Genomic DNA, 57,671 nt, shown 5'->3' with positions numbered 1-57,671 from the left:
TTTTTCTTCCCAGACGTTTGTCTGCATATGCAGATGCAATTATAAAACCATACTGGCCACTATTTACCACATCGCTCTCATTAACGCCGCCACGCAAAACCAAATTCAACTTAATTGGCTCCGTATATTTTGGTTCCTTATCATACGTGATGAAATCTGGTCTATCTTCCGCATTTAAATCGTACGTAACACCCAAATTGAACGCAAAAGTATTGGTAGAGGTGTTGGGTGCCTTAAAATTAGCATTGGAATAATGGATTAAAGACAAACCCGCCTTAACACCAAAACGGTCAATAAGTCGCTCCTTGTTGTAATTAAGCATTACCATTGTAGAACTCAATAAATGAGAACCGTATGCATTGTTCCTAAAGTTATTGGCTTTATCGTACGGATTGGTATTGTAGCTAATGCCTTGTGCTACTCTAAACTGTAAATTTCGTTTAAGGAAATAGAAATTGTAATGCGCATAGAGCCCAAAATGCTCTCCTAGAGTAGCACTGTTCATATCTTGATACACAAAGGTGAAACCCGTATCTGGATAACCAAAATCTGCTTCCCACTTTTGTTTGCCAAAGCGTTTTCTATTAAATCCTAAAATAACACCGCCCGGATGGTTGGTAATTAAGTGCGAAATATCTGTGTTGTGTAATAGTACAGAACCATAAAACTGATTGGCCTCTAGTACAAAATGTGGAGCATCTTGTTTTTGCTGTGCCATTGCGCATAATGGCAAAACCAAGAAAAAAAGTATCCAAGCTTTTTTCATAAGCCCCCAAAGGTATTTAATACTAGGGCAATCTACCAAAGATATGCACAAGGGTTATGTTAATTAAAACAAGGCGGCCGCAATAGCCTTAATATTGCTAGATTTACCCATAGAGTAATAATGCAATACAGGAACGCCAGCATCTTTTAATTCTTTAGATTGCTGTATGGCCCATTCTATACCCACTTGCCTTACCGCTTTGTTATCTGGGCAAGCCTCTACCGCATCTATTAAATCTTCTGGTAAATTTACCCAGAACACTTGTGGCAACAAACGCAAATGCTTTTGAACGGCCAATGGCTTTATACCTGGTATTATGGGAATGGTAATACCCATAGCCCTTGCGGCATCTACAAATTCAAAATACTTTTTATTATCAAAAAACATTTGGGTTACCACATAGTCTGCCCCTGCATCTACCTTTTCTTTTAATCGTTTTAAATCATTTTGAAGACTTGGCGCCTCCAAATGTTTTTCTGGATAACCCGCCACACCAATACAGAAATTTGGTGTATGCTCCATCTTTAATTCGTCAATTAAATACTTACCTTGGTTTAGAGCTGCAATTTGTTCTACCAAACCTTTGGCATAGCTATGCCCACCTTCACAAGGACTAAAATATTGCTCTCCTTTCATGGCATCCCCACGTAGCGCCATAACATTGTCTATCCCCAAATATTGGCAATCTACCAACATATATTCCGTCTCCTCTTTGGTAAAACCGCCACATAATACATGGGGCACGGTATCTACATTGTATTTGTATTGTAAAGACGCACAGATACCAACGGTACCTGGACGCATACGTGTAACCTTTTTCTCCAAGAGGCCATTTTTTTCTATGTAAACGTACTCTTCCCTTGAGGTAGTAACGTCTATAAATGGAGGTTTAAACTCCATTAACGGGTCTATATTATCATACAAATCTTGTATGTTTTTCCCTTTTACCGGAGGTACAATTTCAAAACTGAATAACGTTTCTCCTTTGGCGTTTGCTATGTGTTCGGTTACCTTCATAAGCCTCTCCCCTTGCCCTTTCAGAACGAAATAGGGCTTTTATGGGGACCATATTTAGTTGTTAGTTTTCAAACTTTAATCGCTATAATCAATATTACCCTTGGCGGGTTAAGGAGCTTCTGCAATATTAGGTGCCAACCATCTTTCTGCAACTTCCTTTTCTATACCTTTTCGATTGGCAAAATCGTACACTTGATCTTCTTTTATCTTTCCTAACCCAAAGTATTTTGCCTCTGGATGCGCAAAATAATAGCCACTTACACTGGCTGCAGGCCACATGGCCAAACTATCTGTTAATTCTACACCAATAGTTTCTTTTACCTGCATCAATTCCCATATGGTTAGCTTCTCTAAATGATCTGGACAGGCAGGGTAACCCGGTGCAGGGCGTATACCACGATAACTTTCTTTGATTAGTTCCGTATTGTCTAAATTCTCGGCTTTGGCGTAACCCCAATACTTGGTACGCACCTCTTTGTGCAAATATTCTGCAAATGCCTCTGCCAAACGGTCTGCTAATGCCTTGACCATTATACTCGAATAGTCGTCATGTGCAGCCTCATACTTTTCTGCTAATTCTTTGGTTCCAAACCCTGCCGAAACACAGAAACAGCCAATATAATCTTGTAATCCACTTTCCTTGGGTGCAATAAAATCTGCTAACGCGATATTTGGCACTCCATCTCGTTTTTTGGTTTGCTGCCTTAGTGTTCTAAAAACAGTGGTTTCATTACCTGGTACGCCCAATTCAATGTCATCATCGTTTATCTGATTGGCAGGAAACAATCCAAAAGTGGCTTTTCCCTTGAGCAATTCTTGTTCTAATATTTCTACGAGCATTTTCTGCGCATCTGAAAACAATTCTGTTGCTTGTGCACCAACCACTTTATCTTCTAAAATGTCTGGATATTTACCATGTAAATCCCAGCTTCTAAAAAACGGTGTCCAGTCTATAAAGTCTACCAGCTCTCGCAAATCAAAATCCTCTAAAACCGTAGTTCCTAAAACCTTTGGCTCTACAATGTCTTCTGGCTTAAAATCGATTTTTAGTTTATTAGCTCTAGCCTGTTCCAAAGTCAGATATTCTTTATGCTTGGAACGATTTAAAAACTTTTCCCTAAAGCTCTCGTAATCTAGCTTTACCGACTTTTTATAAGTATCTGAAGATTCTTTTTGAAGTAAATCGCCCACCACGGTTACCGCTCTAGATGCATCATTTACATGCACAACGGCATGTTTATACACCGGGTCTATTTTAACCGCGGTATGTGCTTTACTGGTGGTTGCCCCACCTATCAATAAGGGCACATTAAAGTTTTGACGCTCCATTTCTTTGGCCAAGAAAACCATCTCATCCAAAGAAGGCGTAATTAATCCGCTAAGACCAATAACATCTACCTGTTCTTCTATAGCACGGTTTATAATTACCTCTGGCGGTACCATCACTCCTAAATCTACAATCTCATAATTGTTACAAGCCAATACCACTGATACGATATTTTTACCAATATCGTGCACATCGCCTTTTACCGTGGCCATAAGCACCTTTCCGTTTGCCCCCGTAGATTTGTCTTTAGACGCTTCAATGTAAGGTGTAAGGTAGGCAACCGCTTTTTTCATTACACGAGCAGATTTTACCACCTGTGGCAAAAACATTTTACCGCTTCCGAACAAGTCGCCCACCACATTCATACCGGTCATTAAATTGCCTTCAATAACGTGCAATGGTTTTGCTGCCTGTTGTCTGGCCTCTTCTACATCTTCAATTATATATTGGTCAATACCTTTTACCAAGGCTCTGGTAATACGGTCTTGCAATGGCTCTTCTCGCCACGATAAATCTACCGTGCTTTCTTTGGTTTTTCCTTGAAAGGTTTCAGCAAACTCCAATAACCGCTCTGTAGCATCATCCCTTCTATCTAAAATCACATCCTCAACGTGTTCTAAAAGGTCTTTAGGGATATCATCATAAACCTCTAACATAGTTGGGTTTACAATACCTATATTCATCCCTGCCTTGATAGCATGGTACAAAAACACAGAATGCATGGCTTCCCTAACGGGATTATTACCCCTAAACGAGAAGGAAACGTTACTTACCCCACCGCTTACACTACAATACGGCAAGTTTTGGCGCACCCAACGGGTAGCCTCGATAAAATCGATTGCGTTTTTTCGGTGTTCTTCCATTCCCGTGGCTACAGGAAAAATGTTTAAATCGAAAATGATGTCTTCTGGAGCAAATTTTACTTTATCTACCAAAATTCGGTACGAACGTTCTGCTATTTCTATTCGTCTTTGATACGTATCTGCCTGCCCAACCTCATCAAATGCCATGACAATCACGGCCGCACCGTATCTCTTAATCAATTTGGCGTGGTGTATGAACTCTGCCTCCCCTTCTTTTAAGCTAATGGAATTAACGACACATTTACCTTGCACCACTTGCAAACCGGCCTCTATAATTTCCCATTTAGAACTATCTATCATTATAGGCACACGGGCAATATCTGGCTCGGCGATTATTAAATTCAGGTACTTTACCATGGCAGCCTTACCATCAATAAGACCGTCATCCATGTTAATATCTATTATCTGTGCGCCTCCTTCTACCTGATGCCTGGCAACATCCAAAGCTTCTTCGAACTTTTCTTCTTTTATTAAACGCAAAAAACGCTTAGAACCCGCCACATTGGTACGCTCCCCTACATTTATAAAGTTACTTTCTGGGGTTATGACCAAGGGTTCTAGGCCTGATAATCGTAGTACACGTCGATTCTTACTCATTCTTCGTTGTTCCTTTTCGAACTTGTTCTTGGATTAAATGCTAGCAAAAGCAATTGGTCGAGGTTTATAATTTTTCACTAAATCAGCAATAGCCTTTATATGCTCCGGTGTTGTTCCACAGCATCCACCCACAATATTCACTAAGTTTTTATCTAAATATTCTTTTATTTGTGCGGCCATTTCTTCTGGCGTTTCATCATACTCACCAAAAGCATTTGGTAGACCAGCATTAGGGTGTGCAGAGGTGAAAAATTCTGACTTTGCGGAAATTACCTCTAAATGGGGCGTTAATTGCTTAGCACCCAAAGCACAATTAAAACCTACACTTAGTATGGGTAAATGCGAAATTGAAATCAAAAATGCTTCCGCGGTTTGTCCAGATAAGGTTCTACCAGAAGCATCTGTAATAGTACCGCTGACCATGATGGGTACTTCTATGTTGCGCTCTTCTTTTACCTCTTCTATGGCAAAAAGCGCTGCTTTGGCATTTAGGGTATCAAATATGGTTTCTACCAAAAGTAAATCCGCACCACCATCTAACAATGCCTCTACTTGTTGTTTGTATGCCACGCGCAACTCATCAAAAGAAATAGCTCTAAATCCAGGGTCGTTAACATCTGGGCTCATACTGGCCGTTTTGTTGGTTGGACCAATACTACCAGCCACAAACCTTGGCTTTTGTGGCTCTTTGGCAGTAAATTCTTCCGCAACACGCTTGGCTATTTTGGCCGATTCATAATTAAGTTCGTACACCAAATCTTGCATGCCGTAATCTTCCATAGCAATGGTAGTGCCAGAAAAAGTATTGGTTTCTACAATATCCGCACCAGCGGCGAAATACTTGGCATGTACTGTGGCAATAGCTTCGGGCTGGGTTATGGATAATAAATCGTTATTTCCTTGTAAAGGACTTGGCCAGTCTTTAAAACGTTCTCCCCTAAAATCCTCTTCGGTAAACTTATAGCGTTGTAACATGGTACCCATAGCACCATCCAAAACTAATATGCGCTCCTTTAAAACTTCTTCAATCTTCATAACTACAAAGGTCACCAATATTGGCGACGTATTATTTTAGTAGGTTAGCAAAGTTACAAGGGTACACAAAAGACTGTTGTTTTTGTTATCCTTCTTCATAAAGGCTTTAACGATTTTCAACAGAGTTGAATCTATCTAAATATGAAGTAGAATGTAGCACCTTCATTGCTTATACTAGTTAAAGCAAGGGTTGCTAAGGTTTCAACGGGTCTATTCCCTCCACCTTTCTTGATAACCTACATTATTTTTAATGAACTGCGTGCAAAGAAAAGGCCCTTACGGATTAAATACAAAAAAACCGTTTCTTTTATCACAAAAAAGCCTCCCTTGGTAAGGAGGCTCGCTAACTCAAACTCATCTAAGATTTTAGACGATACTTTGCACCACCTCTTTTTTGGCTTCTTTCTTGGATCCATCAAATCCTTCTACCCCGCCAACCGTGGTATACTTCATTACAAATCGTTTATCCGGATTTATAATTTGATAGGCATATTGACACATTACCGCTGCTTCATGAAAGCCCGATAAGATTAGTTTAAGTTTACCTTCGTACGTATTTACATCACCAATGGCAAACACACCCGGTATATTGGTCTGGTAATCTTTGGCATTGTTCACTTTAATAGCGTTCTTTTCTATCTCTAAGCCCCAACTACCTATAGGTCCTAATTTAGGAGACAGACCAAACAACGGAATAAAATAATCGGTTTCTACATACTTGGGCTCCACACCTTCTTCTGTAGATTTAACAACTACCGCTTCTAAAGTATCCGCACCATGCAGTTCTTTCACCTCTGCCTTGGTGTGTAACTTAATTTTACCAACCTGCGCTAATTCTCTCGCTTTCTCAACGGAGTCTAAAGCGCCACGGAATTCGTTTCTACGGTGTACCAAATGTACCTCTGAGGCTACATCTGCCAAGAAAATAGACCAATCTAGGGCAGAATCTCCACCTCCAGCAATTACCACTTTTTTATCGCGATACACTTCTGGGTCTTTTATCATGTATTCCACACCTTTGGTTTCATAGATATCCAAATTTGGAATTTGCGGCTTTCTTGGCTCAAAAGAACCCAAACCACCAGCAATTACCACCACTGGCGCATGGTGTTGCGTTCCTAAGTTAGTAGTAACAATAAAAGAACCGTCTTCTTGCTTGTCTAAAGTCTCTGCACGTTCCCCTAAGGTAAATCCTGGCTCAAAAGGTTTTATTTGCTCCATTAAGCGATCTACCAAATCACCCGCTAAAATTTCTGGATAAGCAGGAATATCATAAATAGGTTTTTTAGGATAAATCTCCGAACATTGCCCACCCGGTTGTGGCAATGCATCTATAATATGGCATTTGAGTTTTAACAATCCTGCTTCAAAAACAGTGAACAATCCTGTTGGTCCTGCACCAATAATAAGTATATCCGTCTTTATCATGTTATCTACTTTTGTGGTTCCGCTAGCGCGGGAATTTCAATCTATTTTAATTTTCTTTTTCTAATTCTTTTTCTTTTACCGCCATTACGTACGGCCCTTTTATTTTTTGTTGACCAGCTTCTCCGTAATCTGATTCATCTGGTCTACTTTCTCTTCAAAATCACCCTTAATGGTTTTTCTATACTCATTTAGGTTCTTTACCATTTGGTCTATGTCTTCTGGAATTACCTCCTCAAAAAACTGACGTAAGCGTTTTGCGGTGGTAGGCGACTTTCCATTGGTAGAAATAGCAACTTTTACGTTCCCTTTGGTAACAATACCGCCCATGTAGAAATCGCACAATGGTGGGTTGTCCGCTACATTCACCAATTTACTTTGAGCCCTGCAATCGTTATACACCTGTATATTCACTTCAGGTACATCTGTAGTTGCCACCACCATATGTTTACCTTCCAAATATTTAGGATGATAAACATCGGTTATCATGGTCACATTAAATGCATTGGCCAATTCAGTAGTGGCTTCTCTAAACATTGGAGACACCATGATTACTTTTGCATCTGGACTAGACTTGGTTAAAAAATGTAACTTTTCTTCGGCTACAAATCCACCACCAATGATAAGCACTTCTAACTGCGAAGTTTTTAGAAAAATGGGATAAAGGTTATTGCGTTCCATTAGGCTTGTACGTTTTGTTCTTGTTGTACTGCTAAGATACGCGCTCTATGCGCCACCACATCTCCTATAATAATAATTGCAGGATTGGACAGCTGCTGCTCCTTTGCCTTGGACTCTATAGAAGCAACAGTGCCAATACCTATTTTTTCATCTTTTCTGGTACCATTTTGTATAATGGCAACTGGAGTTTCTGATTTACCTTCTTGTTGAAATAAAGCCATGATTTCGCCCAATTTGCTCATGCCCATTAAAATTACCACTGTTGCAGATGATTTTGCCGCTAGTGCTACATCTTTAGACAATTTATGCTCCTTGGTTGTACCCGTAATTACCCAAAAACTTTCTGCCGCGCCTCTTTTAGTTACTGGAATATTTTGATAGGCAGGAACGGATACCGAGGAAGAAATCCCAGGTACCATAGCCACCTCTAAACCAAAGCCAGCCGCATATTCCATCTCTTCGGCTCCACGACCAAATACAAATGGGTCGCCACCTTTAAGACGTACTACATGCTTTCCTTCTTGGCCACGTTGTACGATTAGCTCATTTATTTGTTCTTGCTGATAGCTGTAACAACCTTTGCGTTTCCCTACAAAAATTTGTTCTGCTTGCGGGGCGTACTCCAATAAATCAGGGTTCACTAGGGCATCAAACAGAACTACGTCCGCACTTTTTAAGGCTTTTATACCTTTAAGTGTAAAGAGGTCTGCGTCTCCTGGTCCGGCCCCTACCACAGTAAGCCTACCAGCGGTCCCAAATGGCCCTGAAAATGGAGTAGTGTTTGCTGTATGATTGTTACTATGGTTCATTTTTTAGGCTTCTTGTAATTCTAGATTTCTAAATGCTTCTAATTTGGCCAATACCTGCTTGGCATCTTCTAAATAACTTTTAGCAAATGTTTCGTTTGGCTCGTTTTGGTTTAATTGTAAAACCAAATCACTAAAACCACCTTCAAAATCTATTCTATTAGTTGCAACAAACAAGGCATCAAAATCTTTAATGATACTGTTGTGGGTATTCACCTTGGTCTTTTCTGATGTCAATAAGGCTTTTGCAGAATTAACCATAGACTGATAGCTATAGTAAATACTTGCCGCCCATTTACCTTGCTCTAGTGCTTCTGCAGCATTATCAATTTTTTCTTGGCTTTCAAAGAATAGCGTAGCTACCAAATCCACGATAACCCCTGCACATTCCCCTACACCAATCTCTTTTTTATATTTTTCTGTATTTCCCCAGTCTATAAAATCTTCTGCGGTAAGGTTATCTACATCTGTTAACTCTTTAAGAAAGTCGTAGAAGTACAGCTGACCTTTTTCCGCATAATACGCATCAAAAGATTTACCTTGTCCGTTAGCTTCATAATCATCTAAGATTAAGCGCAATGCCTGCGGCCCTCTTTTAGACGGCACTTTAACCACTTTATCTGCAAACGTTCCGTTACCATTACCGTGGTTGCCACCACCTAGCAATACCTGTAATGCCGGTGCCACTAATTTATCCTTGGTACGTACACTCATCCCCTGAAAGCCGATGTGTGCCATATTGTGTTGCCCACAGGCATTCATACATCCACTAATTTTAATTACCACATCTGGATTATTGATGTACGATGGGTATTCTGCTTTAATTACACGTTCTAGTTCTGCTGCAATCCCGGTACTACTGGCAATACCCAAATTACACGTATCCGTACCTGGGCAAGCCGTAATGTCCAAAGCTTTGTTATATCCTGCTTCTACAAAACCAAGTTTTTCTAACTCTTGATAGAAGTAAGGAACCAGCTCCTCCTTAACATAAGGAATTAAGATATTTTGACGTAGCGATAAGCGTAACTCACCCGCTGCATATTCTTTTACGAGATGCGCTAATTGTCTTGCTTTGTCCGTATAGAAATCGCCCAATAAAACTTTAATACCAATAGCAACATAGCCTTCTTGCTTTTGTGGAATTACGTTAGTGCTTTTCCACAACTCGTAGGCTAAAGTTTCTTTAATTTTTACCGTCGGAATTTTTGGCTGCGCGATGTTTACCTTTGGGTATGACTCAGCATCAATGGGGTAGGTTTGGTGTGGTACCGCTGTTTTTTCTTGCTCTAGTAATTCTTTAAAGGCATCTAAACCGATGTCTTTCAGCAAAAACTTCATTCTTGCCTTGGCCCTACTTTTACGCTCCCCGTATCTATCAAAAACGCGAATAACCTGTTCCATTAAAGGAATTATTTGGTCTGATGGCAAAAAGCTATACAATTCGTCTGCATGCCTTGGTTGGGAACCCAAACCGCCGGCCAACATCACCTTGAAACCTTTAACACCATTCTCAATTTTGGCTATGAAACCTAAATCATGCATGTAAGACAAGCCCGTATCTGCATCCGAAGCGGAAAAAGAAACTTTGAACTTACGCCCCATTTCTTGCCCAATAGGGTTTCTAAGAAAATACTGAAAAACAGCATGTGCATATGGCGAAACATCAAAAGGTTCTGCTAAATCTATCCCAGCAGTTTCGCTAGCGGTTACGTTACGTACCGTATTACCACAAGCTTCTCTAAGGGTAACATCGTCTTTTTCTAGCTGCGCCCACAATTCTGGGGTACGCTCTAAATCCACATAATGAATTTGAATGTCTTGTCTTGTGGTGATATGCAAACGGCCGGTAGAAAATTCGTCCGAAACATCACAGATACGTAGCAATTGGTTAGCAGTAACCTTGCCGTAAGGTAGTTTTATACGAATCATCTGCACGCCCGGCTGTCTTTGACCATATACCCCACGGGCCAATCTAAGACTACGGAAGCGCTCCTCGTCTACCTTACCTTCTTTAAATTGGCGAATCTTCTTCTCCAATTCAATGATATCCTTTTCTACTACTGGATTTTCTATTTCGGTTCTAAAACTTTGCATTGCCACACCCCGACCTCCCCCAAGGGAAGGAGCACTTTACGGTAATTTAAATTAAACTTTTACTATCCTCTTTAAACCTCTCTCTAAAGAGCGGAAAACTCACTTGAGGAAGTGGTATTTTAAATAATTTATATTTCCTATAGATTTTATAGGTTATTGGTCTAAAAAATTCTGGAACCTTACGCTCCAGAACTTCATTTTATTCTATAAAGCCAACACCAGCTGTGGCGTTAGACTGTGCATCTATCAATATAAAAGAACCGTTGGTTCTATGGTCTTTAAATGCATCGTAAAAGATAGGCTTGTTCAATTTAAAGCTCACTTTTGCAATATCATTCATACCCAAACTAGTCGCTTCCTCATCTATGCCCGTATAGTCTGGTTTAATTTTATGATGAATGGCATCTACTTTAGCCAACACCTTATTAACCCCATGCTGTACCACATATTTTTTACCTGGAGTAAGTTGATCAGAATCCATCCAAGATACCGTTGCGGTAAATTGCTTTTCTATCTGAGGCAAATCATCTGCCTTAACCAACATATCTCCTCTACTCACATTAATCTCATCTTCTAGCGTAATGGTTACCGAAGACCTCCTAGATGCCGTTTGGAACTTTTTATCGTGAAAATAAATTTCCTTGATTTTAGAACGCGTTTGTGAAGGTAAGGCAACCACCTCGTCCCCTACACTTAATTCGCCACCGTACACTTTACCGGCAAAACCACGAAAATCATGATAATCGTCTGTTTTAGGACGAATTACATATTGCACTGGAAAACGAGGCGTACCTGTATTGTAGATATCTTTTAAATCTAATTCTTCTAAATGCTGAAGCAATGTTTGCCCTTGGTACCAAGGCATGGCATCAGATTTGTTAACCACGTTATCTCCTTTTAATGCACTTACTGGAATAAAAGTGATGTTCTGGTCTTGGTAATCGCGCTTCGCCATTAATTCCTCAAAATCTGCTTTGATTGCGTTAAAGGTATCCTCTGCATAATCTACCAAGTCCATTTTATTGATAGCTACGATGACATCCTTAATACGAAGCATATTATTGATGAAAAAGTGTCTGTAGGTTTGCTCAATAACCCCTTTACGTGCATCAATCAAAATAATTGCCGCCTGCGAGGTAGAAGCACCGGTAACCATGTTCCGAGTATATTCTACGTGCCCTGGAGTATCTGCTATAATGTAACTCTTGGTTGGTGTAGAAAAATAAATATGGGCAACATCTATAGTTATACCTTGCTCACGCTCTGCCACCAAACCGTCCGTTGCCAAAGAAAAATCCAAATAGTCATAACCACGTTGCTTGCTGGTTTTTTCTATGGCTTCTAATTTATCCGTAGTCAAAGATTTAGTGTCATATAGCAAACGTCCTATCAAGGTACTTTTACCATCGTCTACACTCCCTGCTGTTGCTAATTTTAAAACTTTCAATTTCGTTTATCGTTGTTAGTTCATAGTTGTTGGTGGTATTCGTAAAAATGTAGCAACGAACAACCAACGGCCATCAACTAGATTAAAAATATCCTTGTTGTTTACGTTTCTCCATGGCGGCCTCAGAACGCTTATCATCTATACGGGCACCACGCTCAGAAATAGAGGATTCTCTAATTTCTGCCACTACTTTTGCTATAGTATCTGCATTGGATTCCACGGCGGCGGTACAAGACATATCTCCTACCGTTCTAAAGCGTACGGTACGTTCTTCTACCACCTCATCTTCTGCCCTAAACACAACATCATCTTCTGCGGACCAGATGAGTCCATCTCTCAAGAAAATTTTACGTTGGTGTGCAAAATAGATAGAAGGTATTTCTATTTGCTCTCTTTCTATATAGCTCCAAACATCTAGCTCTGTCCAGTTACTTATTGGAAACACACGTACGTTCTGCCCCAATTCTATTTGGCCATTCAACATATCGAACAATTCTGGACGTTGGTTCTTTTCATCCCATTGCCCAAAATCATCTCGCACAGAAAAAATACGCTCTTTAGCTCGTGCTTTTTCTTCGTCTCTACGAGCACCACCAATACACGCATCAAATTTAAACTCTTCAATAGCATCTAATAAAGTAGTGGTCTGCAGCATGTTTCTACTTGCATACTTACCCGTTTCTTCCTTTACCTTTCCTTGGTCTATGGAATCTTGTACGTTACGCACTATCAATTCCAAGCCCAATTCTTCTACCAACCTATCTCTAAATTCAATCGTTTCTGGAAAGTTATGCCCCGTATCTATGTGCATTAATGGGAACGGAATTTTTGCTGGCCAAAACGCTTTTTGCGCCAAGCGTACTAGAGTTATAGAGTCTTTACCTCCAGAAAATAACAGCACTGGTTTCTCAAACTGTGCTGCCACTTCCCTTATAATATAGATAGCTTCGTTTTCCAATGCATTCGCCACATCTCCTGTTGCGCCCAATACTTGCGAATCCGTTGCCGAAATTTCTTTTGTTACTGTGTCCAAGGTCATATTTTTATTTAACCAACATAGTTGGTGTTCTTTCTATTCATTTATTAGGTATGCAACCCACACTCACGGTTTTCTAACACCTTTGTAGGATCAAAATACTTATGTTCGTTCGGTAAATTGTGTTGTTTTAAATAAGCATCTAATTGAGCATCGCTATAGTTATAAAAAGGACTCACTTTTAAAACCCCATCTTTGCTTAAACTTAAAATATCTAAAGAATCCCTAAGTGCGGTTTGACCCTTTCTTAAGTTGGTAAACCACACATCTGGTTTATGCTCTGCCATCGCCCTTTGAAAAGGTTCTAGTTTTACTTGCTCCGTAAATAATTTATGTCTTGGGTCATCTATTTGCGGAATACCCATAACGGCATCTCTATGTGCCACGGTTTGTTTAGGCACATATAATTTTACGTTCAACTTTAAACGCTCAATTAATTCTTCTGCGTGCTTGTATGTGTTAGGTGTGTTATAACCTGTGTCGCACCAAATTACAGGAATATTAGGAGCCACGTCTGTTACAGCATGTAATATGGCTACCTCATATGGTCTAAAATTGGTGGTTAATACAGGTTTGTCTCCGTGCTGCAATGCCCACGCTATGATTTCTTGTGGCGGAATACCTTTTAATTGCGCATTCCATTTTGGTAATTGATCTTCTGACATAGCTTACTATTTTTTACCCCAACTTATGCTGTTCCAAATACGTTCGTGAAAAAAGTATAGTACCATTTTGGTTACCAACTCTATTAAACCAATAGAAAAGGCTAAGGTTAACGTACCGGTAACTATCCAAGAAATAATTACCGTATCTATGGTACCTACAATACGCCAGCTTATACTTTTAGCGATACTGCGCTTTGGACTCTCCGCATTTTTGTCCTTAGCATAGGTGCTTTTCTCTTTTTTGGAATCCACAACAAGTTGATCTGCAATCATAATCTTATTATCCTATCTATTTACTAGAGAATACAAACATAGGGTAATTTTTTAAACCAAAATGCAGAATAGGGTTAAATTTCACGTTTACCCTACTATTTTAGTAGATTATTAAAATTTTGGTGCTATTTTTAAGAAAATTTAAGGCGAAATCTACCTTATAACAAGTCTGCCAAGGTGTTATTTCTGTAAACATCCAAAGCACTATCCCTAACCTGAAGCATTAATTTATGTACGGAACAAGTAGCTTCATCTGGGCAATCATCACAAGATTCATAAAAATTTAAGCTTACACAGGGTACCATGGCAATAGGTCCTTCCAAGACCCGCATAACGGTGGTCATAGGTATGTCTTTGGGCTCTTTTATGAGATAATAGCCCCCGCCTTTTCCTTTTTTAGAACCCAAAAATCCATTACGCCTTAAAGACAATAGAATACTTTCTAAAAACTTTTGGGAAATATTCTCTTCTTTAGCAATTTCTGCAATTTGCACCGGGGTTTTACCCTCTTGTTGTGCCAGATAGGCCAACGCCTTTAATCCGTATTTGGTTTTCTTGGACAGCATAACACGAATATAGTGAAAATGCTTATCCCAATGCTTGGCTTATATCAGCAATAATATCATCTATATGTTCCAAACCTACAGACACCCTTACAGCACCTTCTGTTATACCTGCTTCTAACCGCTGCTCTGGCGTTAATTTACTATGCGTTGTAGAAGCCGGATGTGTAACAATACTACGGGCATCTCCTAAATTGGCAGATAACGATAATAATTTAATGGAATCAAAGAATTTTCTGCCTGCTTCCAATCCGCCCTTAACTTCAAAAGCTACTACACAACCACCAGCTTTCATTTGCTTAAGGGCTACTTCATACTTTGGGTGCGACTTTAAAAAAGGATATTTAACCCAATTAATCTTGGGGTGTGCTTCTAAATATTCTGCAAGCTTTAGGGCATTCTCACAATGCCTATCTACACGTACCGCCAAGGTTTCTAAACTTTTGGAAAGCACCCAAGCATTAAAGGGCGAAAGTGCCGGCCCCGTAATTCTAGAAAAACGATACACCTTATCCACTAAATCTGCCTTACCTACGGTAATTCCGCCCAAAACCCTTCCTTGACCATCTATTAATTTAGTAGCCGAATGAATGACCAAATCGGCCCCAAATTTCATGGGCTGCTGTAAATAGGGCGAAGCAAAACAGTTGTCTATAATCAATATTAGGTTGTGCTTTTTAGCTATTGTTCCAAGCACTTCCAAATCCACAATATCCACCCCAGGATTGGTAGGTGATTCGGCATATAATATTTTGGTTTTTTCTGTTATAAGGCTTTCAATTTGGTCTACCTCATGAACACCAAAATAACTGGTTTCTATGTTCCATTTAGGTAAGAAAGAATTGAATAAATTAAGTGTTGAACCAAAAATACTTTTGGAGGCAACAATGTGGTCTCCGCTTTCTAACAAAGCCGCAAACGTGGAAAAAACCGCAGCCATACCAGAGGCAAATGCAAAACCAGCCTCAGCACCTTCCATCTCACAAATCTTTGCCACAAATTCATTGTTATTGGGATTGCTGTAGCGCGAATAAATGTTTCTATCCTTTTCTTCGGCAAAAGAAGCACGCATATCTTCAGCATCATCAAAAACAAAACTAGAGGTAACATACATCGGTACGGAATGCTCTAGGTATTGCGACCGTTCCAGTTGATTTCTTATTGCATTGGTTTCAAACTTATTCTCCATTCTCCTTTTCTTTTAAAAAAACTAGCCTTTCTCTGCTATGCGCAAAATATCTCCAAATACGCCACGTGCGGTTACCGCAGCACCCGCGCCGGCACCTTGTATGGTAATTGGGTTCTCACCATATGATTCCGTATAAATTTCAATAATGGAATCCGAACCACTTATTTGTCCTAAAGCACTTGACTTTGGCACAGAAATTAATTTTACTTCTAACACTCCTTTATCTTGTTGCAAATCGCCATGCAAATCGCCCACATAACGTAAAACATGGTCCGCATCTTGATTTTCTTTTACCGCTTTAAATTCGGCATCCAGTTCAGAAACACGTTCCAAAAAGGTATCCTGGTCTACATTCCTCAATTGCTCTGGAATCAAATTCTTGATTTTTATATCAGAAAACTCATTCTCTAACTCTAGCTCACGAGCCAATATCAACAACTTTCTACCTACATCGTTCCCAGATAAATCTTCCCTAGGGTCTGGCTCCGTATATCCCTTCTCTTTTGCTTCTAATACTACTTTAGAAAAAGGCACATCGGCTACAGAAAAGGTATTAAATATGTAACTTAAAGAACCTGAGAACACCCCTTTTATGCGGGTAATATTCTCTCCTGATAAATGCAACAATTTAATGGTGTCTATCAAAGGTAAGCCTGCCCCCACGTTTGTCTCGTACAAATACTGTTTGCGGTTGGCATTCAACTCCTTTCTAACATCCTTATAAAACTGATAATCAAGCGTATTGGCTATTTTATTAGACGATACCAAGTCGAACCCGCTCTTAATAAGTTTAGTGTAGTGTTTCACAAATTCCGCATTCGCTGTGTTATCCACTGCGATTAAGTTTTCTAAGTGATTTTCTTGTGCAAACTTTATAAGCGTGTCTAAATTATAGCTTTCTCCTTGCCCTAAGAGGTTCTGCTTCCATTGGGCACCAACACCTTTTCTATTTAACAACACTTTTTTAGAATTAGCGATAGCGAAAATATTTACCTCTATCCCTTTTCTATCTACAATGCTTTCTTTAGAAGCCAAAATTTGGTCTATAAGTGTGCCACCTACCGTACCTACTCCAAAAATAGCAAGGTTAATTCGCTTTGCGATACCAAAAATTTGCCCATGCATAACGTTGGCGGCTTTGTGTAAATCTTGTTTATGGAACACCAAACTGATGTTTTTACCAGACACCGTATTGTTGAATAAAATAGGCACAACCTTATTCTTGATCAGCGCATTAAACGGTTCGTGAAAAGAGCTCAAATCTTGCCCCACCACAGAAATTACCACTACCTCTTTATTTACCGAAATACTGTTAACGTCTTTAGAACCAAAATCATTTGCAAATTCATCTTCAAGCGCTTTTTTGGCATCCAAAGCGCGCTTGGCATTTACCACCAAACCAATACCCCTTTCTGAGGAACCTTGAGATATGATACCTACACTTATATTTCTGCGGCCCAAGGCATTAAAAATACGCGCATCTACACCCGCTTTACCTAGCAAACCACGACCTTCTAGGTTAATCAACGCCATATTTTCCATTACACTCAAAGAGGTAATACCTTGTTTGCCACCATCGGCACTGATCAATGTACCGTTAGATTCTGGATTGAACGTATTTAAAATACGTAAGGGAATATTCTTTTCTAAAAGCGGGATTATAGTTTTTGCATGAAGAATATTAGCCCCAAAATTGGCTAGCTCATTTGCCTCTGCAAATGAAAGTGAATCTATGATTTTGGCATCTGTGACCACATCTGGGTTTGCGGTAAAAATTCCGTCTACATGTGTATAATTCAGTAATTCCTCTGCATCTAAAAAATTGGCAAATAGAGATGCGGTGTAGTTACTACCATTTCTACCTAAAGTAGTAGTTTCACCTTTTTCATTAGAGGCAATAAAGCCCGTAATAATTGGCACTGCATCTGGTGCTAATTGGGCAAATTTTTCAACCACCTTGATCTTGGACAAACCTTCGTCTACCTTTGCTTCGCCAAAAGCATTATCTGTTTTTATGAGCTGGCGCGAATCTATAAATACCGCGTTAATACCCTTTTCCTTTAACAATCGGCTCACCAATTGCCCTGAAATAAGCTCGCCAAAAGACAACACCTCATCTTTGGTTTTGGCACTATAATCGCCCAAAAGGGCAACACCATTTAATTTGCTTTCCAATACCGAAAGTTCTTGACTCATATCTACTTGGGCCAAACCTGCCAGTTGGTAAAGGGCAAAGCTTTGTAGATCTACGCTATAATCCCCTCCAGAAGCGGCTTTTTCTAACATACGCTCCAAGGTGTCCGTAGCTTTTTCTCTAGCAGAAAGTACAACCGCCAAACGTTCGCCAGCCGCAACCCTTTGGGTTAGTATGTCCAAAACCGCATTTAAACCTTTACCGTTGGCCAAAGAACGACCCCCAAATTTTAAAACCTTTAATCCAGATTGAACGCGTTGCTGCTCAAATACTGGGCGTATTAAATTTTCTAATTGTTTAAATTCTATTAAAAATGCATCATGCCCATGCAACGATTGTACCTCACCGTAGGTAACATTGCTACTACTTTGAGCCAATCTTTTGTACGTTTCCTTGTTTTCTTCTGCGGTAAAAAACAAATCAGAATTTACCCCAATGATGTGTATGCGTATGTTGCTTTCTTCAATCTTGGTAAAAATGGCTTCACCATTGCGAGTTATATCAATAGTCTTGAGTAGTTGGTTCATCAACTTATATGCTGATAGTTGAAAGCGTTCTTGCAACTTTTTACCGTGGTGCATTAACCAACTTTCTACATTGAACACATTGAGCTCCTCATTGGTACTTCTTTTAAAGCGTTCTTTAAAAGACTCTGGTGTACGGTAACACAGCATGGCATGCATACGAGCATCATGCACTGGATTCTTGGAATTGACCAAAAACTGTTCTTGAATTTGGCAGTTGGCAATTAACCAATCCGTAGATTTCCAATCGGATGCCACGGGTATTAAATTATCGGCAATATCAGGTTTTAACGCAATCATTTCCCAAGCAATGCCGCCACCCAAAGAACCACCTACCAAAGCATGTAAGTGGGTTACCTTAAGTAATTCTAATCCTTTTAGAAAAATACGTGCCATATCGCCAGCCACAAAATCTTTATAATTTTCTATGACAAAGCCATCAAACCCATTACCCGGAATGTTAAATGCCAGCACGGTATAAATTTGGGTATCTATACATTTTCCTTCTCCAATAATTTCTGACCACCAGCCCTCGTCTCCGGTAACATTTGAGTTACCCGTCAACGCATGATTCACCATCACAATTGGGGCCGTGTGCAATTCTTTACCAAAAAGCTGATAAGACAATTGAATGTCTTGCGTAGCACCACTCAGGGTATTGAAATTTTCTATCTTAAATTGATGTAACATGTATGGGATTAAATTACTTAGGGTAAACCCTCTTTAACTGTATTATTTTACGGCCGCGAATGCCTGTTGTAAATCGGACTTTAAATCCGCTATATCTTCTAAACCAACAGACAAGCGAATCAAATCTTGTGTAACCCCGGCACTTGCTTGCTGCTCCACACTCAATTGCTGGTGTGTGGTACTCGCTGGGTGTATAATTAAAGATTTGGTATCACCAATATTAGCCAATAAAGAGAAGACCTTGGTTGCGTCTGTTAATTGTTTTGCTGCTTCAAAACCACCTTTGACCCCAAAAGTAACAATACCACTTTGCCCTTTAGGCAAATATTCTTGTGCAAGGCTATTGTACTTACTACTCTTTAAACCTGGATAATTTACCCAAGCTACTTCTTCTCTACCTTCTAACCATTCTGCCAATGCCAAGGCGTTTTCACTATGTTGTTTTATACGTACCGGCAAGGTTTCTAATCCTTGGATAATCTGGAAGGCGTTAAAAGGACTCAATGCCCCACCAAAATCACGAAGTCCTTCTAAAATCAGTTTAAAAGTAAATGCTGCGGCGCCCAAGGCCTCATGGTATACCAAACCATGGTAACCTGCAGAAGGCTCTGTAAATTCTGGGAATTTACCATTGCTCCAATCAAACGTTCCTGCATCTATTATAGCACCACCTAGAGAATTACCTTGACCACCAATATATTTGGTCAACGAGTGTATTACCAAATTGGCACCATGTTCAATAGGATTTAGTAAGCCCGGTGTTGCTACCGTATTATCTACAATAAAAGGAACCTGCGCTGCTTTTGCCTGTTTAGAAATCCCTTTTAAATCCAACACATCCAATTTTGGATTTCCTAAGGATTCTACAAAAAACGCACGGGTATTTTCTTGTACTGCTTTGCCAAAATTCTCTGGGTCTGCGGCATCTACAAACGTAGTGGTAATACCTAATCTTGGTAAGGTTACATTTAGCAAATTATAGGTGCCTCCATATAGACTACTAGAAGCCACAATATGGTCTCCTGCTTTTAATAAAGTTAGCAAACCGGTAGAAATGGCAGCAGTACCCGATGCAAAAACTACAGCACCTACACCCCCTTCAATAGCAGCTAAACGCTCCTGTAAAATTTGATTGGTAGGGTTATTTAATCGGGTATAGATAAAACCAAGTTCTGCCAAAGAAAATAAATTGGCCGCGTGGTCCGTATTGTTAAATACATAAGAGGTAGATTGGTAAATGGGAACAGCTCTGGTACCGCCCGTTTGTGTGGTATCATGGCCTGCGTGTAAAACGTTGGTTGCAAATTGTGAATTACTCATGTTTCTGTTTTTATCGACTATTAAAAATTGAATACTAAAAGCCAACGACATGTTTGTCGTAAACAGGTATAAAAAAGTTATAAGAAGATAGATGAGAAATTCTCTGTGTGTTATCCTTCCCACAAGGGTAGAATGTAGCACCTTCTTGGAGTACCAACAGTCGTTGGTAACGCTCAAGGGTTGCTAAGGCTTCAAAGGGTCTATTCCCTCCACCTTTCTTGATAACTATTCAATACGTGTGTGAACTTTATAGGGCAAATATAAAGGCAGAAATATTAGAATTCCTAATGTTTTACCTTTTTTTAAAGGATTACTCCTTTTCTATTTAATTTGTAACAGTTGTTTTAATAAACGCTAACCACCCGTCTTTCTATGGATTATTGATACAGCACATACCGTGGCGGTGTAATTCCGTTTAATCTTAAATAGACTATCATTTGAGCTCGGTGATGCGTAATATGGTCTGCCAAAAGCAAACAGATTTGCCTTTTGGTCCTATCTAAACCAAAATAATCTAATAGATTTTCAAGTTCATTAGAATCTAATTGCTTTAACACTGAAATAGCTTCCTTAAACGTGGCATTCACAATTGCTATCATTTCTTTTTTTGACTTTCCCTTAGTTTTGTACACTGTATCTTCTTGCCAAGTTGGGGTTTTTATTTCACCAAGTAAGGTTTTAGAATGCCAGTTTAAAGCAAAGCCGATATGCATTAAATTTTGTGCAAAACTCAAGGATTCTTCTGAAGCCCTATACTGGTACTTTTCCGCTGGCATGAGCTCTGCCACTTGCTCCACGTATTTTTGTGAATTCTCTAACCGTTCTATAAAGTCAGATACAAACACAGATTCCTGTGCGTTAACTGGATTTAAAATTAATAACACAAAAAATACAAACACGTAGTACGGAGTTTTCATATCCTCATATTTCCCTTAAACATAAACAATTATAGCCCTAAACAGAATTCTTGGAAGCATGTAAATCTCAATTTGGTTATTTTAATTACATTGATATAAGGTAGTGATTATAACACCTCCATTTGTAGCATCTGGGATGGCCAGCAACTGCTTTTTTGCTATTGGCTTAAAGTTAAACGGTGCTGCTTCTAGAATTACACCGCTATTTTTTCTTAAGCGAATGTTTCTTCCCGAAATGATATCTAAATTAGGCTGAAATTTACCTTCTGGAAGGTGTTCTGTTAGTATTAGGTAGTTATACTGATACAACTTGGGTACTATACTTTCAATCTCTGTATTGGATAAATGTTGCAGCACCTGCCTAACAATAGCACAATCTGCCTTTGGCAGTTCCTCTTCTGCCAAATTTAAACACTTAAAATACACGTTATCCGTGCCATACTTTTCTTGATTGAATTGAATGAGTGCCGGTACAATATCTACCCCAATATATTCTGAAACAAAGGGAATCAGCTGCTTGCCTATATTGAAATCTCCACAGCCAAGATCGCATACCTTGATTGGGTTTGTAAAACTGCTTAAAAACTGAGATACAGCAGAAATATAGGGTGTTACATATTTTGGATGGTGAGAACCATGACCAGAATAATAAGGATTGCTTCCTGAGCCCCAAAAACCTAGTTCGTAGATTTGTTGCATGGCGTCCTTGGTGGGCCAAGGACGCTTTTTTGAACTATTTTTTATGGCGTTTGATTTCACTGTAGCACAGTAAATTCAATATTGGAATCTGTAAATACAGTATGAGTCTGTGTTTTAAAATCAGACGCTTTAGCCTTGAAAATATTATCTACATAAGTTTGCGGATTTAAATCTATAAGTGGAAACCAAGTACTTTGGACCTGCACTTGTAGTTTATGCCCTTTTTTAAAGGTGTGGAAAACATCTTGTAGTTTTATGGTAACGGCAGTCTTTTCATTAGGAGTAAAGGGTTCTGGCTGTAAAAAGCTATTTCTAAACCTACCCCTTAAAACCTCACTTCTTACCATTAAATGATAGTTGCTCATTTTAAGATGGTCCTGCATTTCTTCATTGGTTTCTACATCTTCTGGATGTACATCTATTACCTTAACTACCCAGTCTGCGGCAGTACCAGTAGTAGCCACCTGTAGGTTGGCCAAGATAGAACCTGCCAAGGTCAAATCTTCGTCCAACACCTCGGTTTCAAAAACCAATACGTCTGCCCTACGAGCTGCAAAGCGTTGATCATCTGTCATATACTTTCTAGGTGTAAAAACAGATTTAATATCTTCCGAGTACGGCACTGGCTTCTTTACATTACTAACAAATTGAATACCAGAAGTAGTTTGTTGATCTGTTGTTAACCTTTCATCCTCACTTAGATAAAAGGCTTTTTTAGAGGTGTTCTTTGGTGGCCACGCATCAAATTGAGACCAATCTTTTTTACCAGAATCAAATACATAGGCTTCTGGTAGTCCAGAATTCTGGTCACCATCCCCTTTTAAAAAGTGATGAAAAAATTTGGTTTCTATCTGATCTTGATAAAAAACAGAGATAGAATCACCAAAATAATAATTGCCTACTAAATTTCTTTCGCTTCTACGTGCCCATCTACCATGATCCCAAGGCCCAAATACCATTGTATTATATGCCCCTTTGTTGTGCTTTTCTATATTCTTATAGGTCTCTAAAGGACCATATAAATCTTCTGCATCAAACCAACCACCTACTACCATTGTTGCAACATGGCTCTTGGTTTTATCTAAATGTTGAATTAAACCACGGCTCTGCCACAACTCATCATAATTTGGATGTTCTTTTAACTCGTTCCAGAAATAATCGTCTGTTTTACCTTCTGGTCGCATTTTTGGGGTATCCGCTGTCTCATACTCAAAAAATCGGTCTAAATTCTCTAACGGTCCTTGGTCCAAGAAAAACTGATATTGGTCTTCTGTTCCTATGTTTGGCAAGGTGTACCATGCCGTATCTATTGGGCTGTCTCCATTTGGCCTAGGTGTACCAAAAAGAGAGGTGGCCCTAAAATAACTTAACATATAAGCACCATTGTGGTGAAAATCGTCGAAGAAAAAATCTCCAATACATGCCTGTGGCGAAGCGGCTTTTAATGCAGGATGCGCATCTATGGTAGCGTAGGTAGCATACATTCCAGGATATGAAATTCCCCATACCCCAACTCTGCCGTTGTTGTTTTTTACATTTTTCACCAACCAATCAATGGTATCATACGTATCCGTACTTTCATCTACTTGTTCATTACTTGTTTTGTTTGGGATGTAAGCGCGCATATTCTCATAATGTCCCTCACTCATCCATCTTCCCCTTACATCTTGGTAAACTACAATGTAGCCTTCCTTCATCATATTAACGTTAGGCGCTATTTTACTTTTATACTTACCATCTCCATAGGGCGCGGAACTATAGGGTGTTCGCTGCATAATTATTGGATATTCTTGCGATGTATCTTTTGGAGTATATATGGTGGTATGCAAATTTACCCCGTCTCGCATGGGTATATCTACTTCTTGTTTGGTGTAATTATCGGCAACGTAATTATCTGATAATTCTGCATTTGTATCTGCTTTGCCGGTCTTTTTACATGCTTGGGCAGCAATTAGGAATACAACTAATACGGTGTACTTAAAGATAAACTTCATAGATGGTCTGTTTGTTAGCATTTAAAACTACGAAGTTTTTAATTTTAATTAAACTAAAAAACCGCTAATTGCTTAGCGGTTTTTTCTATTCTAAAGGGATATAGAATTATTCTTTTAGATGCCAAAAGCAGCTTTTACCGCATCTATTTGATCTAATTTTTCCCAAGTAAACAACTCTACCTCTTTTTCTATTCTACCGTTATAAGGAGATTCATAAACCTTGGTTACGGTTTGCGGGGTTTTACCCATATGCCCGTAAGCGGCGGTCTCTAAATAGATAGGGTTACGTAGTTTAAGGCGTTCTTCAATAGCAAACGGACGCATATCAAACAATTCTGCCACTTTTTTAGCTATTGCACCATCAGATAAATCAACTTTTGCGGTACCATAAGTATCTACAAAAATAGAGGTAGGCTCTACTACACCAATAGCGTAACTCACCTGCACCAAAATCTCATCTGCAACCCCTGCGGCCACTAAATTTTTGGCAGCATGTCTTGCCGCGTATGCGGCACTACGGTCTACCTTACTCGGGTCTTTACCACTAAAGGCACCACCACCATGCGCTCCTTTGCCACCATAGGTATCTACTATAATTTTACGACCTGTAAGACCAGCATCTCCGTGCGGACCTCCTATTACAAACTTGCCAGTAGGGTTTATATGATACGTTATACTATCATTAAACAATGCTTGCACATAGGCTGGCAATTGTTCCTTTACACGCGGAATCAAGATTTCAATAATGTCCTTTTTGATTTTAGCCAACATAGCATCGTCCTCGTCAAAAGCATCGTGCTGGGTAGAAACCACAATTGTATCTATACGCTGCGGTACGTTTTCATCAGAATACTCTATGGTAACCTGTGCCTTTGCATCTGGACGTAGATAGGATATTTCTTTGCCTTCTCTCCTTAAATCTGCCAATACCTGCAAAATTTTATGAGAAATATCCAAAGCCAAAGGCATGTAATTTTCGGTCTCCTTAGTAGCGTAACCAAACATCATCCCTTGGTCTCCTGCACCCTGTTCTTCTTTAGTAGCACGGTCTACACCTTGGTTAATATCTTGGCTTTGCTCATGTATTAAAGAAATTACGCCACAAGAATCGCCACTAAACTGGTATTCTCCTTTGGTGTAACCTATTTTGTTAATTACCTCTCTAGCTATGGTTTGCACATCTAAGTAGGTATCGCTCTTTACTTCACCGGCCAATACCACTTGGCCCGTAGTTACCAAGGTCTCACATGCAACCTTACTTTCTGGGTCAAACGCCAAAAAGTTGTCTAACAAGGCATCGCTAATCTGGTCTGCTATTTTATCTGGATGTCCTTCGCTAACGGACTCCGAAGTAAATAAATAGGGCATTCATTTCAATTTTATGGATAGATTTGACGAAACACCCCAAAGAAGTTAACACCACTTTTTAGCATTTTTTTATTTCCGCCGAAAACCAGTTTCAACTTCTGAGGTTGCAATCAGTCAAATCCTTCCTCATTAATGGAGGACAAAAGTAGGAAGCCAAATGCTTTTGACAAAATTGAAAATTATAAATCGTACTTAATTTTAAATATCAGATACCTTGGCTGCACAAAATAGGCAGAAGTACTTATAAAATTGTCGTTATACGTATCCCTATTCAGCACCTCATTATTAGTCAAATTGGTAGCCTCAATACTATATTCCCACTTACTTTTAGGTTTTTGATAGGATAAACTGGCATTTAAGAAACCATATTTATTTTCTACCGTTTCTGCCTTATCCCTATAAAAGTAGTAATCATAATCTGCCAAGAACACAAAGCCGTTTAAGAAAGCGGCATCAAACTTAGCAAATGGCCTTTCTGTATAAAACGTAGCGTTGGTGGCACCAGTATTGTAATCGTTTACCGTGTAGCGGTAACCCAGCTCTAAATTAGGAGCCTTTACAAAACTACTACCCACAGAAGCCGTATAATTTTGGGTGAACGATTGCGAATTTTGAGCTTCACCGTTAACAATGTTATTGGTATTACCATAAGAAAGTCCGGTTTGGGCACTAACTTTTAACTTTCCAAAAGTTCTTTGGTAATTGCCATTGGCAGACAGGGTCTCATCTTCCAAATTGGAATTTATAGGTGAGTTTACCTGATTTATACCCGTAATACTGGTATTGGTCTTAAATGCGTCTATGCGTTTGCTGTAAGAGGCATTTGCAAAAATATTTTGCTGATTAAACATTTTAAAACTGAAAAAGTTTAAGCTAACATTATGATACAATGCACTTTCTAAATCCCGATTACCCTGATAGAGCGAGTTGTAATTGTTAAAGATGTAACCCGAAGCAAAGCTGTTAATATCTGAAAAACTCCGCGTAATGTTATAATTAAAGCGTAAGCTCTCCGAATCTTTAAATTGATATTGAATAAACATATCTGGCACTATGTTCACTAAATCATCACTTACAGAAGTTCCTAATTGAGTGTTCGTGGCTTTATACGCATGCACATGAAAACCAGGATTTAACGTAAACTTACCCGCAACTAGTTTGTAGTGCATACCCAAGAAAGCATCAGAAAAAGAAAAGTCAACATCATTGTTTAACACACTCTCATTAAAATCTTCCGATGTGCCGTTATCTAAAATTTGAAATATTTTAGAATTAAAACGTTGCTCACTTACCGTAGTGCCCAGGGTAAAGTTTACATGACTTTTGGGGGAGGTTACCCAAAAATAATCCAGTTTAGCATCTAACCGGTGGGTTTGTGTGTATTGATCCTGATTTACATTATATACAGATTGCTCTTCATTAAAAGGAATAGTGCCTAAAAACGGTTGCTGCTCCCTAATAGCATTGTAAAATGGGTTTTCATCTGCATACTCATAACTTGCTTCCAAAGCAAAAATGTTACTTTCATTAGCCGTATAATACACATTACTATTTTGGGTAATAGTTGTCGGCCTTTGGCTATTTTGCTCGTTAATGGTATCTGCGGTTGTTGTTAAGGACAAGGTATTTGTTACTTCTTCCTCGTCTGATAGCCTTACCAAAACATCATAATTCCATTGAAAAGTATCGTTAGGCTTGTAGTTAGACCCCAACTTTATAAGCCCCAGTTTAGAAACTTGGTCTGTACTAGCCGTGGTTTGTTCCGTTTGGTTACTTGCAATAAAAACCCTGCTTGCTTCTGTTTCCATAAGCGTATTGGTATAGGAATAAATGCCAAAACCATTTAACGTCCATACATCCGTTGGTTTTAAGGTAAAGTTTAAAGCACCAAATTTGGTATCTATTTCTTTAGCCCTATCGTTTTGTGCCGTACTAATTCCTAAACCGCTAGAACCGGTAGTAAAGCTTGTACCAACATTGCTACGGGTAGCGCCTTGAAAGCCTCCTGTAAAATTCCAATAATCTCTTCTAGAAAAAGCTACTTCGCCCACATTGTTAAGGTTGGTTAGTAGGTTTAAGCTAAAATCCGGGCTATAGTAAAACAACTTGGGGTTGGCGGTATACCTACCGTCTGGACCTGCACCACCGGTAATCTCTCCAAACCAAAACTTCTTTTTACCTGCTTTTAGTTTTAAATTAATAGCAACATTATCTTGGTTATTTGTAACCCCTTTTAATTGTGAAACTTCACTATAATTACGTAGCACTTCTATCTTATCTAAAGCATTTGCAGGAATATTTTTAGCGGCAAGCTTAGAATCGCCATCAAAAAAATCTTCACCCTCTACCATTACCTTGGTCACTGTTTTACCCTCTACTTCTATCTCGCCGTCATCATTTACTTCTACCCCAGGTAAGCGGCTTAAAACATCTTCTAATTTTTTTTCCGTACCCGTTACAAAAGAATCCGTATTGTAAATAATGGTGTCACCTTTTATAGAAACTGGAATCTCATAGACTACCTCTACCTCATCTAAACTTTCTGCCGATTCATATAGAACTACATCTAGATCAACATCTTGCGTTGTTGTGGTCAAGGGAATTTCTTTGGTGGTAAATCCTAAAAAACTAACCCTAATTACGTATGTAGCGTTTGCCTTTACATTAAATTGAAATTTACCTTCAGGGCTAGTAATGCCAAAACCATCTAAGGCCTGCCCATCTTGGTTTACAGCCATAACATTAGCCATATCTAAAGGGTTTTGCAGACTATCTTTAACCATACCTTTTAGGGTAATATTTTGAGCTAGCGCTCCTACGGTAAAAAGCAAACTCCCTACCCATACCGCAATTTTATATGTACCCTTCATTACCCTCTTGGTCTAAATCCGCCTTGCCTACCTCTGTTACCCCCTCTAAATCGTTCAGACATTTCTTTCATCTTATCCGCAACAATTTCATCATATTCAGCCTGGGTAATTTCCTTGCCTTTTTTAGGTGCCTCAATTTTAGATTTCTCCGTTGGGTTTAGCACTAATTTAGAACAAAGGATTACGGTTTTATCGTCATGTACTTCTAGGATTAGCCCCGGTAAACCCCAATAGTTTCCTGGTCCTGTACTTACAGGAATTTCTGGAGTATACCACGCTACAATTTCTTTTTCCGTAGGTTGTTCCATTCGGTTAAAAAGAGTGTTTTCCGTTTTTGCACCAGTACTATCCTTTTCTTGCGCCTTTTTCTCCTCATCTCTCGGTGGAGGTGGCGGTCCAAATCGTCTAAACTGATTTGTACTACTCGTATCTATTTTTTTAATAGCCGTTGCTTTGTAGGCCGTGTAGTTTCCAATTTTCTTGGTTTCAGAACCCAATTTCCATTGCCATGGCTCCAAACTATCTACTACTAAGAAAACCTTTCCAAAAAGTTCTTGTTGATTTTTAAATGTTTTGGTTTGTATGTCTTTGTAATAAATACCGGTAGAGCCACCCATCATCATTCTAAAACGGCCACCCCTACTATCCGTATTTGGTGTTTCCAAAGCTTGCTGTTCTGTGTATAAACTTGCCGTTCTATCAAAATTTAAGTCATACGTACGCTCCATGCCCTTTTTCATACGCTCCATTATCTGGGCCTTTCTGTCTTCCGGTATGCGCCTACCTTCTAAATTAATATCCAAAGTAGTCTTGCTTTGATACGTTGCTATGCCTTGAAAATCTTGAGCGCAGGCAAACCTTAAACATAGTAAGGTGCAAACAATTAAAATGTGGTTCAATTTCATGTATATGGTCGTTTTATGAACTTTAGACCTTTGGATGAAAAAAAGGTTTAACCAACAGTAAAAAAATTTGAATTTTATTTTTCTTATTTACCTACCTAAAAAGATTTTTTAGGACCTAGGATTACTTGTATATTGCAGCCCCCTATTCATTTAAGAACACTGTTTAAAATAAACAAACATGCACGTTGCCATTGCAGGAAATATTGGAGCTGGTAAAACCACTTTAACTACTTTGTTAGCCAAACATTACAATTGGGAAGCACATTTTGAAGATGTTGTGGACAATCCTTATTTGGACGATTTTTATACGCAAATGGAACGCTGGAGTTTTAACCTACAAATCTATTTCTTGAATAGTAGGTATAGGCAAATTTTAAATATTAGAGAAGCCGGTAAAAAGGTAATACAGGACCGTACCATTTATGAGGATGCACACATATTTGCACCAAACCTGCATGCCATGGGTTTGATGACCAATAGGGATTTTGACAACTATAAGAGTTTGTTTGAGTTAATGGAAAGCTTGGTGCAACCGCCAGACTTATTAATTTACCTAAGAAGCTCTATCCCAAACTTGGTAAAACAAATACACAAAAGGGGCAGAGACTACGAAAGCAGTATTAGCATAGATTACCTAAGCCGATTAAACGAACGGTACGAGGCATGGGCCAATACCTACGAGAAAGGAAAATTATTGATTATTGATGTAGATGATGTTGATTTTGTGTCCAACCCAGAGGACCTTGGAAATATAATTAACAGGATAGATGCGGAAATTCACGGACTATTCGAGTAACGGCAACAATTTTCAGTTGTTTTTAAATTGTTTGTCTTCGATGTTTTGCTCTTTTTATCGTCAAAAGATTTTTTTAGTTTAATCAACTAAAATAGCTGCATTTAAACGAGTTACGCTTATAATTTTTTCTTCTAGACCTAATTTTGTTACAGAAATTAATGACAGAAGGAATAGATGTTAAGTATAAAACAATCCCCCTATTATCACCGTGCTTTTCAAGAACTTAATTATGCGCATGGCGATTATTATTTGTTTGAGCATTTTATTATTGCAGAAATTAAGGAAGATATAATCTTTAACTGGAATGAACATGCCAAACATGTAGTGGCAGAAATTTCAGACTTATATGAAAACAACGGTAAAGACCTAGTTTATATTTCTAACCGGGTGAACAACTACTCCGTTGTACCAACAGATTGGGTACATTTTTTCAAATATCAATACAATCTAAAGGGATATGCCGTAGTAACATCCAAAAAAGGAAAAGCATGGTATAATAGTCTTTTGGAAAAAATGTTCGTTCGCAATCAAATGCAAACATTTATGGATTTGCACGAAGCTATTGAATGGGCAGAAAGTCTTTACCAAGCAAAAAAGGCGTTACGCTCAGCAGTTTAAGAAACCAAACTAACTAAATATAAAACCCTGTCAACAACTACTTTACTCAGTTATTGGCAGGGTTTACTCATTATTGGTTTTATCCAAAACAAATGCCTACTACATTAAAGACACTAATTCTAAAATTAAGTGTCATGAATGTAAAAAAACATCCAAAAATTCAACTAGAACCGCTTAGAAATTTGTTTTTTGTTAGTGGTTTAGCGTTAATTCTCTGTTTAAGCTATCTAGCTCTTGAGTGGAAAACATACAAGCCCTTACCCCGATATAAACAAATTAGCACCCAACTTACTCGTCTAGACGAGACTCCACCTATTACCTATCATACATTACCAGAACCACCTAAAAAAAGCTATACGGCTCCTACAATTATAAAAATTGAAGCGGACGACGGAGGTATAATTGAAGACTTAATTGAAATACCCAGCACAACAACCAACAACATTTTGGCTGTTAATCAGATTACGGTAATTGAAGAACCAGAGGATGAAATAATTCCCATAAACGTAGTTGAGGAGGCTCCTATTTTTCCTGGATGTGAAAATGCGACCGACAAAAAGGCCTGTTTTCAAGAAATGATGCTACTACATGTAAAAAACACGTTTAAATATCCTGAGCAAGCCATAGCCATGAATTTGCAAGGTAAGGTCCATGTTTTATTTACTATTGATAAAAAGGGGACAATCACCAATTTACAACTACGTGGACCTCATAAAATTTTAGAGCAAGAAGCAAGCCGAATTATGGCGAAATTACCGCCCATTAAACCAGGAAAACAAGGCGGAAGACCCGTTAAAGTTCCGTTTTCCATACCAATTACCTTTAAACTGCAGTAAATAAAAGAAGCCACCTTTTAAGAGGTGGCTTCTTAAATAACTTGGGGAAGTTACTTTGTAGTACATAAATATACTATTCTATTTTTAGTTCTACCTGTTCTAAACTTTTAAGTTTAGCTTTTACCTCTTCCTCAGTTCCTGTGAATACTTTTTCTGTTGCCTCTCCATCTACACTAGAGGTAACAGTAGCAGTAACCGTACCATCCTCGTTCTTAAGCATTTCTACTTTTACTTCTTTCTGTTTTGTTTGCGCATCCGAAAAATGGATTTCTTCACCCGCATTTAATTCATGGCGATTTCCATCTTCATCAATCCAAACTCTTTTTTCAATATTCACGGCCATTTCTGAACTATCAGCGCTTACTGCTATACTTGGTGCAATTACCAAAGCAACCACACTCATCAACTTTAAGAGTATATTTAAAGAAGGTCCAGATGTATCTTTAAATGGGTCACCAACGGTATCCCCAACAACTGCCGCCTTATGTGCATCTGTACCCTTACGGCCATCACTTTCTATAGTTTTTTTGGCGTTGTCCCAAGCACCACCAGCATTAGATTGAAATATTGCCATTAAAACCCCGCAGGTAGTAACACCTGCCAATAGCCCACCTAGCATTTCTGCACCGCCAATAAAACCAATTGCGACAGGTACGGCGATAGCCAGTAAGCCCGGTAATACCATTTCCTTAATAGAAGCTTGTGTAGAGATGGCCACACATTTATCATATTCCGCCACACCATCAGCTGCATCAAAAATAGCACGCTGTTCTGGAGTAGCTTTGGACATATCTGTATCTACCGCACGCATAACTTCAAGAGCTGCTTTTAACTGTGGTATGTCTCTAAATTGCCTTCTAACCTCTTCTATCATGGCCATTGCCGCCCTACCTACTGCATTCATGGAAAGAGCAGAGAATACAAAAGGTAGCATGCCACCAATTAACAAACCGGCCATTACCGTAGGTTTAGACACATCTATTCCGGTTACGCCAGCTGTTTGCATAAACGCTGCAAACAAAGCAAGAGCGGTTAAGGCAGCAGAAGCAATGGCAAATCCCTTACCTATGGCCGCCGTAGTATTACCTACAGCATCTAACTTATCTGTACGTTCACGTACTTCTCCCGGTAATTCTGCCATTTCTGCAATACCACCAGCATTATCAGAAATGGGCCCATATGCGTCTACCGCTAATTGTATACCCGTATTGGCCAACATACCAACGGCCGCTATGGCAATACCATATAGACCCGCAAAATGATGGGATACCAAAATGGCCGCAGCAATTAATATAATTGGAAACATAGTAGACATCATACCTACGCCCAAACCAGAAATAATATTGGTAGCTGCCCCAGTCTCGGATTGGCGCACAATACTATTTACCGGCTTAGTACCGGTACCAGTATAATACTCGGTTACCTTACCAACGGCCAAACCAGCAATTAAACCAGCCAAAACGGCTATAAATACTCCTAAAGAACCGTATTCTACACCGTTGAAAGACCAACTTTCTGGCAGCATCATATTAATAATAAAGTAACAAGCTACCAGCATTAAACCAGCAGAACCAAATTCACCAATATTCAAGGCTGTCTGTGGATTGCCCCCATCTTTAACCTTTACAAAAAAGGTTCCAACAATAGACATTAAAATACCTACGGCAGCAAGTACCAGAGGAAGATATACCGCTCCCAAACCATCAAACGAAGATTGGAATGCTGGTATTTGCGTAAATGCAGCACCCAATACCATTGTACCAATAATAGAACCTACGTACGATTCAAATAGGTCTGCACCCATACCGGCAACATCCCCAACATTATCGCCAACGTTATCGGCAATGGTTGCAGGGTTTAACGGGTGATCCTCAGGAATACCCGCTTCTACCTTTCCAACCAAGTCTGCTCCAACATCTGCCGCTTTGGTATAAATACCACCCCCAACACGCGCAAAAAGCGCAATAGAAGAGGCTCCTAAAGAAAATCCGGATAAAACATTTAGCACTTCGCCCAAAGCCCAGCCCTGACCGCTATATACCATGAAAAGGCCACTTAATCCTAAAACCCCAAGACCTACAACACCAAGCCCCATAACGGCACCGCCTGCAAAAGCCACCTCTAAAGCTTTACCCAAAGAAGTTCTTGCTGCTTGCGTTGTACGCACATTTGCCTTTGTTGCCACTTTCATTCCAATAAAACCAGCCAATGCCGAACAGATAGCACCCACAATAAAGGAAACGGCGACCATACCATTGGAGCCTGCTTCATTGCTCCCTTTGAAAAATAATAAAATGGCAACGGCCAATACAAAAACACTTAGTATTTTATATTCTGCTTTTAAGAAAGACATGGCCCCATCTGCAATATTCTTGGCAATACGTGCCATTTTCTCATCGCCCACATCTTGTTTAGAGACCCATCCGGATCTAATAAAAACATACAACAGTGCCAACACACCAAATGCCGGCAAAAAATTCACAAGTTGCTCCATAGTTTTAAATCAGTTTAGTCAGTTAATTATTATTCTGTTAATTTTTTAAACATCTTCTAAATGTAAGCAATTGTATAGGAATAAAAAAAGCCATCTTTTTAAAGAAAAGATGGCTTTTTTGTTTTAGTGTGTAAGAACTTATATCATAAATGTTCTATTGGCTTTATGTTCGCTATTCTCATAACGCTCTACACATTCTTGGTAAATCTTAATTGCTTCTTGGGCATCTCCCCAACCACCAGTATCTACTTTTTTCTCTTCTAAATCTTTATAAACCGCAAAGAAATGCTCTATTTCCTTCATTCTGTGCGGGTTTATTTCACTGATGTCCTTTTTTCTATTCCATACAGGGTCGTTCACCGGTACACAGATAATTTTTTCATCCGGTCCTTTTTCATCTGTCATATGAAACACGCCTATAGGACGTACTTCCATAACTACCATTGGAAAGGTAGGTTCCGTACCTAATACCAATACATCTAACGGATCTTTATCTAAAGCCAGGGTTTCTGGTACAAAACCGTAATCCCCAGGATACATCATGGAAGAAAATAATGTTCTATCAAAACGGATTTTATTCAAGGCAAAATCATACTCATATTTGTTTCTACTACCTTTTGGGATTTCGATAAGAACATCAAATGTGACTGTGTTTTTTCCTTTATTTTCTCCTGCTTGCTTAGCCATATTTTAAATTTTAGGTTGCAAAAGTAACGTAAACAATGGATTTCTATGTTAATTGTAGTTCAATTATTGCTTAAAAATTGAACCCAAACGTACCTGTTACGCCAAATGGACGTGCATTTGGGGCATCTAAATAATTTCCTCTAAAATTAAAATCGATTCTCAAGATTTTAAAAATGTTACCCACGCCAAAAGAATACTCATAGTACGGTTTGTTTTCTGGGGCCAATAACGGAATGTTCGTGGGAGAACTCAACCTAACATTTTCCTCTGAAATACTGCCCCATGCAGCCCTTATGCCAACTATTTCCCTAAGGTTTAAATCTCGTAACCAAGGAACCCTTGAGAACAAACGGCCATTGAAATTGTGTTCTAAATGTAGCGTTGCATACGTATCTGTAACAAACTCATAGAAATCTAAGTTTGGAAAAGTATTATACAAAGAGAATATGGTTTGGTTACCGGGAACCACGCTAAGTAATCCTAAAGGTACCTCGCCAAAGGTCTTTCCAAGCTCTACGGTACTTAACAGTCGTCCAAAACCTCCCAATTGCCATGGTTGGGTATAGGAAAACTGAAGGCGCTCATAATCAAAATCGCTTTCTAGAAAACCCTTGGCGCCTTTGGTATAATTCAATACTAACGTACTAATATCATCATCAACATCATAACGCTCTACCCCGTAACCAATAACCCGTCTACCTGGTGTATAAATTAATGTGGTGTTGATATCGAACTGTTTAATTTCAGATGAAATTCCAGTATGCGAACTGTCGTCTAGATAATCCAAACTAAAGCTATTGGGAAGTGCAGAACTTAGTGTTCTAAAAGACGCTCCTACCCTAAATCTTAAATTCTTTACCGGCTCTGCCTCTAAATTTAAAACCGAAAGGTTGATGTTGGTTAACCTATCATTATTGCCTACGGAGACCAAGGAAGAAGATGCAATACTCCTACCTAGCACATCTGTTGTACTGGTTAAGCTTAAACCCAATTGTTCTATATCCCTTCTATTGCCTCCAGAAAGGATAATTCTATTTTTACGATCTAACAATACTTTACCAGAGATTCCGTACTTAAATTTTTTGTCATCAAACCCATATGCGGTATAAGCTTCTAACCGCCAAGGATCATTTTGACCAAAATATGTACGTGCACCGCCCCTAACTCTAATACCTTCTGCATCGTTTATACCAAAAGTGCTGTACAAATCACCTATATCCACATTCCATTTATCAATTTCTATGTAACCAGAACCCAATACACTGGCAATGTTATAATAGGTTTTGAATTTAGGTACTGTTTTAAGGGTATCTAATAACTTAAAAATGCCTTCCTCATCATCGTTTAATTGCTCTAAACGTGCATTTTTCCAGAAAAGGCTATCGCGTTCAAAAACCCTTGGATCATAAGGATCCGCTTTTGCCTTATAAAAATCTACAGGTCTTTCTAAATTAAAGCTGTAATTATCATATACCGTAGTACGTTTACCATAAACGCCCTTGGACTCCTCTTTTTTACTAAAAGCGAAGTCGGTTAACATGTAATCCCGCTTTAAAAGAAACACCGAATCACTGACCACCTCAAAGTCTTGCTCTATATAAATATCTTTCACCCAATTTATATTGGCACTTTTGGTTACGGCTAGATTAATTTTTTTCACGGCAAAACTGGTATCCGCTACCCAAAAATCTCCCTTAAAGGTTAATTCATTCTTACGTCTTGGGTAGTAGATTATGTTATAACACCATTTATTATCTATGTAACTACTATCTGCCAATACATAATTGTAGGTATCAACACCTGTTTTAGATAGTGGGCTGGTAAAACTTTTGTCGTAGAACTTAAGGTAATTATTATAAATATCGTAGTCTGAATAAAGGTCTTCTATAAAGGCTGTTATAGCTTGGTTTCCAGCAAAACCAGAACTTTTATTACCCAGAACATCTTCTTTTTCTGCTTTAATTTGATTGTTCCCGTAAACCTTGGAAAAAACTTCGTTTAAAAACATGGGCAGGTAGGTCTTTCCAGTAATTCTAGAGGTATCTAAATCCTCGAACATAAACTCCAATCCTTTAAACGCCTTACTCTTAATTAAAGCAGAGTCTATGGTATTCAAATCAAACTCTATCTTTTCATATTTATCGTATTGATAGCTTTTGTATTTATACACCCCGTTTTGCCTTTTTTTAGCCCAAATTTTCTTGAGTATTTCTATTGCTGGATTGTTTTTTTTAGATTGTTTACCCGTATATACCACAACCTCATCTAACTGTTCTGCGGATTCTTGCAAAACAATTTCCATATCGTACGTGACCCGTTTATCCAAAGCAATTTCTTTGGTTTCATAACCAATATAGGAGACCAATATAGCGGAATAGGTATTATCTGACTCCAAGTAAAACCGCCCATCATCGTTAGTAATAGTACCTTCAGACGCCGCTTTAAATAAAATGTTTGCAAAGGGCACCCCTACTCCATCTTGATCCACCACAATACCACTAATTTTAGTTTGTGCCAGACCAGAAACAGCAAATAAGAAGAAAAGATATAAAAGGAATTTCTGCATGTAGTATACATTTTTTGGAATTGCAAATCCCAAATCCACAATTGGTTTACTAGTTTTTAATCGCAAGGTTCAAAAACCATTCCTTAAAAAAGAAAAGCCCCATCAATCTAAATTGAAGGGGCTAATATACCGTACTTAAACGGTTTTAGTCTTTATATAACACTTTATTAACAGCCTTGATAACATCGTCTTTGTTTGGCAACCATTCTGCCAACAAAACTGGGGAATAGGGTGCAGGTGTATCTGCAGTGTTCAATTTTACAATAGGAGCATCTAAGTAATCAAATGCTTTATCTTGTACGTGATAAATAATCTCTGTTGCCACATTTCCAAAAGGCCATGCTTCCTCTAAGATTACCATTCTATTGGTTTTCTTAACAGATTTTATAATAGCGTCTATATCCATTGGGCGTACCGTTCTAAGATCTATGATCTCACAAGAAATACCCTCTTTCTCTAATTCATCTGCAGCTTTGTAGGCCTCCTTAATGATTTTACCAAAAGAAACAATAGTAACGTCTGTACCTTCTCTTTTAATATCGGCAACTCCTAATGGAATAGTAAATTCACCTTCTGGCACCTCTCCTTTATCGCCATACATCTGTTCAGACTCCATAAAAATTACGGGATCATCATCTCTTATCGCAGCTTTTAATAAGCCTTTAGCATCTGCAGGGTTAGAAGGCACCACTACCTTTAGCCCCGGACAGTTGGCGTACCAACTTTCAAACGCCTGGGAATGCGTAGCGGCCAACTGACCAGCCGAAGCTGTTGGCCCCCTAAAAACAATTGGACAATTAAACTGTCCGCCAGACATTTGTCTAATTTTGGCAGCGTTATTAATAATTTGATCTATACCTACCAAAGAGAAGTTGAAGGTCATAAACTCAATTATAGGTCTGTTACCGTTCATTGCTGAACCAACACCGATACCCGCAAAACCAAGTTCGGAAATTGGCGTATCCAAAACACGTTCTGGACCAAATTCATCCAACATTCCTTTAGAAGCTTTGTAAGCACCATTGTACTCGGCCACCTCTTCTCCCATTAAATAAATGGTGTCGTCACGTCTCATTTCTTCGGACATGGCTTCCGCGATAGCTTCCCTAAATTGTAGTGTCTTCATATATAAATGGAGTGGTTTATTAAAAATGCAAGCAAAAATAGCAAATTAAACAGGAACCCTTAAGTCAAAAAAAGTAAAAAAACATAAAAATTTATTATGCATGCATAATAAATTTAGGAAAATTAGCTATCTTTACGAACGTAATAAATTAACCTAATACTATGAAAATATTAGTTTGTATAAGTAATGTTCCTGATACTACATCTAAAATAAACTTTACGGACGGCGATACCAAGTTTGACACAAATGGGGTTCAATTTGTGATTAACCCAAATGACGAGTTTGGTTTAACCCGTGCCATGTGGTTTAAAGAAAAGCAAGGTGCCACCGTACATATTGCAACCGTAGGTGATGCCAGCGTTGAACCTACAATGCGGAAGGCTTTGGCCATTGGTGCGGATGAAGGCATTAGAATAGATGCCGTACCAACAGATGGTTACTTTGTTGCCACACAGTTGGCAGAGGTAATTAAAAAAGGTGCGTATGACCTAGTTATAGCTGGCCGGGAATCCATTGATTATAACGGTGGTATGGTGCCTGGTATTTTGGCAGCCATGCTAGGCATGAACTTTGTAAACACATGTATTAGTTTAGAAGTTGAAGGTTCTACTGCCACCGCCGTGAGAGAAATAGATGGCGGAAAAGAAAAAGTTAGTACTTCTTTACCTCTAATTATAGGTGGCCAAAAAGGTTTGGTTGAGGAAAGTGATTTAAAAATACCAAACATGCGTGGTATTATGATGGCCCGTAAAAAAGCCTTAAACGTGGTTCCTGCATCTGATAGCAACCCACTAACCAAGGATCAAACTTTTGAAAAACCAGCCGCTAAAGGCCCTGTTAAGTTAGTAGATGCGGGCAACGTGGCAGAATTGGTTTCTTTACTTCATAACGAAGCCAAAGTAATTTAATCCATTTCATCAATTTAAAAAGTACACATGTCAGTTTTAGTATATACAGAATCAGATAAAGGAAAATTAAAAAAGAATGCTTTTGAAGTAGCTTCTTACGCCTATGATGTAGCCTCAAAAATGGGAACAACGGTTACCGCCGTATGTTTTAACGTAGAAGATGCATCAGAATTGGGTACTTACGGAGTTAGCAAAGTATTGAATATTAGCAACGATCAATTAAGCACTTTTAACGCCAATGCCTATGCTAGTGCCATACAACAAGCATTGGAAGCAGAAGCGGCAAAAGTTGTAATCATCAGCTCCAGTGCAGACGCCAAATTTTTAGGCGGATTGTTATCTGGAAAGCTAAGTGCAGGTTATACCCCTAACGTGGTTAGCGCACCAGACAGTGCTAGCCCGTTTGTAGTAAAGCGTACCGCCTTTAGCAATAAAGGTTTTGCCCACACCGAAATAACAACGGAAGTTAAGATTGTTGGGGTATCTAATAATGCCTATGGGGTTATAGAGAACCAAACAACTGCCGCTGTGGAATCTTTTTCTCCAACTATTAGCGATGCTGATTTAGGCGTAAAGTCTGTAGAAGTAGATAAAGTTGTTGGTAAGGCTACAATTGCAGACGCAGATGTAGTTGTTTCTGGAGGAAGAGGACTTAAAGGTCCAGAAAATTGGGGAATGGTAGAAGAGCTTGCCCAAGTACTTGGTGCAGCAACAGCTTGCTCCAAGCCGGTATCCGATTTAGGTTGGAGACCGCATAGCGAACACGTAGGACAAACCGGTAAACCAGTAGCCAGCAACCTTTATATAGCTATTGGTATTTCTGGTGCCATACAACATTTAGCAGGCGTAAGCGCCTCAAAAACCAAAGTTGTTATTAACAACGACCCAGAGGCACCCTTCTTTAAAGCTGCCGATTACGGCATTGTAGGAGATGCTTTTGAAGTAGTACCGGAACTCATAGAAAAATTAAAAGAATTTAAAGCTCAAAACGCTTAAATTTTGTTAATTTGCCTTTTGGAAGCGGCTGTTCAGATTCGGTTTAGGCCATATTTTTGAACAGCCACTTTTATTTTAGGCAAAAGTTTATATGAGTTTAGTACGATTAAAGATTAAGGGGATATCTTATAGCCAAACCCAAAATGGCGCCTATGCCCTAATTTTAAATGAAGTAGACGGAGACCGAAAACTCCCCATTGTAATAGGCGCTTTTGAAGCACAATCTATTGCTATTGCCTTGGAAAAGGAAATAAAACCACCCAGACCATTAACACATGATTTGTTTAAAAACTTTTGTGATCGCTTTAGCATACAAGTAAAGCAAGTTATAATTCACAAATTGGTAGATGGGGTTTTCTATTCAAGCATAATTAGCGAAAAAGAAGGACAAGAAGAAATTATAGATGCAAGAACCAGTGACGCCATTGCATTGGCCCTTAGGTTTAACGCCCCTATTTTTACCTATAAGACTATCTTGGATAAAGCAGGAATCTTTTTGAAATTTTCCACACAAGAAAAGGAAGAAGAAGACAGCGATGAAAGCATTTTAGTAGATGAAATTCTTCAAGAAGGCGAAACCGTAGAAATTGATTCGAACCCAACTGGTGCTTACAGAGAAATGTCTTTAGAAGAACTTCACAAAGAACTGGATAAGGCCGTAGCCAAAGAAGATTACGAAAAAGCGGCTAAACTGCGAGACGAAATATCCAAAAGAAAATAATCTTTACTTTATGAAACCAACCAAGATTTGGTGTCTGTTATTATTAGGCTTGTTTGTCTTGCCGTTAACAGCACAGGAACCCGTGGTTATAGACAGCTTGGCTAATAATTTACCTAACGTTGGTCTTAACACCACCTCGGCAGATTTGGTTCCCAATCAAGGTTTTACCCTTAAAACATTGCTTAGAGGCATTTTGGGTATGGCTGCCTTAGTACTAATTGCGTTCTTATTTAGTGCCAACAGAAGAGCAATAAATTGGAAAACCACAGCTATTGGTCTTGGCATACAACTATTAATTGCCATAGGCGTATTAAAAGTTAAATTTGTTCAAGTAATTTTTGAAACCATTGGTTCCGTATTTGTAAGTATTCTAGATTTTACACGAGCAGGTAGTCAGTTTTTATTTGAGGGGCTTGTAGTGGATATGGATACATTTGGCTACATATTCGCTTTTCAGGTATTACCAACCATCATATTTTTCTCCGCTCTAACCTCTGTCCTTTTTTATCTTGGTATAATACAAAAAGTAGTAAAAGGGCTAGCATGGCTCCTAACAAAATCTTTAGGTATTTCTGGTGCAGAAAGCCTGTCTATTGCCGGTAATATTTTTCTAGGACAAACCGAGGCTCCCTTACTTATAAAAGCCTATTTAGAAAAAATGAATAGGTCTGAAATTTTATTGGTTATGGTGGGTGGTATGGCCACTGTTGCTGGTGCGGTTTTGGCCGCGTATATTGGATTTTTGGGTGGAGACGACCCAGAATTACGCCTCATATTTGCAAAACACTTACTTGCAGCCTCCGTAATGGCCGCTCCCGGTGCAATTGTAATTTCAAAAATTCTATATCCACAGACCGAAACAATCAACACAGATGTGCAGGTTTCTCAAGACCGCATTGGAGCCAATTTTTTAGATGCTATTGCAAATGGTACCACAGAAGGATTAAAACTTGCCGTAAATGTTGGTGCAATGTTATTGGTATTTGTCGCTTTTATAGCTATGATTAATGGCATACTAGGGGGTGTAGGGGAATATACCACCTTCAACACTTGGATATCTGCAAACACTCCTTATGATTCTTTTTCATTAGAAGCTATACTAGGAACTGTTTTTGCACCTTTAATGTGGCTAATTGGCGTAAACAATGAAGATGTTATGTTAATGGGGCAATTGTTGGGTATAAAACTGGCAGCTAGCGAATTCATAGGGTACATTCAATTGGCAGAGCTAAAAAATGTGGCCAATAGCGCACATTTCACCTATAACAAATCGGTAATAATGGCTACGTATATGTTATGCGGATTCGCCAACTTTGCTTCTATTGGCATCCAAATTGGAGGTATTGGTTCTTTAGCACCGGGACAACGAAAAACCTTATCCGAATTTGGTATGAAAGCGGTTTTAGGCGGCTCCTTAGCCTCCTTACTTTCCGCTACCATTGCTGGTATGATCTTAGGTTAAAATAAGTACTTGGTTTTTCTACACACCACAGCCAATTAGAAAGACTTTAGATTCTATTTTTGGGGGGCTTTTCACTCGAAATAATGTAGCTATTCTAGATTGTAACCGTTGTTTTGAGAGGAATAGCTACGCTATGTCTTTAAAATCTGTTTTTACACAAGAAGTTTGAATAAAAATCAATGGTCAATCCATCTTAAAAAATGACATCAGGATTTTTAAAAACTCCCTTTTCACCTATCATCCAAAAACAACTAATTCTACCCTCCTCCCTTAGCTTTCGTAATTAAATTTCTAGTTAATAAAAAGTGTATAATACTTTAGAACAAAAATAAATTTAGGTTGAATTATCCGCTACTTTTATTTTTAGTTTAATGTCTTATCTATACATGAGACAGTAGAGCGCTTTTTATGAAACAATACCACGATTTATTAAAACATGTCCTTGCAGAGGGCAATCAAAAAGGAGATAGAACGGGCACCGGAACCTTAAGTGTTTTTGGTTACCAAATGCGATTTGATTTACAAGAGGGTTTCCCTATGGTGACCACAAAAAAATTGCACTTAAAATCAATTATACACGAGCTACTTTGGTTTTTAAAAGGCGACACAAACATTGCCTATTTACAAGAAAACGGCGTACGTATTTGGAATGAATGGGCAGATGAAAATGGCAACCTTGGTCCTGTTTATGGGCACCAATGGCGCAACTGGAATAGTGAAGAGATTGACCAAATCAAAGAGGTAATTGATACCTTAAAGAACAACCCCAATAGCCGTAGAATGTTGGTTTCTGCTTGGAATCCCAGTGTTATGCCAGATACTTCTGTATCTTTTTCAGAAAATGTAGCCAATGGTAAAGCAGCTTTACCGCCTTGCCATGCCTTTTTTCAATTTTATGTAGCCAATGGAAAGTTGAGTTGCCAATTATACCAACGTAGTGCAGACATCTTTCTTGGAGTACCTTTCAATATTGCATCTTATGCCTTGTTCACAATGATGATGGCTCAAGTTTGTGGTTACGAAGCTGGGGAATTTATCCACACCTTTGGAGACGCACATATTTATAACAATCACATGGAACAAGTAGAACTACAATTAAGTAGAGAACCTAGACCTCTACCCACAATGGAATTAAATCCTGATGTTAAAGACATATTTGACTTTACGTTTGAAGATTTTACCCTAAAAAATTACGACCCACACCCACATATTAAAGGTGCCGTGGCCGTATAAATACATAAGCCCAAACCGAATGGTTTGGGCTTTTTAAATAAACAAAACACTTAGAAAAGACCATTCTTTTCCATAGCAATTAGTTTCGTGTTACGGTTATACTGTTAGAAAGTCCGTACAAACCTTCCAAATCGTCTACATTATTACCCATTTCCAAGCCTGTTAGCCCGTCTTCATAACGCATATACCAGATTAGACAAACGCCTGTACCCGCACCATCAAAGTCTACACTTTCTACCGCTGCCAATGTTGGTGGCAAGCCTAAGATATTACCTTGGTCGTCTGTAATTACCCAAGTACTGTTACTTCCTGTGGCAGCACTACTATCCAAGCTAATACCGCTTACCATATCTGGGTTACCATCTACTTGAAAGGTAAAAGGACCACCAGAAATAACTCCAGCATTTGGATTTCTATATACACTTACGCTATTAGATAACGCAAAAAAACCATCCAAATCGGCTGCATTTGCTCCAGCTTCCAATCCCACAATACCATCTTCATAGGTTATGTGCCATATTAAACACAGTCCTATGCCTGCGCCATCAAAATCCACCCCTTCTACGGCTTCTAATGTTGGCGGCAAACCTAAAATATTAAGGTCTGCATCTGTAATTACATAACCTTGATTGCTACCTGTTAGCTGAGTTTCGTCCAAAGTAATGCCACTAACCATATCGGCAGTCCCATCTACAGAAAACATAAAAGGTCCGCCAGAAAGGATACCTGCGTTTAATGCGTTTCTGTTTACTGTTACAAAGTTAGACACGGCAAATTGCCCAGTAAGATTATCTAGGTTACCACCTTGCTCCAATCCGCCTAATTCTGCGGAATACGTTAAATGATAAATGTAACAAGAACCTACGCCAGCTCCATCAAAATCTACACCCATTACTGCTTCTAAAGTCGGTGGCAATCCTAGAATATTTTTAGCATCGTCTGTGATTACATAGGTTTGATTTTCACCATTTAAGTCCGTCTCGTCCAAAGCAATAGCAGACACCATGTCTGGCATTCCATCTACCACAAAATTATAAGGGCCTCCACTTAATGCACCAGCATTTAGACCAACTCTATCTACTACAACAAAGTTAGACAGGGCAAATTGCCCGGTAAGACTATCTAGGTTACCACCTTGTTCCAATCCGCCTAATTCTGCGGAGTACGTTAAATGATAAATGTAACAAGAGCCAACACCAGCCCCATCAAAATCTACCCCCATCACTGCTTCTAAGGTTGGTGGTAAACCCAAGATATTTTTAGCATCATCTGTAATTACATACGTTTGGTTATCGCCGGTTACATTTGCTGCATCCAATGCAATTTCTGAAACCATATCTGGTAAACCATCTACAACAAATTCGTACGGTCCGCCAGATAACATTCCGGCGTTTAGGCCGCTACGATTTACAACAATAAAGTTGGATAAATCAAACGTGCCATCTAAATCGTCTAAATTCTGTTCGGTTTCCAAACCTGTTAAACCCGTTTGGTAGGTAATATGGTAAATATAGCATACACCTTCTCCTGCCCCATCAAAATCCACCCCTTCTAAGGCTTCAAAAGTTGGCGGTAAGCCCAAAATGTTCTTAGCGTCGTCTGTAATCACAAAAGACTGTACATCTCCTTGTCCTGTAAAATTGTCTAAGGTTATTCCGCTTACCATATCTGGCACCCCATCTACCGTAAAGTTAAAAGGACCGCCAGCTAGTGTGCCAGCTTCTAAAGTTTCTGGTGTCATAGTACTATCATCGTCATCTGAACACGAGACTACGACTAAGGCCAATATTGATACTAGCCATAATGATTTAAAGTGGTTCATTGTTATAATTTTTAAGTTTTGACAAAGGAACCCACCACAGATTGCAAACTCTTCACAGAAATTTAAAGATTTATTACATGTTGATTTTCAATACTTTAATTCCTATTTTAATATCAAATTGTTAGCCTTTTAAGAAAAGTGCGACTATTTTATCACAAACCATCACAATGCCTTGTGGACTTGTGAACTTTTTGTGAAATATTATGTCTTATTTAGCCCGTATGAAGCAGGTATTGATTATAGAGGACGACCCGGAAATTATCCATTTATTAGAACTCCATTTAAAAGACTTGGACTGCCAAGTGGAAACCGCTACAAAAGGGATAGAAGGTTTGGAGAAAGCTTTATCTCTTAAGCCAGACCTTATTGTTCTAGATGTAATGTTACCAGAACTAGACGGAATAGAAATTTGCAGAAGACTACGTGCCGCACAACTAAATAGTCCTATTTTAATGCTTACGGCAAAATCTGAAGAAATAGACAAGGTACTAGGTTTAGAAATGGGCGCAGATGACTACCTAACTAAACCCTTTAGCATACGAGAATTCTTGGCACGTGTAAAAGCCATTTTTAGACGCGGTAATATGAGTGCTCCCGAAGCACCTATAACTAAGGAAACCAAAAAAATGACCTTTGGAGAATTAGCAGTAGACTTAGAATACAGGAAGGTTACCCTAAAAGACAAAAAAATAGACTTAAGCCCTAAAGAGTTTGACTTACTGGTGTTACTGTCTAGCAATCCCGGTAAAAGTTATGACCGTACCAAGCTACTTAACCTTATTTGGGGTTATGATTTTCAGGGTTATGAGCATACGGTAAACTCACACATTAACAGATTGCGCTCTAAAATAGAGCCAGACATGGGCAATCCAAGATATATTTTAACCTCTTGGGGTGTTGGCTATAAATTCAATGAAGAAGTATGAAAGAAAATCTCTACTCTAACCGGCTTATTACCAAACTAATAATTTCGTTCTTAGCGGTACTCCTTTTGGCCGGTATTGGTTTTACGGCGGCCACATTTTATTTTTCCAATCACTATTTATCCGAAACCACACAGCGATTGCACGCTAATTTAGCCCAAGATTTAATAGACGAAAAATTTGTTTCTGAAAGCCCCATAGATAGTTTGGGCAATGTAAACAAAGCCTTGTTTGGCGATATTATGCACGATATGATGGGAATAAATCGTGCTATAGAAGTTTATCTGTTAGATATGGAAGGAAAAGTACAGTATTCTGTTGTTCTAGACCATAGTGACCCCAAAAAACAACAAGAACAAGTTGCCTTAGCTCCAATTGAATCTTTTATTGCTCAAAATGGAAATGGCTATATCTTAGGAGACAATCCTAGAAGTCCTGGAGAAGAACAAATATTTTCTGCAGCCAAATTTTCTAAAGGTGGAAAAGAAGGCTATATCTACATTATTTTAGCTGGGCAAGATTACAGTAATACCAAAGCGTTATTGTTTGGCGGATATGCACAAAAAATGGGTTTGGGCATCTCTGTCCTTACCTTGTTTTTTGCCGGACTTTTAGGCATTCTTAGTATTTGGTATCTAACCAAAAACTTACGGGAAATTAGTTATGCCGCCAAGCGTTTTCAGCAAGGAGATTTGGAGTACCGAATTGCTGCCAAGCACAAAACCGATTTAACTGGACTTGCCAATACCTATAATGAGATGGCAGATACCATATTAAAAGATATGGAACACATAAAATCTTTAGAAAACATGCGTAGGGAACTTATTGCCAATATTAGCCATGACCTGCGTACGCCCTTATCCGTAATACAAGGTTATATAGAAACTTTGAAAATGAAAGAAGGACAATTATCTGAAAGCGATAAAGAACGCTACATGGATATTATAAGTTCTAGTGGTGAGCGATTATCTAAAATGATAGCCCAATTGTTTGAGTATTCCAAGTTAGAAGCCAAGCAAATAACCCCAAAAAAAGAACCATTTTTATTAAGCGAATTGGCGCATGACATTTGCAACAACTATGAAGTATTGGCGCAGAAAAAGAACATTCAATTTTCACTGGACATTCCAGAAAACGTGCCGCTGGTATTTGCAGATATATCTTTGGTAGAACGTGCCATCCAAAATTTAATAGACAATGCCCTAAAATTTACGCCAGAAAACGGCACGGTTACACTTCAATTAGTCAACAACAATAAAGAAGTTGCTATTTTAATAAAGGATGACGGCCCTGGTATCACAGAAGAAAATCAGGCTTTAATTTTTGAACGCTACAGACAAACCAAACAAAGTCATGAAAAAGAAGGGGCCGGCCTAGGTTTAGCCATTGTAAGAAAAATTGTAGAACTGCATAATGCCAGCATCAAGGTATTAAGCAAACCCAATGAGGGAACCATTTTTAGCTTTTCTTTACCAATTTATAACATATCCAATGCGTAGTAGCCCCCTATTTAATGCGTATATTTAGAAAAAACGCTATCCATGCCCACAATGCACCCCATGCTGGAATTTTTCTTAGCAACAAGAAAACAATCCGAAAAACTTTGTGCACCCCTAGCTACAGAAGATTATGTGGTACAACCCATAGCAGATGTGAGTCCACCAAAATGGCATTTGGGCCATACTACTTGGTTTTTTGAAGAGTTTATCCTTAAACCCTATGTAAAGAATTACAAAACCTATCATGAGGATTTTTCTTTTGTCTTTAATAGCTACTATGAAACCGTTGGCAAACGAGTGGTACGTGCAGACCGTGGCAATTTAAGTAGACCCACCGTTGCTCAAATTTACAGCTATAGAGAACAAGTTACCCAAGCCATATCAACCCTATTTGATGCCCCCATTACTGAAGATGTAGCAGTACTTTTAGAAATTGGTATTCATCATGAAAAACAACACCAAGAATTATTGCTAACAGATATTAAGTACATTCTTGGTAACAATCCTCTATTGCCAAGTTATGATGATAAGATTATTGAATATCCCCCTGATGCAACACAAACGGAATGGATTTCCATTGATGAGGGAGTTTATGAAATAGGTCATAAGGGCGATGCTTTTTGTTATGACAACGAATTGGGTAGACATAAAGTCTACCTTCATGATTTTAGTATTAGAAACACGTTAGTAACCAATGGTGAGTTTTTAGAATTTATAAACGATGGTGGTTATGAACGTTTTGACTTATGGCATGCAGAAGGATGGGATTGGGTAACCAGCAACAATATTAAAGCTCCCAATTATTGGCACTTGGTAGCAGACAATTGGCAGTATTATACCTTACAAGGTCTACAACCAATTCAATTAAATGTGCCTTTAGCTCATATTTCCTTTTATGAAGCCTTTGCTTTTGCCCAATGGAAGGGTTTACGACTGCCCACAGAATTTGAATGGGAAGTTGCGAATGACAAACTACAATGGGGTAGCCGGTGGGAATGGACAGAAAGTGCTTATCTACCCTATCCAAACTATAAAAAAGCAGACGGGGCTTTGGGCGAATACAATGGCAAGTTCATGGTAAGCCAAAAAGTACTAAGGGGTGGGTCTATAGCCACTCCAAACAACCACACACGCCACACCTATAGAAATTTTTTTCACCCACAATTAAGGTGGCAATATACTGGCCTAAGACTGGCAAAATAAAACACGTAATGGAAAAAACAACTACACCTAAAACGAATATGGTTTTTGCCAGAGAGGTAAAAGAAGGGCTCAGTGCATTTCCTAAACATTTATCTTCCAAATACTTTTATGATGAAATTGGAGATAAGCTTTTTCAGCAAATTATGGCTTTGCCAGAGTATTACTTAACACGAGCAGAATACACAATATTTGAGCAACATAAATCAGAAATAACCGCTAGCTTTTCTACTCCAAATGTTCCGTTTAATTTGTATGAACTTGGTGCCGGTGACGGTACTAAAACCAAACTACTTTTAAAGGAACTTTTAAAACAAAAGTATCAATTTGAATACCGCCCAATAGATATTAGTGCCAATGCTTTAGCACAACTAAGTACCTCCTTGACCAATGAGCTGCCTAACGTATCTGTACGACCTATACAAGGCACTTATTTTGATAGTTTAAAAGAAATGGGACAAACACAAGAAAAGAAAAAGGTAATCTTGTTTTTAGGTTCTAACATTGGCAACCTTAACCATAAACTAGCGGTAGAATTTTTGATGAATATTGCCCATATTCTAAATAAAGACGATTTATTCTTTATGGGGATGGACCAAAAGAAACACCCTAGGACAATCTTAAATGCCTATAGCGACCCGTCTGGTATTACGGCAGCATTTAACAAGAATGTCTTAACCCGAATTAACAATGAATTAGGAGGCAATTTTAATTTGGACAACTTTATTCATTGGGAGAGTTATAACCCGGAAACAGGTACTGCAAAAAGCTATTTGGTTAGCAAAATAGCGCAAGAAGTTACCATAGATATCTTAGAACAAAGCTTTGAGTTTGATGCTTGGGAGACTATACATACCGAAATTTCACAAAAATATGATGATGCTATGGTCTACCAAATGGCAGAAGATGCCGGTTTACGTGTGGTGAACCAATTTAAGGATGCAAATAGTACTTTTAAAAACTACTTATTCACTATAGCATAGAAAAAAGGAAAGCCCCGTTTTTAAACGAGGCTTATATAGCTAAAGTTCTATTACAGCGTTTTCTGCACCCGCATAATCGTTCCATTGGTAACGATCTGCAGACTCATCATTTACGTACGTTTTGTCTACAAGATAGCGAAACTCATAGGTATTCTCCTTAGGTAATTCAAATGTTCCTTTAAAGGTTCCATTCTTTAATTTTTTAAGTGAACTTCCTTTAGGGTTCCAATTATTAAAATCGCCAACTACCGCTACATTCTCTGCTTCTTTTGCTGGTACCGTAAAGGTTACCTTACAAATTGGCTTACTTTTTAAGTACTGTTTTTTGATTGCCATGACAACTAATTTTCATTAAAAATTCAATTACAAAACAAATCATAAAAGTATTAATTGTCAACAGGTTAGCATCGATTTATCATTTTAATAAATTCGCCTTAATCTAACGTTGACTTTCTATGAAAAAGTAAGATTTTTTTGTCATAAACAGAATTACATAACCTTCTTTAACAAGTTTATTATTTCCGTAATATCTTCTAAAGTATTGAAAAAGTGAAAACTAAATCTTATTCTTCCTCCACGCATAGAACAAACTACACCTTTTGATAGTAACTCCTTAAATAGCGTTTCATCTCCAGAAATGCTGAATATAGTACTATGCTCGGACCTATTTAATACTTGAGCCTCTAGTAAACCTAAGGTGCTAAACTGTTCAAAAGCATAACTAGAAAGCACCTTATTTTGGTTGGCTATGTTATCCTTACCCAAACTATTTAACCATCTAGTAGAAAAACCCAATGTACCAAAAGCCAGCGAATCTAAATGACCTGGCTCAAAAAATTTATTGAAAGACACTTCGCCTTTCTTATCAAAATCTCCTTCTACAGAGCCAAAACCAAAATTGGTTGTCTTTAACCATTTTTCTGCTTGGTTAGAAAAAAGAATAAATCCGTTACCATATCCACCCAGCATCCATTTGTAACCACTAGCCAATAGCACATCTATTTTACTGGCCTCAAAATCTAGAGGATAAGCTCCACAGTATTGTGTACCGTCTACCAGTAACAACACCTCTGGATACAATTCTTTTAGTTCTACAAAAAACGATGGTTTTAGCATAAAACCGTTTAACCATTGCACCAGGCTTACAGCAACAACCGTAATACCCTCTTCCTTTATTGCTGTTTTTATTCTTTCTTCTAGATTAGTGGCCAATTCAATAAAATGGAGTTGATGGTTGGCTTTTTCAAATGGCCAAAGTAGACTTGGGTAATCTTCTTTAATAAGCAGAATGTTTTGCCCCTCCTTTAATCCGGGAACAACCATACCCATACCATAACTAAAACTAGGTACTAGAGATACTTGGTGAAGCTTGCAATTAAAAAACGCTGACAATTCTAGTCTTGTATTACCAATAACTTTTCTACCGGCAACAAAATCGTCACTAGCCTTTAAGAACAAATCCAAATCGCGTTCTTGCCTCCATTCTAGCAGCTCCTCATAAAATGGGCCAGCTGCCGCACAATTAACATATATCTGGTTCCTAAGCGCGGGAAACTCCTTTCTAATTTGCTTTATATCTAGCATTATTGCGGTGTATTTCAGTTATATTTGTTTATAAAGATAACCAAAGATGTTTTCTAAAAAGAAGCCAAAAAACGATATAGAACTGGAACAGCACGAACTGCTGGAACACGCTCAAAAAAGAGTTAGGCAAAAGAAAAACCTATTTACACATTTTGTTATTTTTTTAATTGGAAGTGTCTTTCTGGTCCTAATCAATAAAATTTTAAAATACGGAGAAAACTATAACTGGTTTATTTGGGCCATAACAGTATGGGCGTTTTTATTTGTAATCCATTTGGTAAATGTTTTTGTAACCCAAAAGTTCATGGGCACGGAGTGGGAACGAAAACAACGCGAGAAGTTAGTGGCCAAGCAAAAAAAACGTATTGCCGAAATTCAAAAGGAAATTGAAACCGACTTTCCCTTATCCCAAATCAATAAAAAAAAAGAATGAACCAACTAATTTTAATAGCAGCTGCCGCAGAGAACAATGCCTTGGGAAAAGACAATGATTTGCCTTGGCACTTACCAGATGATTTTAAACGCTTTAAAGCATTAACCACAGGACACAAAATAATCATGGGCAGAAAAACGCTAGAAAGCTTTCCTAGCCCTTTACCCAATAGAGAGCACATAGCCATAACACGAGATAAAAACTATAAGCCTAAGTTTCCGTGCACTATTGTCCATTCTATAGAAGAGGCACTTAGTTTAATTGCACCTACCGAAGATGCTTTTATTATAGGTGGGGGCGAAATTTATGCGCTAGCCATACCTTTTGCCACTAAAATTGAATTAACACGGGTACATGCAGAAATAGAAGCCGATGCCTTTTTTCCAGAATTAGACAAGGATGTTTGGCAATTGGAGCAAGAAGTATTTCATGATAAAGATGATAGGCATGAATATGCATTTACCTATAGAACTTACACCAGAAAATAATTAAAAGTCTAAATACGCAACTTTAGCACTTTTTAGTGGTACAAATTGCTTTAAAAGAACAGCGTCTTTGTTACTGTAAAGACAATGATCTACCAAAGCTGTTTTAGGCGCTAAAAGATTATTTTTTTCCAAAACAGTTTTAGTTTGTTTGGCAACCGCTAAACCTGAATCTAAAATGGTAATATCTGATGGTATCATATCTTTAAGAATAGGAATTAAGTAAGGGTAATGCGTACAACCCAAAACCAAACAATCCATTCCTTTAGCTATCATAGGGTATATGTAAGTGGCCAATAAATCTCTCATTTCTTTAGATTCTAGTTTACCTTCTTCTATCAAATCTACCAATCCCGTACCTACCTGCTCAATTACCCTTATTCCAGAAGCGTGCATTTTTGTAGTGTTATGAAATAAGCTACTGGATAGGGTACCCTTTGTAGCCAACACCCCAACCACTCCAGTTTGGGTTTTAAGAGCCGCCGGTTTAATAGCCGGCTCTATACCTATAAATGGTACAGCATACGTTTCCCGCAAGGTTGCAATAGCATTTGTGGTGGCCGTGTTACAAGCTACTACAATCAATTTAGCACCTTTCTTTAATAGGTATTCGGTATTTTTAATACTTAGGGATAGAATTTCTTCTTTAATTTTTTCACCATAAGGTGCATTGGCACTATCTGCCAAAAACAGCGTAGACTCATAAGGCAACAGATGCATAACTTCTTTCCAGATAGATGTACCGCCAATACCAGAATCAAATATACCTATAGGTTGTTTCATACACTAAAAATAAAAAACCATTGGTATTTGGTAATTTCCAAACGCCAATGGTTTCTATCTATTTTTAAACTAACGTCTGTTAGAAGCCTAATTCTTGTTTTACTGAAGGCAATAAATCTTTACCTTTTGCCACGATTAAGCCACCACCTTGAGAGGCATCAATTACGTAATCGAATCCTTGCGCCGCAGCTACTTTTTCTATGGCCTTTTTAGCTTTTTCTGAAATTGGAGCAAATAATTCTGCTTGCTTTTGTTGCATTTCTTGCATTGCTGCAGCCTCTGCCTCCTGAATGTTCTTTTCAAAACCTTGTAACTCTACCGCTCTCTTGTCATTCTCTTCTTTAGATTTAGAAGCTGCTTCGTTAGAGTATTGCGTATACTTATTTCTAAGTTCGGTCATAGAACCTTCCAACTGTGCCTTATATGTTTCTTGAAGCTTTTTTAACTCCGATTGTGCCGCCTTCATTTCTGGCATTTCTGACAAAAGTTTGTTTACGTCAATATGGGCAACTTTACTTTGTGCATTTACAAAACCTGTTGTCGCTACCATCAACACCAACGCCACAACAATCTTTTTTACATTTTTCATAATTTTAAATAGCTTTAATTTGAGTATAAATTCTAGTGTTCAGTTTTAATTACTAGTTGAATCCTTTTCTTTTTTCTTTTCTTCTTCTAATTTTTTTCTTTCCTCTTCTTTAGCCTTTCTTTTGGCTTCTCTTTCTTCTAACAATTTCTTTCTACGTTCTTCATAGGCCTTTTTACGCTCTTCACGTAGCTTTAGCTGATCTGCACGTTTTTGTTCTGCGGCTTTTGCATTATTTTCTTTTAAAGCCTGGGCTTTTTCTTGCCTTTCCCTTAGCGCATCACTTATTTCCTCATCTTCTTCTGCTTGCTCTTCTTGAAACTTACGCAGCCTATTCTTATCGTTCTGTGCCTTGTTACTAGCACTTACTTTTCTAGTCCTTGCTATCTCCCTAAGGACCATATCGCTGATATCGTGCCTTTTTTCGGAATACAACATTACAACATCTGCAGATTTATCAAAAATAAAATCATATCTTTTATTCTGACCTATTTTTTGCACCTCTGTGAACACTTGGTCTTGTATAGGCTGTATTAACAAACGCTTCTGCAAAATCAAATCGCCCTGAGGACCAAAACGGTCTTGTTGATAAGCCAATGCTTCTGTCTGTAAAATTTGAATTTCTTCTTCCCTTTCTGCAATTAACTCATCTGTAAGCAACACCTTCTCCGCAGCCAAATCTTTTTTCATTTGATCTACCTCTGCCAACTTCAACTCAATCTCTTGCTTCCACTTATCTGCTTTAGCGTTTAATTGTTCTGTTGCTTCACGGTACTCTTCTACATTTTCTAAAATGTATTCCATATCTACATAACCAATTCTAACGCCTACTACACGTTGTGCCGTAGCAGACATGGCCATGATTAGGCATCCTAATACTAAGAACGTTTTTGTCTTCATTTGTTGAATCCGAATTTTACATAGAAAATATCGTGCCAAAAATACTATTTAGTTTAAAATGAGCATGTTAAACAATTTGGTTTTAGACAATAATTTCTAATCTATTAAAATTGTTGACCAATAATGAAGTGGGTTTGCCAACCGCTTTTTACGCCAGGATTAATGTTATCGTCATCAAAACCATAACCAAAATCTATTCCTAACAAACCAAATGCAGGCATAAAAATTCGTAACCCCACCCCAGCTGATCTCTTTAACTGAAACGGATTAAACTCCTGAAAATTGTTGAATGCATTACCAGCCTCTAAAAAAGATTGTACGTAGATAGATGCTGAAGGTTTTAAGGTTAATGGATACCTAAGTTCTAAAGAGAATTTATTGTAGATGGTACCACCTTCCCTATCCGTACTTCTAGTAGATGGATTGAATGAGGTAAAAGCCAATGAACTATTGTCATAACCCCTTAACTGTATAACATCCCTTCCATCTAAGGTAAAGTTACCAAGGCCGTCTCCTCCTACGAAGAAACGTTCAAAAGGTACATCTCCTATATTGTTATTGTAGTTACCTAAGAACCCAAATTCCGCATTGGTACGTAAAACCAATTTACCAACTAAGTTGGTGTACCAATCTCCTTTAAATTTAACCTTATAAAATTCTAACCACTTAAAGCGTTCTTCTTCCAAATTTTCCAATTCATTAACTTCTTGCGTGGTTAATGTACGCTCTCTAGCTGTATCCGTTAGTTCTTCTACCCTATCGGTAATTGCCCCATAATCCTTATTGCTAAATAAAGAATATGGTGGTGTAAACTTGGCGGTTAATTCAAAATTAGAACCACTCATAGGAAAAATACGGTTTGGACCTTGAGAACTTCTAGACAACCCAAATGTATAGGTTATAGAGTTGGCACTACCGTTACCAAAATTAAACAAGCCCAAGTTGTATTCGTTAAAATCATAATACTGATAACCTAGGGAATGGCTAACCGTAAAAAAGTCATCTGGCCATTGCACACGTTTAGCCAAACCAGTAGACACACCAGTTATGGAGAAACTACGATCTTTGTTCACCTCAATTCTACCGGTGTTAGAGAAATTGGCCAAGAACTGCTGCGTTCTAGAAAAACTAAGATTAAAACGAACGGGTTTTTTACCATTTAACCATGGTTCTGAAAAATCAAGACTATATACTCTAAAGGTTCTACTACCCTGCAATCTTAAAGCAAAGGTTTGCCCATCTCCCATAGGAACAGGTTTGTAGGCCTCTTTGTTAAATAAATTTTGAATGGAAAAATTATTAAAAGACAAACCTAAGGTTCCAATAAAACCACCGCCACCAAAACCGCCTTGTAGTTCTATTTGGCTAGAACCTGCTTCTACTAGATTATAGTTAATATCAACGGTACCCGCATCTGGGTTTGGATTTTGGATATCTGGAACAATCTGTTCTGCATCAAAAAATCCTAATTGACCAAGTTCTCTAACACTTCTTACAATGTTTTCCTTGCTATACTTTTGACCAGGTCTTGTACGCAACTCCCTAAAAACAACATGGTCATTGGTCTTATCGTTACCGTTTACCGTTACGTGATCCAAGAAAGTTTCTTTACCCTCAATAATACGTATCTCAAAATCAATAGTATCATTTACCGCAGAAATTTCTACTGGGTTTATTTGTGAAAACAAATAACCATTATTCTGATACAGGTTTGTTAAGTCTATAGCATCTGGTTTACTATTATCTGCGATACGTTTTTTAAGTAATACACCATTATAGGTATCTCCTTTTTTAACGCCTAAAACCTGAGCCAACTCCCTATCCGTATAAACCGTATTACCAACAAAATTAATGTCGCCAAAATAGTATTTATCTCCTTCTTCTACCTCTATCTTCAGCTTTATGTTATTTTCATTTACCTGAACAAAAGTATCAGAAACCACACGGGCATCCCTATAGCCTCGTTCTGCATAGGTATCTATTAAATTATCTAGATCTTCTTGATAATCATCCTCAATATATTTAGACTTTTTCCAGAAGCGATAAAACTTTTTTTGCTTGGTTTTCTTTAAAGACTTCTTTAAACGCTTGTCCGATAACTTTTCATTACCAACAAACTCAATTTCGTCAATTTTTACCTTTTCTCCTTTCTTAACGTTTATCACCATCTTTTCAGAGTTGGTACCAACCGTGTCAGGAGCTGTGGCAATGGATACTTGTGTATTTAAATATCCTTGTTTTCTATACTTATTTTCCAGGTACCCTTTTGAATTCGCAATTAAACTCTTAGTAAGCTTTTTACCTTTTTTCAAGTCAGTATCATCCAGAATACCTTGAACCTTCTTCTGTTTTACACCGTACACGGTAATATCCGATAAGGTAGGACGTTCTGTTATCTGTAGTTGCAGAAATACCTTATCTCCTTCTATATAATGGTAAAAAGCAATATCACTAAACAAATCTAGGTTCCACAGCTTTTTTATGATACCACTTAGCTCTTCTCCTGGCACTCTAATTGGTTGCCCTACCCTAAGACCAGTATAGGTCTTAACGGTTTGTTCGTTATAGCTTTGTAGCCCAGTTACTTCTATACCACCTAAGATATATTCTTTGCTAGACTCCAAGGAGGTTGGTTGGGCTATTGCTACTTGTGCAAATAAAAGGACAGGAATTAAAAATAGGCCTAAAGAAGTATTTTTTAGGCGGTTAGTTAAGTTGTTCGCTAGTTTTTCCAAATCTTCGTTCTCTATTCTGGTAATTTA

The 57,671-nt window shown here is 38.4% G+C and carries 47 protein-coding genes, 1 pseudogene and 2 riboswitches (2 of these 50 only partly in view); of the genes and pseudogenes, 14 read left to right on the top strand and 34 right to left on the bottom strand.

Going from position 1 to position 57,671, the window contains the following annotated elements:
* The 22 genes and pseudogenes from BUL40_RS04400 to BUL40_RS04295 form a co-directional block, all read right to left on the bottom strand.
* Positions 1 to 766 carry the 5' portion of an acyloxyacyl hydrolase gene (locus tag BUL40_RS04400; RefSeq protein ID WP_080318223.1) on the bottom strand. Its footprint begins 335 nt before the window's first position, so 766 of the gene's 1,101 nt are visible here — the first part of the coding sequence; it begins with the start codon at positions 764 to 766; the stop codon falls past the left edge of the window.
* A 63-nt stretch (positions 767 to 829) separates the two neighbouring features.
* On the bottom strand, positions 830 to 1,783 hold the full coding sequence (gene metF / locus BUL40_RS04395) for a methylenetetrahydrofolate reductase [NAD(P)H] (RefSeq protein ID WP_010519095.1): 954 nt from the start codon (positions 1,781 to 1,783) through the stop codon (positions 830 to 832).
* A 108-nt stretch (positions 1,784 to 1,891) separates the two neighbouring features.
* Positions 1,892 to 4,582: pseudogene (gene metH / locus BUL40_RS04390) on the bottom strand (methionine synthase); the annotation flags it as partial.
* 21 nt (positions 4,583 to 4,603) lie between these two features.
* Positions 4,604 to 5,605 (bottom strand): homocysteine S-methyltransferase family protein, encoded by a 1,002-nt coding sequence (locus BUL40_RS04385; protein ID WP_080318221.1) that lies wholly within the window; start codon positions 5,603 to 5,605, stop codon positions 4,604 to 4,606.
* Between the two features lie 128 nt (positions 5,606 to 5,733).
* Positions 5,734 to 5,843, bottom strand: a riboswitch (SAM riboswitch).
* 128 nt (positions 5,844 to 5,971) lie between these two features.
* Positions 5,972 to 7,033, bottom strand: a complete 1,062-nt coding sequence (locus tag BUL40_RS04380) for an NAD(P)/FAD-dependent oxidoreductase (RefSeq protein WP_080318220.1) — start codon at positions 7,031 to 7,033, stop codon at positions 5,972 to 5,974.
* A gap of 99 nt (positions 7,034 to 7,132) precedes the next feature.
* Entirely contained in the window at positions 7,133 to 7,711 is a 579-nt protein-coding gene (locus BUL40_RS04375) for a precorrin-2 dehydrogenase/sirohydrochlorin ferrochelatase family protein (protein ID WP_080318219.1), read from the bottom strand.
* Positions 7,711 to 8,520, bottom strand: coding sequence for a uroporphyrinogen-III C-methyltransferase (gene cobA, locus BUL40_RS04370; RefSeq protein WP_080318218.1), 810 nt, complete (start codon positions 8,518 to 8,520; stop codon positions 7,711 to 7,713). The genes BUL40_RS04375 and cobA overlap by 1 nt, the downstream gene beginning before the upstream one ends.
* 3 nt (positions 8,521 to 8,523) lie before the next feature.
* On the bottom strand, positions 8,524 to 10,614 hold the full coding sequence (locus BUL40_RS04365) for a HEPN domain-containing protein (RefSeq protein ID WP_080318217.1): 2,091 nt from the start codon (positions 10,612 to 10,614) through the stop codon (positions 8,524 to 8,526).
* A gap of 199 nt (positions 10,615 to 10,813) precedes the next feature.
* On the bottom strand, positions 10,814 to 12,061 hold the full coding sequence (locus tag BUL40_RS04360; protein ID WP_080318216.1) for a sulfate adenylyltransferase subunit 1: 1,248 nt from the start codon (positions 12,059 to 12,061) through the stop codon (positions 10,814 to 10,816).
* Positions 12,062 to 12,143: 82 nt separating this feature from the next.
* A complete protein-coding gene (gene cysD, locus BUL40_RS04355; RefSeq protein ID WP_010519086.1) occupies positions 12,144 to 13,100 on the bottom strand; it encodes a sulfate adenylyltransferase subunit CysD in 957 nt (318 codons plus the stop codon).
* 44 nt (positions 13,101 to 13,144) lie between these two features.
* The gene (locus BUL40_RS04350; RefSeq protein WP_010519085.1) at positions 13,145 to 13,762 is read right to left on the bottom strand and encodes a phosphoadenosine phosphosulfate reductase domain-containing protein; all 618 of its coding nucleotides are present in this window, start codon (positions 13,760 to 13,762) and stop codon (positions 13,145 to 13,147) included.
* A gap of 6 nt (positions 13,763 to 13,768) precedes the next feature.
* Positions 13,769 to 14,035 carry a DUF2061 domain-containing protein gene (locus tag BUL40_RS04345; RefSeq protein ID WP_010519084.1) on the bottom strand — a complete coding sequence of 89 codons (267 nt, stop codon included), beginning with the start codon at positions 14,033 to 14,035 and terminating at the stop codon, positions 13,769 to 13,771.
* Between the two features lie 158 nt (positions 14,036 to 14,193).
* Complete coding sequence (locus BUL40_RS04340; RefSeq protein ID WP_010519083.1) at positions 14,194 to 14,601, bottom strand: RrF2 family transcriptional regulator; 408 nt, start codon at positions 14,599 to 14,601, stop codon at positions 14,194 to 14,196.
* A 22-nt stretch (positions 14,602 to 14,623) separates the two neighbouring features.
* Positions 14,624 to 15,787: a trans-sulfuration enzyme family protein gene (locus BUL40_RS04335; protein WP_080318215.1), complete on the bottom strand. Its 1,164-nt coding sequence runs from the start codon at positions 15,785 to 15,787 to the stop codon at positions 14,624 to 14,626.
* 21 nt (positions 15,788 to 15,808) lie between these two features.
* The gene (gene thrA, locus BUL40_RS04330; RefSeq protein ID WP_080318214.1) at positions 15,809 to 19,195 is read right to left on the bottom strand and encodes a bifunctional aspartate kinase/homoserine dehydrogenase I; all 3,387 of its coding nucleotides are present in this window, start codon (positions 19,193 to 19,195) and stop codon (positions 15,809 to 15,811) included.
* 42 nt (positions 19,196 to 19,237) lie between these two features.
* Positions 19,238 to 20,515 (bottom strand): O-acetylhomoserine aminocarboxypropyltransferase/cysteine synthase family protein, encoded by a 1,278-nt coding sequence (locus BUL40_RS04325; RefSeq protein WP_080318213.1) that lies wholly within the window; start codon positions 20,513 to 20,515, stop codon positions 19,238 to 19,240.
* A gap of 107 nt (positions 20,516 to 20,622) precedes the next feature.
* A riboswitch (SAM riboswitch) is annotated at positions 20,623 to 20,743 on the bottom strand.
* A 149-nt stretch (positions 20,744 to 20,892) separates the two neighbouring features.
* Positions 20,893 to 21,432, bottom strand: a complete 540-nt coding sequence (locus BUL40_RS04320; protein WP_244901819.1) for a DinB family protein — start codon at positions 21,430 to 21,432, stop codon at positions 20,893 to 20,895.
* 81 nt (positions 21,433 to 21,513) lie between these two features.
* The gene (locus BUL40_RS04315; protein WP_244901818.1) at positions 21,514 to 22,131 is read right to left on the bottom strand and encodes a class I SAM-dependent methyltransferase; all 618 of its coding nucleotides are present in this window, start codon (positions 22,129 to 22,131) and stop codon (positions 21,514 to 21,516) included.
* 56 nt (positions 22,132 to 22,187) lie between these two features.
* Positions 22,188 to 24,125 carry a CocE/NonD family hydrolase gene (locus BUL40_RS04310; protein ID WP_080318211.1) on the bottom strand — a complete coding sequence of 646 codons (1,938 nt, stop codon included), beginning with the start codon at positions 24,123 to 24,125 and terminating at the stop codon, positions 22,188 to 22,190.
* A gap of 114 nt (positions 24,126 to 24,239) precedes the next feature.
* Positions 24,240 to 25,493, bottom strand: coding sequence for a methionine adenosyltransferase (gene metK, locus BUL40_RS04305; RefSeq protein ID WP_080318210.1), 1,254 nt, complete (start codon positions 25,491 to 25,493; stop codon positions 24,240 to 24,242).
* A gap of 179 nt (positions 25,494 to 25,672) precedes the next feature.
* Positions 25,673 to 28,363 carry a carboxypeptidase-like regulatory domain-containing protein gene (locus tag BUL40_RS04300; protein ID WP_080318209.1) on the bottom strand — a complete coding sequence of 897 codons (2,691 nt, stop codon included), beginning with the start codon at positions 28,361 to 28,363 and terminating at the stop codon, positions 25,673 to 25,675.
* Entirely contained in the window at positions 28,363 to 29,268 is a 906-nt protein-coding gene (locus BUL40_RS04295; RefSeq protein ID WP_080318208.1) for a GLPGLI family protein, read from the bottom strand. The genes BUL40_RS04300 and BUL40_RS04295 overlap by 1 nt, the downstream gene beginning before the upstream one ends.
* Before the next feature lie 178 nt (positions 29,269 to 29,446).
* On the opposite strand from BUL40_RS04295, the gene BUL40_RS04290 reads away from it, so the two are divergent.
* The 3 genes from BUL40_RS04290 to BUL40_RS04280 all read left to right on the top strand — a co-directional run bounded on the left by BUL40_RS04290 (position 29,447) and on the right by BUL40_RS04280 (position 31,518).
* On the top strand, positions 29,447 to 30,064 hold the full coding sequence (locus tag BUL40_RS04290; RefSeq protein WP_010518501.1) for a deoxynucleoside kinase: 618 nt from the start codon (positions 29,447 to 29,449) through the stop codon (positions 30,062 to 30,064).
* Between the two features lie 174 nt (positions 30,065 to 30,238).
* On the top strand, positions 30,239 to 30,682 hold the full coding sequence (locus BUL40_RS04285; protein ID WP_080318207.1) for a hypothetical protein: 444 nt from the start codon (positions 30,239 to 30,241) through the stop codon (positions 30,680 to 30,682).
* A gap of 134 nt (positions 30,683 to 30,816) precedes the next feature.
* Positions 30,817 to 31,518 (top strand): energy transducer TonB, encoded by a 702-nt coding sequence (locus BUL40_RS04280; protein WP_176465444.1) that lies wholly within the window; start codon positions 30,817 to 30,819, stop codon positions 31,516 to 31,518.
* 73 nt (positions 31,519 to 31,591) lie between these two features.
* Here the strand turns inward: BUL40_RS04280 and BUL40_RS04275 are convergent, their stop codons facing one another.
* From BUL40_RS04275 to BUL40_RS04260, 4 genes are all read right to left on the bottom strand, one after another.
* Positions 31,592 to 34,012, bottom strand: a complete 2,421-nt coding sequence (locus tag BUL40_RS04275; protein WP_080318205.1) for a sodium-translocating pyrophosphatase — start codon at positions 34,010 to 34,012, stop codon at positions 31,592 to 31,594.
* A gap of 138 nt (positions 34,013 to 34,150) precedes the next feature.
* On the bottom strand, positions 34,151 to 34,699 hold the full coding sequence (locus tag BUL40_RS04270) for an inorganic diphosphatase (RefSeq protein WP_010518302.1): 549 nt from the start codon (positions 34,697 to 34,699) through the stop codon (positions 34,151 to 34,153).
* A 70-nt stretch (positions 34,700 to 34,769) separates the two neighbouring features.
* Positions 34,770 to 37,265 (bottom strand): DUF5686 family protein, encoded by a 2,496-nt coding sequence (locus tag BUL40_RS04265; RefSeq protein ID WP_080318311.1) that lies wholly within the window; start codon positions 37,263 to 37,265, stop codon positions 34,770 to 34,772.
* A gap of 145 nt (positions 37,266 to 37,410) precedes the next feature.
* On the bottom strand, positions 37,411 to 38,391 hold the full coding sequence (locus BUL40_RS04260) for a pyruvate dehydrogenase complex E1 component subunit beta (protein ID WP_010518307.1): 981 nt from the start codon (positions 38,389 to 38,391) through the stop codon (positions 37,411 to 37,413).
* Positions 38,392 to 38,552: 161 nt separating this feature from the next.
* On the opposite strand from BUL40_RS04260, the gene BUL40_RS04255 reads away from it, so the two are divergent.
* The 5 genes from BUL40_RS04255 to BUL40_RS04235 all read left to right on the top strand — a co-directional run bounded on the left by BUL40_RS04255 (position 38,553) and on the right by BUL40_RS04235 (position 43,711).
* Positions 38,553 to 39,299, top strand: coding sequence for an electron transfer flavoprotein subunit beta/FixA family protein (locus BUL40_RS04255; RefSeq protein WP_010518310.1), 747 nt, complete (start codon positions 38,553 to 38,555; stop codon positions 39,297 to 39,299).
* A gap of 27 nt (positions 39,300 to 39,326) precedes the next feature.
* Positions 39,327 to 40,295: an electron transfer flavoprotein subunit alpha/FixB family protein gene (locus tag BUL40_RS04250; protein ID WP_010518311.1), complete on the top strand. Its 969-nt coding sequence runs from the start codon at positions 39,327 to 39,329 to the stop codon at positions 40,293 to 40,295.
* A gap of 91 nt (positions 40,296 to 40,386) precedes the next feature.
* Positions 40,387 to 41,016, top strand: a complete 630-nt coding sequence (locus BUL40_RS04245; protein WP_080318204.1) for a bifunctional nuclease family protein — start codon at positions 40,387 to 40,389, stop codon at positions 41,014 to 41,016.
* A 10-nt stretch (positions 41,017 to 41,026) separates the two neighbouring features.
* On the top strand, positions 41,027 to 42,478 hold the full coding sequence (locus BUL40_RS04240) for a NupC/NupG family nucleoside CNT transporter (protein WP_010518313.1): 1,452 nt from the start codon (positions 41,027 to 41,029) through the stop codon (positions 42,476 to 42,478).
* 408 nt (positions 42,479 to 42,886) lie between these two features.
* Positions 42,887 to 43,711, top strand: a complete 825-nt coding sequence (locus tag BUL40_RS04235; RefSeq protein ID WP_080318203.1) for a thymidylate synthase — start codon at positions 42,887 to 42,889, stop codon at positions 43,709 to 43,711.
* A gap of 79 nt (positions 43,712 to 43,790) precedes the next feature.
* Here BUL40_RS04235 and BUL40_RS04230 read toward each other — a convergent pair whose 3' ends face one another.
* Positions 43,791 to 45,533, bottom strand: coding sequence for a hypothetical protein (locus tag BUL40_RS04230; RefSeq protein WP_244901817.1), 1,743 nt, complete (start codon positions 45,531 to 45,533; stop codon positions 43,791 to 43,793).
* Between the two features lie 221 nt (positions 45,534 to 45,754).
* Here BUL40_RS04230 and BUL40_RS04225 point away from each other — a divergent pair, with 221 nt between their 5' ends.
* The 4 genes from BUL40_RS04225 to egtD are packed head-to-tail and all read left to right on the top strand — an operon-like array spanning position 45,755 to position 50,138.
* Entirely contained in the window at positions 45,755 to 46,459 is a 705-nt protein-coding gene (locus BUL40_RS04225) for a response regulator transcription factor (RefSeq protein ID WP_029511459.1), read from the top strand.
* Positions 46,456 to 47,955 (top strand): sensor histidine kinase, encoded by a 1,500-nt coding sequence (locus tag BUL40_RS04220; protein WP_080318201.1) that lies wholly within the window; start codon positions 46,456 to 46,458, stop codon positions 47,953 to 47,955. The genes BUL40_RS04225 and BUL40_RS04220 overlap by 4 nt, the downstream gene beginning before the upstream one ends.
* Positions 47,956 to 47,997: 42 nt before the next feature.
* Positions 47,998 to 49,158 carry an ergothioneine biosynthesis protein EgtB gene (gene egtB, locus BUL40_RS04215; protein WP_080318200.1) on the top strand — a complete coding sequence of 387 codons (1,161 nt, stop codon included), beginning with the start codon at positions 47,998 to 48,000 and terminating at the stop codon, positions 49,156 to 49,158.
* Between the two features lie 8 nt (positions 49,159 to 49,166).
* Positions 49,167 to 50,138 carry an L-histidine N(alpha)-methyltransferase gene (gene egtD, locus BUL40_RS04210; RefSeq protein ID WP_080318310.1) on the top strand — a complete coding sequence of 324 codons (972 nt, stop codon included), beginning with the start codon at positions 49,167 to 49,169 and terminating at the stop codon, positions 50,136 to 50,138.
* Between the two features lie 39 nt (positions 50,139 to 50,177).
* On the opposite strand, the gene BUL40_RS04205 is transcribed toward egtD, so the two are convergent.
* Together BUL40_RS04205 and BUL40_RS04200 are read right to left on the bottom strand one after the other, a co-directional pair.
* A complete protein-coding gene (locus BUL40_RS04205) occupies positions 50,178 to 50,474 on the bottom strand; it encodes an isoamylase early set domain-containing protein (protein ID WP_010518320.1) in 297 nt (98 codons plus the stop codon).
* A 153-nt stretch (positions 50,475 to 50,627) separates the two neighbouring features.
* The gene (locus tag BUL40_RS04200; RefSeq protein WP_080318199.1) at positions 50,628 to 51,722 is read right to left on the bottom strand and encodes an aminotransferase class V-fold PLP-dependent enzyme; all 1,095 of its coding nucleotides are present in this window, start codon (positions 51,720 to 51,722) and stop codon (positions 50,628 to 50,630) included.
* A gap of 46 nt (positions 51,723 to 51,768) precedes the next feature.
* Here BUL40_RS04200 and BUL40_RS04195 point away from each other — a divergent pair, with 46 nt between their 5' ends.
* Complete coding sequence (locus BUL40_RS04195) at positions 51,769 to 52,155, top strand: 2TM domain-containing protein (RefSeq protein WP_080318198.1); 387 nt, start codon at positions 51,769 to 51,771, stop codon at positions 52,153 to 52,155.
* Positions 52,152 to 52,643: a dihydrofolate reductase gene (locus BUL40_RS04190; RefSeq protein ID WP_080318197.1), complete on the top strand. Its 492-nt coding sequence runs from the start codon at positions 52,152 to 52,154 to the stop codon at positions 52,641 to 52,643. The genes BUL40_RS04195 and BUL40_RS04190 overlap by 4 nt, the downstream gene beginning before the upstream one ends.
* Here the strand turns inward: BUL40_RS04190 and murI are convergent, their stop codons facing one another.
* From murI to BUL40_RS04165, 5 genes are all read right to left on the bottom strand, one after another.
* On the bottom strand, positions 52,644 to 53,423 hold the full coding sequence (gene murI, locus BUL40_RS04185; RefSeq protein WP_080318196.1) for a glutamate racemase: 780 nt from the start codon (positions 53,421 to 53,423) through the stop codon (positions 52,644 to 52,646). It abuts the gene before it with no gap.
* Positions 53,424 to 53,502: 79 nt separating this feature from the next.
* Entirely contained in the window at positions 53,503 to 54,012 is a 510-nt protein-coding gene (locus BUL40_RS04180) for an OmpH family outer membrane protein (RefSeq protein WP_010518326.1), read from the bottom strand.
* A gap of 45 nt (positions 54,013 to 54,057) precedes the next feature.
* The gene (locus BUL40_RS04175) at positions 54,058 to 54,909 is read right to left on the bottom strand and encodes an OmpH family outer membrane protein (protein ID WP_080318195.1); all 852 of its coding nucleotides are present in this window, start codon (positions 54,907 to 54,909) and stop codon (positions 54,058 to 54,060) included.
* 104 nt (positions 54,910 to 55,013) lie between these two features.
* Positions 55,014 to 57,644, bottom strand: coding sequence for an outer membrane protein assembly factor BamA (bamA, locus tag BUL40_RS04170; protein ID WP_080318194.1), 2,631 nt, complete (start codon positions 57,642 to 57,644; stop codon positions 55,014 to 55,016).
* Positions 57,616 to 57,671 carry the 3' end of an isoprenyl transferase gene (locus tag BUL40_RS04165; protein WP_029511461.1) on the bottom strand. 685 nt of this gene lie beyond the right edge of the window, so the window shows 56 of its 741 coding nt (coding positions 686-741); the start codon falls outside the window, past its right edge; the stop codon is at positions 57,616 to 57,618. Before BUL40_RS04165 ends, bamA begins: the two co-directional genes overlap by 29 nt.

It is taken from the genome of Croceivirga radicis (assembly GCF_002072105.2).
Classification (GTDB): domain Bacteria; phylum Bacteroidota; class Bacteroidia; order Flavobacteriales; family Flavobacteriaceae; genus Croceivirga; species Croceivirga radicis.
The sequence above is the reverse complement of the archived record's forward strand: the minus strand, read 5'-3'. Positions and strand labels throughout refer to the sequence as shown.

Coding starts and splice junctions, on each gene's coding strand:
- metF (WP_010519095.1), bottom strand. CDS start 1,783: ATGAAGGTAACCGAACACATAGCAAACGCCAAAGGAGAAACGTTATTC.
- BUL40_RS04385 (WP_080318221.1), bottom strand. CDS start 5,605: ATGAAGATTGAAGAAGTTTTAAAGGAGCGCATATTAGTTTTGGATGGT.
- BUL40_RS04380 (WP_080318220.1), bottom strand. CDS start 7,033: ATGATAAAGACGGATATACTTATTATTGGTGCAGGACCAACAGGATTG.
- BUL40_RS04375 (WP_080318219.1), bottom strand. CDS start 7,711: ATGGAACGCAATAACCTTTATCCCATTTTTCTAAAAACTTCGCAGTTA.
- cobA (WP_080318218.1), bottom strand. CDS start 8,520: ATGAACCATAGTAACAATCATACAGCAAACACTACTCCATTTTCAGGG.
- BUL40_RS04365 (WP_080318217.1), bottom strand. CDS start 10,614: ATGCAAAGTTTTAGAACCGAAATAGAAAATCCAGTAGTAGAAAAGGAT.
- cysD (WP_010519086.1), bottom strand. CDS start 13,100: ATGACCTTGGACACAGTAACAAAAGAAATTTCGGCAACGGATTCGCAA.
- BUL40_RS04350 (WP_010519085.1), bottom strand. CDS start 13,762: ATGTCAGAAGATCAATTACCAAAATGGAATGCGCAATTAAAAGGTATT.
- BUL40_RS04345 (WP_010519084.1), bottom strand. CDS start 14,035: ATGATTGCAGATCAACTTGTTGTGGATTCCAAAAAAGAGAAAAGCACC.
- BUL40_RS04340 (WP_010519083.1), bottom strand. CDS start 14,601: ATGCTGTCCAAGAAAACCAAATACGGATTAAAGGCGTTGGCCTATCTG.
- BUL40_RS04335 (WP_080318215.1), bottom strand. CDS start 15,787: ATGGAGAATAAGTTTGAAACCAATGCAATAAGAAATCAACTGGAACGG.
- thrA (WP_080318214.1), bottom strand. CDS start 19,195: ATGTTACATCAATTTAAGATAGAAAATTTCAATACCCTGAGTGGTGCT.
- BUL40_RS04325 (WP_080318213.1), bottom strand. CDS start 20,515: ATGAGTAATTCACAATTTGCAACCAACGTTTTACACGCAGGCCATGAT.
- BUL40_RS04320 (WP_244901819.1), bottom strand. CDS start 21,432: ATGAAAACTCCGTACTACGTGTTTGTATTTTTTGTGTTATTAATTTTA.
- BUL40_RS04315 (WP_244901818.1), bottom strand. CDS start 22,131: ATGCAACAAATCTACGAACTAGGTTTTTGGGGCTCAGGAAGCAATCCT.
- BUL40_RS04310 (WP_080318211.1), bottom strand. CDS start 24,125: ATGAAGTTTATCTTTAAGTACACCGTATTAGTTGTATTCCTAATTGCT.
- metK (WP_080318210.1), bottom strand. CDS start 25,493: ATGCCCTATTTATTTACTTCGGAGTCCGTTAGCGAAGGACATCCAGAT.
- BUL40_RS04300 (WP_080318209.1), bottom strand. CDS start 28,363: ATGAAGGGTACATATAAAATTGCGGTATGGGTAGGGAGTTTGCTTTTT.
- BUL40_RS04295 (WP_080318208.1), bottom strand. CDS start 29,268: ATGAAATTGAACCACATTTTAATTGTTTGCACCTTACTATGTTTAAGG.
- BUL40_RS04290 (WP_010518501.1), top strand. CDS start 29,447: ATGCACGTTGCCATTGCAGGAAATATTGGAGCTGGTAAAACCACTTTA.
- BUL40_RS04285 (WP_080318207.1), top strand. CDS start 30,239: ATGTTAAGTATAAAACAATCCCCCTATTATCACCGTGCTTTTCAAGAA.
- BUL40_RS04280 (WP_176465444.1), top strand. CDS start 30,817: ATGAATGTAAAAAAACATCCAAAAATTCAACTAGAACCGCTTAGAAAT.
- BUL40_RS04275 (WP_080318205.1), bottom strand. CDS start 34,012: ATGGAGCAACTTGTGAATTTTTTGCCGGCATTTGGTGTGTTGGCACTG.
- BUL40_RS04270 (WP_010518302.1), bottom strand. CDS start 34,699: ATGGCTAAGCAAGCAGGAGAAAATAAAGGAAAAAACACAGTCACATTT.
- BUL40_RS04265 (WP_080318311.1), bottom strand. CDS start 37,265: ATGCAGAAATTCCTTTTATATCTTTTCTTCTTATTTGCTGTTTCTGGT.
- BUL40_RS04260 (WP_010518307.1), bottom strand. CDS start 38,391: ATGAAGACACTACAATTTAGGGAAGCTATCGCGGAAGCCATGTCCGAA.
- BUL40_RS04255 (WP_010518310.1), top strand. CDS start 38,553: ATGAAAATATTAGTTTGTATAAGTAATGTTCCTGATACTACATCTAAA.
- BUL40_RS04250 (WP_010518311.1), top strand. CDS start 39,327: ATGTCAGTTTTAGTATATACAGAATCAGATAAAGGAAAATTAAAAAAG.
- BUL40_RS04245 (WP_080318204.1), top strand. CDS start 40,387: ATGAGTTTAGTACGATTAAAGATTAAGGGGATATCTTATAGCCAAACC.
- BUL40_RS04240 (WP_010518313.1), top strand. CDS start 41,027: ATGAAACCAACCAAGATTTGGTGTCTGTTATTATTAGGCTTGTTTGTC.
- BUL40_RS04235 (WP_080318203.1), top strand. CDS start 42,887: ATGAAACAATACCACGATTTATTAAAACATGTCCTTGCAGAGGGCAAT.
- BUL40_RS04230 (WP_244901817.1), bottom strand. CDS start 45,533: ATGAACCACTTTAAATCATTATGGCTAGTATCAATATTGGCCTTAGTC.
- BUL40_RS04225 (WP_029511459.1), top strand. CDS start 45,755: ATGAAGCAGGTATTGATTATAGAGGACGACCCGGAAATTATCCATTTA.
- BUL40_RS04220 (WP_080318201.1), top strand. CDS start 46,456: ATGAAAGAAAATCTCTACTCTAACCGGCTTATTACCAAACTAATAATT.
- egtB (WP_080318200.1), top strand. CDS start 47,998: ATGCCCACAATGCACCCCATGCTGGAATTTTTCTTAGCAACAAGAAAA.
- egtD (WP_080318310.1), top strand. CDS start 49,167: ATGGAAAAAACAACTACACCTAAAACGAATATGGTTTTTGCCAGAGAG.
- BUL40_RS04205 (WP_010518320.1), bottom strand. CDS start 50,474: ATGGCAATCAAAAAACAGTACTTAAAAAGTAAGCCAATTTGTAAGGTA.
- BUL40_RS04200 (WP_080318199.1), bottom strand. CDS start 51,722: ATGCTAGATATAAAGCAAATTAGAAAGGAGTTTCCCGCGCTTAGGAAC.
- BUL40_RS04195 (WP_080318198.1), top strand. CDS start 51,769: ATGTTTTCTAAAAAGAAGCCAAAAAACGATATAGAACTGGAACAGCAC.
- BUL40_RS04190 (WP_080318197.1), top strand. CDS start 52,152: ATGAACCAACTAATTTTAATAGCAGCTGCCGCAGAGAACAATGCCTTG.
- murI (WP_080318196.1), bottom strand. CDS start 53,423: ATGAAACAACCTATAGGTATATTTGATTCTGGTATTGGCGGTACATCT.
- BUL40_RS04180 (WP_010518326.1), bottom strand. CDS start 54,012: ATGAAAAATGTAAAAAAGATTGTTGTGGCGTTGGTGTTGATGGTAGCG.
- BUL40_RS04175 (WP_080318195.1), bottom strand. CDS start 54,909: ATGAAGACAAAAACGTTCTTAGTATTAGGATGCCTAATCATGGCCATG.